Origin of the sequence: Micromonospora sp. WMMC264 (assembly GCF_027497275.1) — a bacterium.
Lineage (GTDB): Bacteria > Actinomycetota > Actinomycetes > Mycobacteriales > Micromonosporaceae > Micromonospora > Micromonospora chalcea.
The window spans coordinates 4,384,770-4,441,503 of the sequence record NZ_CP114907.1 but is presented as its reverse complement, the minus strand read 5'-3'; the positions used below and the strand labels follow the sequence as shown (position 1 = coordinate 4,441,503).

Sequence of the window (56,734 nt, the reverse complement as noted above, 5' to 3'; positions counted from 1 at the left end):
ATCGCCATGTACACCTCGTCCGGCTACGAGCGGATCCCGAACTTCGGCTACTACAAGGACGCCCCGGGCTGCCTGTCCTACGGCCGCACGCTCTAGCCGACGGTGATGCGGATCTCGTTCGCGGCGCGGCGTGCGGCACTGGCCGCCTCGTCCGGGGTCGCGCCCCAGGCCATCAGGTGCCCGCTGCGGTGCGCCGAGGAGAGCAGTTCCGGCACGGTCTGACCGACCTTCGTCTCGACCTGCACGTCGAGCACGCCCGGCACGCGCAGCGCGTCGCGCTTGCCGTCGACGGCGGTGACCTGTCCGGGCGGCGCGATCAGGAACTCGATGGCCGCCGCGCCGGTCGGCCGCGCCGGCAACGCCGGCCGTTCGCCGCGCAGCACCCGCAGGTACGCCTCGATGACGTCGCGCTCGTAGGCGATCGAGATCAGCGCGGTGATCATGTCGCCGGGCATCCGGGCCGCGCACTCCACCAGCGTCGGCACGCCGTCGACGAGGATCCACTCGCTGTGCAGCATGCCGCTGCGGAAGCCGGCCGCCTCGGCGAGGAGTACCGCGGCGGCGCGCAGCGCGTCGTGCTCGGTGGCGGGCAGCGCGGACGGCACGGTGTGGCCGGTCTCGACCGGGTACCGGCCACCGGCGATCCGCTTGTCGGTGACGTTAGCGAAGATCACCTCGCTGTCGGCGACCAGCAGCTCGACGCTGTGCTCGGAGCCGACCAGCAGTTCCTCCACCAGCACGCCGGTGGGCAGGCCGCGCTCGGTGGCCTCGGCCGGGTCCGGCGGCGCGGCGCTCGCCGCCCAGCGGGCGGGCACCTCGGCCGGGTCGGTGATCAGCTGCACGCCCAGGCTGCCGGAACGGCGGGTGGGCTTGAGCACGCACCGGCCGCCGTGCGCCCGCGCGAACTCCACCGCCCGCGCCGGGTCGTCGACCAGCTCGTAGACGGGGTTGGCCAGTCCGATCCGGTCGGCGAGCAGCCGCATCCGGTGCTTGTCGGAGAAGATGTCAGCGGCCTCCGCCCCGGCGCCGGGCAACCCGAGCCGTTCGGCGAGCCGGGCGGCGGCGCCGACCGCGTACTCCAGGCCGGGCAGGACCAGCCGGGCGTCGGCCAGGGCGGGCTCGCGGGCGAGCAGGGCGTCGGCGTCGAAGCCGGTCTGGTACTCGGCCTCGACCAGTCGCCCGATCATCGGCAGCCGCTCGGCGAACCGGGCCAGGTCGCGGCGGGCGATCACGTCCGGCTCCTCGACCAGTACCACGGTGCCGGCCGGCAGTTGCTGGTCGAACCAGCTCAGTGAGCCGAACGACGCGCCCACCACCACCAGTTGCTCGCGACCCAGATCGAGGTCCACCGGTCACCCTCCCCACGGCTCGCGCCGGAACCGGACGGCCGGCGCAGCAGCACCCTAACCGGCCCGTACCAGCCGGTCGCCGTACGGTCGGTCAGGTGTGCGGCGCGGGTCGGTGGATACGACAGAAGCCGGCGGATCCCGAGGGATCCGCCGGCGACCGACGATGTTCGGTGGCGCTACCGCGTCAGGCGCGGGTGACCTTGCCGGCCTTGATGCACGAGGTGCAGACCTTCAACTTCTTGGTGTTGCCGCCACCGGCCGGGGTGCGCACCGACTGGATGTTCGGGTTCCAGCGGCGGTTGGTCCGCCGGTGCGAGTGGGACACGTTGTGGCCGAAGCCCGGCCCCTTGCCACAGACGTCGCACACGCTAGCCACGGGATACTCCTGGGATTGAAACGTTCATGAGGTCGCCGCCAGGCGCTGCCCGGGCAACCTGGTCAGGTTACCCGATGACAGTCGGTACGCCCAACCGGCCCTTTCGCGAGCCCACCCAGCGTACCGGCGACCCGGCCGGGCCGGCGGGCGGGGCGGACACGCGGCGGACGACCCCGGCGCGTGTCGGTGCGCGCCAGTAGGCTTCCCGACGTGCTGGAGACCCTCGACGCCGCAGCGGTGCGCCGCTGGTGCGCGAGCGGGCTGGCCGCCCTCCGGCGGCACCAGGGCGAGATCGACGAGCTGAACGTCTACCCGGTGCCCGACGGCGACACCGGCACCAACCTGGTCCTCACGCTGACCTCGGCCCAGCAGGCCCTGGCCATGGATCTCGGCACCCTCCCCGACGACGGGCACACCGCGCACGGGCACGCGCTGCGGCTGATGGCCCGGGGCGCGCTGCTCGGGGCGCGCGGCAACTCCGGGGTGATCGTCTCGCAGATCCTGCGCGGCCTCGCCGACACGCTCGCCGCCGCTCCCGCGGTGGGCGGGCGGCAACTCGCCGACGCGCTGGCCGACGCCACCACCGCCGCCTACGCCGCGGTCGCCCGGCCGGTCGAGGGCACCCTGCTCAGCGTGGTCGCCGCGGCGGCCCACGCGGCCCGTCTCGCGGACAGCGACGACCTGCGCACAGTGGCCCGGGCCGCGGCCGAGGCGGCGGCGCACGCGCTGGCGCGTACCCCCGAGCAGTTGCCGGAGCTGGCCCGCGCGGGCGTGGTCGACGCCGGTGGGCGCGGCCTGTGTCTGCTGCTTGACGCGCTGGTCGAGGTGGTCACGGGGGAGAGCCCGGCGCAGGCGGCGCCCGCGCCGCCCACCCGCCGTCCGCCGGCCACGGCCGTGCGGGAGAGCGGCTCCGACGTGTACGCCTACGAGGTGCAGTACCTGCTCGACGCGGACGACGAGGCGGTGGCCCGGCTGCGCGCCGAGCTGGCAGTGCTCGGCGACTCGCTGGCGATCGTCGGCGACGGCGCCGGCACCTGGAACGTGCACGTGCACGTCAACGACGTCGGGGCGGCGATCGAGGCGGGCGTGGTCGCCGGCCGGCCGCACCGCATCGGCGTGACCCGCTTCGCCGACCAGACCGCCCCGGCGCCCGCGCTGCAGGTGGCGCGCCCGGACGGCCGGGCCGCCGTGGTGGTGGCCACCGGCGCGGGCATCGCCGAGCTGTTCGCCGCCGAGGGCGCCGTGGTGGTGCCGGCCAACCCGTCCACCGGTGAGCTGCTGAACGCGATCCGGGCCACCGGCGCCGCCCGGGTGGTGGTGCTGCCGAACGACCCGAACACGCAGTCGGTGGCGAGCGCGGCCGCGAAGGAGGCGTACGGCCTCGGCGTCAAGGTGAGCGTGGTGCCCACCCGTTCCCCGGTGCAGGCGCTCGCGGCGCTCGCAGTACGCGATCCGAAGCGGCGCTTCGAGGACGACGTGATCGCGATGGCCGAGGCGGCCGGCGCCTGCCGGTACGCCGAGGTGTGCCACGCCGCCCGGGAGGCGCTCACCGTCGCCGGCCCGGCCCGCGCGGGTGACGTGCTGGCGCTGGTCGAGGGCGAGGTGCACCTGATCGGGCAGGATCTGACCGACACCTGCATCGCGGTGGTGGACCGGATGCTCGGCGGTGGCGGTGAGCTGGTCACGCTGCTGTGCGGCGCGGATGCGCCGGCCGGGCTGGCCGACCGGGTCCGTGAGCATGTCGAGCGGGCCTGGCCGTTCGTCGAGGTGCAGGCGTACGAGGGCGGGCAGCCGCACTATCCGCTCCTGGTGGGGGTCGAATGACGAGCGAGGCGGCCACTGTGGACACGCCGCTGAAGAAGCTGGTCGGCGAGCGCACCGCGAAGGCGTTGGCCGGGCATCTCGACCTGCACACCGCGGGCGACCTGATCTACCACTTCCCGCGCCGGTACGACGAGCGCGGCGAGCACACCGACATCCGCTCGCTCGACGTGGGGGAGCAGGTCACAGTGCTCGCCCAGGTGCAGCGCACCGCCGTGCGCCCGATGCGCCAGCGGCGCGGCAACCTGCTGGAGGTCACCGTCGGCGACGGCTCCGGCGGCGTGCTCACCTGCACGTTCTTCGGCAACCAGGCGTGGCGGGAGCGGGAGCTGCGGCCGGGCCGGTGGGGGTTGTTCGCCGGCAAGGTGACCGAGTTCCGGGGCAAGCGGCAGCTCAACGGCCCGGAGTACGTCCTGCTCGGCGAGGGTGGCGAGGGCGAGGCGGCGGCGAACGAGGAGGTCGAGGAGTTCGCCGGCGCCCTGATCCCGGTCTACCCGGCCGCGGCGGCGGTGCCGACCTGGGTGATCGCCCGCTGCGTGCGCGTCGTGCTGGACACGTTCACCCCGCCGGACGACCCGCTGCCGGCCACCGTGCGGGCCACCCGCAACCTGGCCGACATCGGCACCGCGCTGCGCGAGATCCACCGTCCGACCAGCAAGGAGGCGCTCTACCGGGCGCGTCGGCGGCTCAAGTGGGACGAGGCGTTCGCCGTGCAGCTCACCCTGGTGCAGCGCAAGCACCGGGCCGCGGCGTGGCCGGCGCGGGCCCGGCCGGCGAAGGCGGGCGGCCTGCTCGACGCGTTCGACGCCCGGCTGCCGTACGAGCTGACCTCCGGCCAGCAGGTCGTCGGGCGGGAGATCGCCGCCGACCTGGCCGCCGCGCACCCGATGCACCGGCTGCTGCAGGGCGAGGTGGGCTCCGGCAAGACCGTGGTGGCGCTGCGCGCCATGCTCCAGGTCGTCGACGCCGGTGGGCAGGCCGCGCTGCTCGCGCCGACCGAGGTGCTCGCCGCCCAGCACCACCGGGGCATCCTCGACCTGCTCGGCCCGCTCGGCCGGGCCGGTGAGCTGGGCGCCGCCGAGGACGCCACCCGGGTGGAGCTGGTCACCGGCTCGCTTGGCGCGGCGGCCCGGCGCCGGGCGCTGGCCGAGGTGGCCGAGGGGCGGGCCGGCATCGTGCTCGGCACGCACGCGCTGCTCTACGAGGGCGTCGACTTCCACGACCTGGGCCTGGTGGTGGTGGACGAGCAGCACCGCTTCGGCGTGGAGCAGCGCGACGCGCTGCGCGCCAAGGCCGACCAGCCGCCGCACGTGCTGGTGATGACGGCCACCCCGATTCCGCGCACGGTGGCCATGACCGTCTACGGCGATCTGGAGACCTCCACGCTGTCCCAGCTTCCGCAGGGCCGCTCGCCGATCGCCTCGCACGTCGTACCGGCCGCCGAGAAGCCCGCGTTCCTCGACCGGGCCTGGCGCCGGCTGCGCGAGGAGGTCGCGAAGGGCCACCAGGCGTACGTGGTGTGCCCGCGCATCGGTGAGGGACCGGTGTCGGACGAGGAGGCGCCGCGGGAGGACGACAACGGCCGGCGCCCGCCGCTGGCGGTGACCGAGGTGGCCCCGCTGCTGGCCGAGGGGCCCCTGCACGGGCTGCGGATCGGGGTGCTGCACGGGCGGCTGCCCGCCGACGAGAAGGACGCGGTGATGCGCGCGTTCGCCGACGGCGAGCTGGATGTGCTGGTCGCGACCACAGTGGTCGAGGTCGGCGTGAACGTGCCGAATGCGACGGTGATGATCGTGCTGGACGCCGACCGCTTCGGCGTCTCCCAGCTGCACCAGTTGCGGGGCCGGGTCGGCCGGGGCTCGGCCGCCGGTCTGTGCCTGCTGGTCACCGAGGCGGTCGAGGGCTCGTCGGCGCGGGAACGGCTGGACGCGGTCGCCTCCACCACCGACGGGTTCAAGCTGGCCGAACTCGACCTGGAACAGCGCCGCGAGGGCGACGTGCTCGGCGCGACCCAGTCCGGCCGGCGCTCGCACCTGCGGCTGCTGTCGCTCAGACGCGACGCCGAGCTGATCCGCGACGCGCGGGCCGAGGCGATCGAACTGGTCGAGGAGGACCCGGACCTGACCCGGCACCCGGCGCTCGCGGCCTCGGTGGCCGCGCTCGTCGACGAGGAACGCGCCGAATACCTGGAGAAGGGCTGACGGCGGGCCGGTGCGGTCGCGGGGCAGCGGCACGCCCGTGGCGTGCCTAGGCTCGCGCAGATGTCGACACCATCACCCGAACGCGGCGTGCTGCTTCTGGCCCGAGGTGACGAGCTCCTGGTGGACCGGGTCGCCGGGGTCGCCGACGAGACGTCCAGCCGGCGCTGCACTCCGGCGACGCGATTCCAGATCGCCTCGATCAGCAAGCAGATGGCAGCAGTGGCGGTGCTGCTGCTCGCCGAGCGGGGCGCGTTGAGCCTGTCCGACCCGGTCGTGCGCCGGCTGCCCGGCACGCCGCCGCCGCAGTGGTCCGGCATCACGCTGCACCACCTGCTCACCCATACCTCGGGGCTCGGGCACTGGGAGGACTACCCGGCGATCGACCTGCACGGGCCGGCCGAGCCGGACGAGCTGCTCGACCGGTTCGCCGCGCTGCCGCCACTGTTCCCGCCCGGCGCCGGGTGGCACTACAGCAGTCCCGGCTACGTGCTGCTGGCCCGGACCGTCGAGCAGGTGGCCGACCGGCCGTACGCCGAGTTCCTCGCCGGGGAGGTCTTCGCGCCGCTGGGCATGGCCGGCAGCTTCGCCGGTTCCGGCGAGGGGCGGCCGGACGTGGCGACCGGCCACGAGGGCGGCCGGGCGGTGCCGTCCTGGGACCTCGCGACGGTGAGCATGGGCGCGGGTGACGTCTGGTGCACCGGGGCGGACCTGCTCACCTGGCTCGACGTACCGCGCCGGGGGCGGCTGCTCGCCAGGGCCTCGGTGGCGGCGATGACCGCGCCGCACGCGCCCACCGGACGGCCCGACGAGGCGTACGGCTACGGGTTCTTCGTCGGCCCGCTGGCCGGCCGGCGGGCGCTGCACCACTCCGGGGACAACGGTGGCTACAAGGCGTTCGCCGCCTGGCTGCCCGACTCCGACGAGCGGCTCGTCCTGCTGACCAACCAGGCCGAGGTCGACCCGGTCGCGGTCACGTCGGTGCTCGACGCGGTCTGACCGCCCGCGCGCCCTGTACCGGACCCGCGGCAGGCACGGCGAGGGCGCGCCGACCGGGTGGTCGACGCGCCCTCGGGTGCGGATCAGGCGGTGAAGCGGATCCGGCGGCGACGGGCCACCACGAACAGCACCGCGCCGGCGGTGAGCAGCAGCGCGGCGCCGCCGACGATGGCGCCGGCGGCCGGGCCGGTGACGGGCAGGCCGCCGCCCTGGCCAGAGCAGTCGTCCGGCTGGGTGTACGGGATGGTCTCGGCGTCCTCGACCACGTCGTACTTCACCGTGACCTTGAGACCCGGGTAGGCGTCGAACTCGACCGAGCTGGTCTTGCCCGGCTCGGACGCGAGCGTCCTGGTGACGCCCTTCTCGGTGGTCAGCGTGGCGGTGAACGGCGCGCCCTGGGCCGGGTTCTCCACGACGAACGTCATCGAGTCGCAGTCCTGGTCCAGCTTGAAGATCGGCTCCGCCGGCGGGGCGGACGGCGACGGCGGGGTGGACGGGCTCGGCGGGAGGGACGCCGACGGCGTCGGGGTTGGCGAGGCCGGCGTGCTCGGCGTGGGCGTGGGACTCGGCGGCGTGCTGGGCGACGGCGACGGGCTCGGCGTGACGCAGTCGCGGGCCGGGCGGGCGATCACGGTCCGCTCGCCCTCGTGCGACTTGCGGCCCCGGTCCCAGTGCGCCCCGACGGTCAGCTTCAGCTCCGGAATCGCGCCGGCGAACGTGTGGGTCTGGGTGCCGGTGAGCGTGCCCTTGCCGGCCGGCTTCAGCTCGGCGCCGACCGCCAGGTCCCCGCTGACCGGGCCGGGCACTGTGGACACGAGCTTGGTGATGCGGCCGGAGATGTCGGTCTCGCTGCTGGTCACGGACCAGGTGACGGTGACCGCGCCGTTCGGGGTGGCGCAGTAGCTGCCGGACGGCTCGGGGTGGTGGGCGGCGGCCGGGCCGGCGACGGTGGCGACGCCCGCGAGGCCGAGCAGCGTGCCGGCGGTGAGGGCGGCGGCACGCCGGAGGTGGAGACGATTCACGCCTGCTCCTGACGAGGGGGAGGATGGGAGAGACCGGGCGGAGGGGCCGGAGCCGCGCGTCCGTCCGGCAATCGGGCCAGACCCTAGCGAGATCGACAGTGCGGGCGTTACCGAGATCGACGGGTCGTAAAGGGTCCGTTATGAATCCGAGATCATTGATGTACGTCGAGTCACCCGGCGTCACCTCGGGTGCTCGATCCACCCCGGCGCGCGGGTCGCGTAGCGTCGGGGCATGCGCAGGGAGCGACGGTGACCCGGATCGTGGCCGGCACGCTCGGCGGGCGGCGGATCGCCGCGCCGCCCGGCGCCGGCACCCGGCCCACCTCCGACCGGGTCCGGGAGGCGCTGTTCAGCGCCGTGCACTCGCACGTCGACCTGGACGGGGCACGTTTCGCCGACCTGTACGCCGGTTCCGGCGCGGTCGGCCTGGAGGCGCTGTCCCGGGGCGCCGCGCACGTGCTGCTCGTCGAGTCCGACGCGCGTGCCGCCCGGGTGATCCGGGAGAACATCGCCGCGCTCCGGGCCGCTCCCGCCGCGCGTCTGGTCACCGGCAAGGTCGCCACCGTGCTGGCCGCTGGTCCGGCCGACGGCCCATACGACGTGGTCTTCGCCGATCCGCCGTACGCGGTGCCGGACGCCGAGATCACCGCGATGCTGACGGCGCTGGTCGACGGCGGCTGGCTCGCCCCGGACGCCCTGGTGATCGTCGAGCGGTCCAGTCGTTCCGGATCGGTCACGTGGGTGGAAGGTGTCACTCCGGAGCGCAGCAGACGTTACGGCGAGACCACTCTTTGGTACGGTCGCCGATCATGAGACGTGCGGTCTGCCCGGGCTCGTTCGACCCGGTCACCAACGGTCACCTCGACATCATCGGCCGGGCGAGCCGGCTGTTCGACGAGGTGATCGTCGGGGTGCTGGTCAACCAGTCGAAGCAGGGCCTGTTCACGGTCGAGGAGCGGATCGACATGCTCCACGAGGTCACCGCCTCGTACGACAACGTCCGGGTCGAGTCGTTCCGCGGTCTGCTCGTCGACTTCTGCCGGGCGCAGCAGGCGAGTGTGCTGATCAAGGGCCTGCGGGCGGTGAGCGACTTCGACTACGAGCTGCAGATGGCCCAGATGAACATCGGCCTGGCCGGCGTGGAGACGTTGTTCATGCCGACCAACCCGCTCTACTCGTTCATCTCGTCCAGCCTGATCAAGGACGTGGCGAAGTGGGGCGGCGACGTCTCCGCCCACGTCCCCGACCTGGTCCGGGAGCAGTTGGCCACCCGCCTCCGCCCCTGACCCTCCGCCGGGGGTGGGCGACGCGCCGGGTGGGGCGGGTGGGGCGTGGGTGGCTCGGGCGCGACATGATGTGTGCAGCGCCGAAGCCGGGCGCAGGCCGCATCATGGAGGGCGGCCGACGAAGACAGGAGTGAGGTACCGGTGGACCCGCTCGATCGCATCGACGAACTGATCGCCATGGTGGAGCAGGCCCGCTCCGTCCCGATGTCGCGCAACAACTGCATGGTCGACCGGGGCGAGATGATCGCCGCGCTCGACGAGTTGCGCGCGGAGCTTCCCGCCGACCTGCGCCGGGCCGCCGCGCTGCTGGAGGAGCGGGACAAGATCATGGAGGCCGGCAAGCGCGAGGCCGACCGGATCATCAGCGAGGGTGAGGCGGAACACGCCCGGCTGGTCTCGGTCAACGAGATCACCGTCTCGGCCGAGCACGAGGGCGCGCGGATCATCGCCGAGGCGCGGGCCGAGGCACAGCGCCTCCGCGAGGAGGTGGACGACTACGTCGACACCGCGCTGGCGAACTTCGAGCAGTTCCTCACCCGGGCGCTCGCCTCGATAGAGCGCGGCCGGGACAAGATGCACGCGCTGCGCGAGATCGGCACCTTCGCCGGGGACGAGCCGGACCGCCCGCTACCCTTCTGAGCGGCGCGCGGGCCGGTCGCCGACAGCCGGCTGCCGCCGAGCCGGAGGTCCGCCCCCGGTTCGACGGTCCGCCGCCAGGCAGGTAACCTTCTTTGTCGGCCTCTCATCGGCCGGAGTCTGACTATGCCCAAACACTCGCCAAGCACACTCGACCCCAGGTCGCCGCTGGTCCTCGACACGAGGGAACTGCCGCGCCGACCTGGCGCGTTGCGTACGCACAAGCGGGTCGTGCCGGCACCGGCGGACCTCGGCGTGGAGTTGATCAGTGTGCCGGAGGGCGCGGACCTCGACCTCGACCTGAGGTTGGAGTCGGTGTCCGAGGGCGTGCTCGTCTCCGGGACCGTCACCGGTCCCGTCAAGGGCGAGTGCGGCCGCTGCCTGCGCGAGATCGACGAATCGTTGGCCGTGACGATCCAGGAGCTGTACGCGTACGAGAACAGCACCACGGACGACACGACCGATGAGGACGAGGTGGGCCGGATGCAGGGCGATCTGATCGACCTGGAGCCGGCGTTGCGGGACGCGGTGGTGCTGGCGCTGCCGACGAACCCGCTCTGCCGGGAGGACTGCCCAGGCCTGTGCCCCGACTGCGGGGTGCACTGGGACGATCTGCCGGCCGATCACAGCCATCAGCAGGTCGACCCGCGTTGGGCGAGCCTGACGCAACTGACCCGTACAGAGGAGTAAGAACCGTGGCCGTCCCCAAGCGCAAGATGTCGCGCAGCAACACCCGCGCCCGCCGGGCGAACTGGAAGGCCTCGGCGGTGGCGACCGTGGCCTGCCCGCAGTGCAAGTCGGCCAAGCTGCCGCACGCCGCCTGCTCCGTCTGCGGCACCTACAACGGCCGTCAGGTCCTCGAGGTCTGACGCGGACGCCGAGTGACGTCCCCGACCACCGGTCGGGTGACGCGCGCACCAAGGCTCACGCCCGGTGCCCCGGCTCCCTCCACCGCCGACCGGCCTCCGGCCGGCGGGCCGGCGGAGCCGGGCACCGCGCGGATCGCCGTCGACCTCCTCGGCGGGGACGATGCTCCCGCCGTCGTGGTTGACGGCGCTCTGCGAGCGGTACGCACTGATCCCGCCCTGCACCTGATGCTCGTCGGCCCGATCGAGGTGGCCGGCGAGCTGATCGGTGCGCTCGACCCGGCGCAGCGAGCCCGGGTCACGGTCCGCCCGGTGCGGACCGCCGTCGGCATGGCCGACCATCCCACCGCCGCCCGCGGCGAGAGCACGGTACGCACGGCCGTGCAGGCCGTCCGCGACGGCCTCGCCGACGCCGTGGTCTCCGCCGGCTCGACCGGCGCCACAGTCACCGCCGCCGCGCTCGGCCTCGGCCGCTGGACCGGGATACGCCGCCCCGCGCTCGTCGCCACGCTGCCCGCCGTCGAGGGGCCCGTGGTGCTGCTGGACGTGGGCGGCACGCTCGAACCCGGCCCCGCCACGCTGACCCGGCACGCCGTCCTGGGCGCCGCCTACGCGGCAGTGGCGCACTCCGTCACCGCGCCCCGCGTCGGGTTGCTCTCCGTCGGGCACGAGACCGGCAAGGGCGACCGGCTGCGCCGCCACACCGATCCCGCGATCGCCGCCCTGGCGCTGCCCTGTGACGCGCGTTACGTCGGCCTGGTCGAGGGGTACGACATCTCCCTCGGCGCCCGCGCCGACGTGGTGGTGACCGACGGCTTCACCGGCAACGTCCTGCTGAAGGCCATCGAGGGCGCGTACGCGATGGCCGGTGGCCCTCCGCCCGGCGGCGGCGCGCCCCGCGCCGCCGCCCTGCTGGGGGTGGGCGGCACCGTGGTCGTGTGCCACGGCGCGGCCGGCTCCGAGGACGTCGCCTCGGGCATCGCCCTGGCCGCTCACCTGTGGCGCCGCGACGCCGCCGGAACGGTCCGCGCCCTGCTCGCCGACGTTGCGCACGAACCCGCACCTGACCGACACGACACCGAGGTAGCACCATGACCAACGACAAGCGGCGGCGTGCTCCCGTCGGCCACCTGGAGGCGGCCTTCGGAGTGTCGCTCGACCCGGAACTGCTGGAACGCGCGCTGACCCACCGCTCGTTCGCGTACGAGAACGGCGGCCTGCCCACGAACGAGCGGCTGGAGTTCCTGGGCGACTCGGTCCTCGGCGTGGTGATCACCACTGCGCTGTTCCACAACCACCCAGACCTGCCCGAGGGCCAGCTGGCGAAGCTGCGCGCCAGCGTCGTCAACATGCGGGCGCTCGCCGACGTGGCGCGTGGCCTGGGCCCGGACGGGCTGGGCGCGTACCTGCTGCTGGGCAAGGGCGAGGAGGCCACCGGCGGGCGGGACAAGGCGAGCATCCTGGCCGACACGCTGGAGGCGCTGCTGGGCGCGATCTACCTCCAGTACGGCCTGGACACCGCGGCCATCGTGATCCACCGGCTCTTCGACCCGCTGATGGCCGAGTCGGCGGGCCGGGGCGCGGCGCTGGACTGGAAGACCAGCCTCCAGGAGCTGACCGCGGCGCTGGGGCTCGGCGTGCCGGAGTACCGGATCGAGGGCACCGGACCGGACCACCTGAAGACGTTCACCGCCTGGGTGGTGGTCGCCGGCAACCGCTATGGCGGCGCGGAGGGGCGCAGCAAGAAGGAAGCCGAGCAGCGCGCCGCCGAGTCGGCCTGGCGGATGATCACCGAGCGGGCCGAGGCCGAGGCGGCGGGGGACGAGACGGCGGGGCAGGACGAGACGGCGGACGTCGAGGCGGGCGCCGGCCGTGCCTGAGCTGCCCGAGGTCGAGACCGTCCGGGTGGGGCTGGCCCAGTGGGTGATCGGCCGGCGGATCGCCGCCGTCGAGGTGCGCCACCCCCGGGCGGTACGCCGGCACGCGCCGGGCGGCGCGCACTTCGCCGACGTGCTCGCCGGGCGGACGATCACCGGCGTACGCCGCCGCGGCAAGTACCTCTGGCTGCCGCTGGACAGCGGTGACGCGGTGATCGGCCACCTCGGCATGTCCGGCCAGTTGCTGTTGCAGCCGGTCGGCGCGGCCGACGAGCTGCACCTGCGGGTCCGGTTCCGGTTCGCCGACGACGGGCCGGAGCTGCGCTTCGTCGACCAGCGCACGTTCGGCGGGCTGTCCGTCTCCGAAGGCGGGGCGGAGCTGCCGGCCGAGATCGCGCACATCGCCCGCGATCCGATGGACCCGGAGTTCTCCGACGAGGCGTTCGTGGCGGCGCTGCGCCGCAAGCGTACGGAGATCAAACGCGCGCTGCTCGACCAGACGCTGATCTCCGGGGTGGGCAACATCTACGCCGACGAGGCACTGTGGCGGGCGAAGCTGCACGGCGCCCGCCCGGCCGACGCGCTCACCCGCCCGGCCGCGCTGCGGCTGCTCGGGCACATCCGGGACGTGCTCGCCGAGGCGATCAAGCAGGGCGGCACCAGCTTCGACGAGCTGTACGTGAACGTCAACGGTGAGAGCGGCTACTTCGACAGGTCGCTGAACGCCTACGGCCGGGAGGGCGAACCCTGCCCGCGCTGCGGCGCGCCGATCCGGCGGGAGGCGTTCATGAACCGGTCCTCCTACAGCTGCCCGCGATGTCAGCCGCGGCCCCGGGGCACCCTCCGGGGTTGACCCCGAGCCGATTCGGGGTTGCGCCGGTGTGCATCGCCCGACGGTCCCCGGAGACGCGCCGGAGCGTACCCGGAGATGCCCTTTTCCGCCCGGTCCGTGCGGCCGGTTCCGGCCGCGCGGACCGCGCCCGCCGGATCGGGGACGAGCGGGGGCCGTTCCCCGATGCCGGGGCCCCGCCTGCTGCCTAGCGTCATCTGGGGTCGGCGCAGGGCCGGCATCAGGAGGGTGGAACCCGGAACATGGGCAGGCGACCGGTGACCGTGCGGCTGGCACGGTGGAGTGCGGAGCATCCGTGGCGCGCGATCGCGTTGTGGGTGGTCTTCGTGGCGGTGTGTTTCGTGGGCGGCAGCGCCGCCGGGCTGAACGAGGCGACCGACGAGGATCAGGCGATCGGCGAGTTCGGACGGGCACAGCTGATCGTCGACAGTGGCGGGTTCGACCGGCCGGCGACCGAGAACGTGCTGATCACCGCCCGCTCGGGTTCGCTCGACCAGGCCGCTGCGAAGGCCGCCGCGCAGGACGCGGCCGACCGGCTGCGGCAGGTCGACGGCGTGGCGTCGATCGGTACGCCGATGCCGTCGCGCGACGGCAGCGCGCTGCTGGTGCCGATCACCATGTCGGGCGACCCGGGCACCGCCGGGGACCGGGTGCAGCCGCTGCGGGACACCACCGCGAAGGTGCAGGACGCGCACCCGCAGCTGCGGGTGGAGCAGGTCGGCGGCCCGTCGATCGACAAGGCGCTCGACGACACGCTCGGCAAGGACTTCAAGCGCGCCGAGCTGCTCAGCCTGCCGGTGACGCTGGCCATCCTGATCATCGCGTTCGGCGCGCTGATCGCCGCCGGTGTGCCGGTGCTGCTGGCACTCTCCTCGGTGGCCGCCGCGATGGGCCTCTCCACGCTCGCCTCGCACCTGGTGCCGGCCACCGACACCACCGCCAGCGTCATCCTGCTGATCGGTATGGCGGTCGGCGTCGACTACTCGCTGTTCTACGTGCGGCGGGAGCGGGAGGAACGAGCGAAGGGCCGCTCCGGTCTGGACGCGGTGGAGATCGCGGCGGAGACCTCCGGGCACGCCGTGGTGGTCTCCGGCACCGCCGTGATCATCTCGATGGGCGGTCTGCTGCTCGCCCAGGACGCGATCTTCTCCTCGCTGGCCGTCGGCTCGATCCTGGTGGTGGCGGTCGCGGTGATCGGCTCGCTCACAGTGCTGCCGGCGCTGCTGGCGAAGCTGGGCCGCTGGGTGGACCGGCCGCGGGTGCCGCTGCTGTGGCGCCTCACCGCGCCGCGCACCGGTCAGTCGGCCCGGCCCCGGTTCTGGCCGGCGGTGCTCAAGCCGGCGCTGCGCGCGCCGGTGGCGACGCTGCTGATCTCGGTGGCGCTGCTGCTCGCGCTGGCCGCGCCCGCGCTCGGCATGAAGCTGAAGTTCCCCGGCCCGGAGGACGTGCCGCGCACCACCGCCGCCATGCAGGCGTACGACCGGCTCACCGCGGCGTTCCCGAGCAACGGCACCAGCCACACGGTCGCCGTGCGGGCGCCCGCCGAGCAGGCCGACCGGGTACGGGCCGCGCTCACCGACCTGGCCGGCCGGACCGCCACGGACCCGCTCTTCGCGCCGGCCGAGGGGGACGGCCCGGAGATCCAGGTGTCGGCGGACCGGCGGGTGTCGGTGCTGGAGTTGGCCACGCCGCACGCCAGCCGCTCCGACGAGGCGTCCCGGTCGCTGCACGAGCTGCGCGAGGACCTGGTGCCGGCCACGCTCGGCGGCATCCCGGGCGTGGAGTACGCGGTCGGCGGCGGCGTGGCCGCCAGCGAGGACTACGCCGCCCACATCTGGGCGAAGCTGCCGATCGTCGCCGCGTTCGTGCTGGCGCTGACGTTCCTGGTGATGGCGTGGACGTTCCGGTCGGTGGTGGTGGCGCTGACCTCGATCCTGCTGAACCTGCTCTCCGCCGGGGCCGCGTACGGGCTGCTGGTGCTGGTCTTCCAGAGCACCTGGGCGGAAGGGCTCCTCGGCTTCACCTCGATGGACGCGATCGTCACCTGGCTGCCGCTGTTCCTGTTCGTGGTCCTCTTCGGCTTGTCGATGGACTACCACGTCTTCGTGGTCAGCCGGATCCGTGAGGCGATCGACCGGGGCATGCCCAACCGGGAGGCGGTGGCGCACGGCATCACCTCCTCGGCCGGGGTGGTGACCAGCGCGGCGGTGGTGATGGTGGCGGTGTTCTCCATCTTCGCCACGCTCAGCATGATCGACTTCAAGCAGCTCGGCATCGGCCTGGCGGCGGCGATCCTGCTGGACGCCACGATCATCCGGGCGGTCGTGCTGCCCTCGGTGATGACGCTGCTGGGTGACGCGAACTGGTGGGCGCCACGCTTCATGCGCCGCCGTACGGTCGTCGCCCCGGCGGTGGAGCCGCCGCCCGCCCCGGCCCCGGAGCTGGTCGGCGCCCGCTGATTCCGGGTCCGGGCGCCGGTCCGCGCGGCATGTCCGTCGCGGCTTGACATCCGGTCCGGACCGTGCTGGCGGCTGAGACGGCATTCCCTAGTGAGCGATATACCTGAGAGTCATAATTATGACTCTCAGGTATATCGCTTTTGCGTACACCCCTTGAGCCATGGCGTCACGCAGAGTGTCGGCACCTCCGTGGCCGTATCGGCCCAGGTGGCCGGGGACGGGGGCGTCACGGCAGTACGCAGGGCTCCCGCCAGGCGTCGAGTTGCCGGTCCTTGCGGATCGAGGCGAAGCCGTAGCCGACCGAGGTGACGCAGAAATCCGCCGGCTCACCCGTGTACTCGACGTGGAAGACCGGCTTGCCGGCGTCGACGAACGGCAGCAGCTTCGCGCACTCGCGGCGGCGTACGCACTCCTGGTTGACCGCGAAGTCGAAGTCGGGCGCCAGCGCGGCCACCTGCGCCACGTCGTCGACCAGGCCGGGGGAGAGGTTGAGCTTGCGGGCCAGCCCGGCCAGCCGCCGGTTGAACAGCAACTGGTCGTCGAAGTCCAGCGGGAAACCGGAGCGGTACCGGTAGCCGTCCGCGTCGGCCAGCGCCACCGCGCCGAAGCCCTTGCCCCGGCACAGCCGGAACCGGTCGGCCAGCACCGGTGACAGCGCGTCCCAGCGCCGTACGTCCAGGAAGCGGCTCCCCGGCCGTCCGGGCACGGCGGCGCCGCGTACGGCGGCGGGGAAGCGGGTGGCGTCCGGATCGTCGGCGGCGTACGTGCCGACCCGGACGTGGCAGACCAGCCGGCGGCCCCGCTCGCGCAGCGCGGCGGTCTCGGTCGAGGTGGTCGCCACCGGGTCGAGGAGGAAGACGTCGGCGTCGACGGTGACGTCCACCGGGGTGGTGAGCTGCCACTGCCACCGCCACCTGTCGGCCTGCGCGCCCGGCCAGGGCGTGGGCGCGCCGGGCGGCGTGATCGGCCGCCGGCAGGCCGGCGCCGGGACGAGCAGCGCCGCGGTCAGCGCGAGCGCCACGCCCCGGCGCGGGCCACGTCGGCGGACGCGGGCCGGCCGGGCGCGCGGCACGGCCCACCCCGGCCGGATCCGCATCGACGACTCCCCGGACGCGGGCGGCCCGACGCCGCCCCCGACCGGTCAACGAGCGCCGGGCCCGTCACGACGCGCGGTCAGCGCGGCGTGCCGAAGACCTGCGTCCAGTACGGCCCGTTGCTGCGCGCCAGACCCATTCCGATCTGGGTGTACCCGCAGTTGAGGATGTTCTTCCGGTGCCCCTCGGATTTCATCCATCCGTCCATCACCTCGGCCGCGCTCTGGTAGCCCCAGGCGACGTTCTCGCCCACCATGCTCCAGCTGTAGCCGGCGCGCTCCACCCGGTCCTTGGGCTCGCTGCCGTCGCTGCCGTTGTGGTCCATCTTCTTGTGGTCCGCCTGGTCCTGGCTGTGCCGCTGGGCGGCCAGGTTCAGCTTGGCGTTCACGGTCAGCGCCTTGCAGCCGGCCTTCGCCCGCTCCTGGTTCACCAGCGTGACGACCTTCTGGAGTTCCGCGCTCAGCGCGGTCGTGGCGGTGGCCTTGGTGGCCGCGGTGCCGCCGCCGCTCGGGGCGCTGCTGCGCTCCTGCTGCCGCGACGGCGCGGTGCTGCGGCTCGGCTTCGGGGTGGCCTTCTTGGACGGGCTCGGCGCGGCGGTGGTCGGTACGGCCGACGGGCTGGCCGACTCGGCAGCGAGTGTGTCCGCCGGGGTGTCCCCGTCGTCCTCGGGCGCCTGCGGCGCGGCGGCCACCGGAGCGTCGGCGGAGGTGCGCTTGGTGCCCTGGTCGTCGCCGGGTAGCAGGACGGCGCCCACGCCGAGGCTCACCACGAGTGTCGCCGCGGCGGCGGCCCCGCCGATCACGAGGGGCCGGGAAAGGCGCCGCTTGCGGCGTCGCGGCTCGTCGGCCGGGATGTCGTCCGCCGGCTGCCACGTCGCGGCCGGCTGCTCCCAGCCGCCGGCCGGCTGCTCGTGGCCGTGCCACGCGGGCTCCTGGCCGTGCCAGGCGGCCGTGGGCTGCTCGTGGCCGGTCCTGGCCGGCCCCTGGGCGTGCCAGGCATTGGCGGGCTGCTCATGGCCGTGCCAGGCGGCGGTGGGCTGTTCCTCGCCGTTCCACCGGTCGCGGGGCGGCGGGTAGGAGCCGGCCGGCTCGGCGCCGTAACCGGCGGGGCCGTAGCCGGCGGGCGGCTGCTGCTGCCCTCCGTCGCCGAAGAGGTACGACGACCGCGGCTCGGGCCGGTCGCTGAGCCACGCCGGACCCTCGTCGGTCGGCGGCTCGGGACGCCGGCGGGCGCCCTCCGGTTCGATCGGGTCGTTCCAGCGGTACACGCCTGTCCCCTCCACGGGTTGGTTACGGGCCGGGGTGACGCTACGGGCGCGCTCGGAGCTGCAGCAACGTGGCTAAGAAAGAGTTAAGGCGAAGCAGCCGCCGAGGGTGAGGCGTTCACACATTTCCGGCGTACAGTAAAGGCGTCCGGACAGAGCGTGTCCGCGCCTTGTGGCAGCCCCCCGGCGAGTGGCCCGGCCGACGTGGAGATGATCTACGGCCTTGGTCAACTTGACGAAGGAGGGGGTTTCGGCTCAATATAGTGGTGTCGCCAGTCGCGCCCAGCCATGCCCCGATACAGCGGGAATGGTAGCCGCGAACATCATGGGCGCGCGTTGGCCGGCCTTTCCGGCAGCGCACATCAAGGAGTTCAGCATGGCGAAGGCCCTCTACGGCCACGTAAGCGCAGCGCCCGACCGGCGTCTGCTCGACGAGGTCACCCGTCTGCGTGCCAGGGTTCAGGCACTGGAGTTCGAGATCACGCGTCTGCGTGCCGACAACGATCGGCTCGCGGCGGCAGCGGCGGAGGCCGACGACCTCCTCCGTCTGGCCGAGCCCGCGCTGACCTGATCTCCAGTCGCCGGAAAACTGAATCGCACCACACCGAAAAGCGCGCCGACACTCAAGTGCCGGCGCGCAGCCATGTGCGTACCCCTTTTCGCCGTTCCCGCCGTGATTCTCGATCTTGCGAAACCGCCCGGAATTGCGTCCGGTAATTGTGATCATGCATTTCCGTTCCCACCGCGACGGCCGGGCGGAAAACGGACACCGCAGGTGCCGGGTGGGTCGCGTGGCGGCGACGTCGCGGTCCCGGGTTAGTCTGCGGGTTCACCAGGTCCGCGCAGCCGGCGACGGTACGGCGGCCACCGGACGAGGATCGAGAAGGTGCATCTCAAGAGCCTGACGGTGAAGGGGTTCAAGTCCTTCGCCTCCGCCACGACGTTGAAGCTGGAGCCCGGGATCACCTGCGTGGTGGGCCCGAACGGCTCCGGCAAGTCCAACGTCGTCGACGCCATCGCCTGGGTGCTCGGCGAGCAGGGCGCCAAGGCGCTGCGCGGCGGCAAGATGGAGGACGTCATCTTCGCCGGCACCGCCGGACGCGCGCCGCTGGGCCGGGCCGAGGTCACCCTCACCATCGACAACACCGACGGCGCGCTGCCGATCGAGTACACCGAGGTCTCCATCACCCGCCGGATGTTCCGCTCCGGCGAGAGCGAGTACGAGATCAACGGCGACTCCTGCCGCCTGCTCGACATCCAGGAGCTGCTCTCCGACTCGGGCATCGGCCGCGAGATGCACATCATCGTCGGGCAGGGCCGGCTCGACGGCATGCTGCACGCCAAGCCGGAGGACCGGCGGGCGTTCATCGAGGAGGCGGCCGGCGTCCTCAAGCACCGCAAGCGCAAGGAGAAGGCGCTGCGGAAGCTCGACGCGATGCAGACCAACCTCAACCGCCTGACCGACCTCACCGCCGAGCTGCGCCGCCAGCTCAAGCCGCTGGGCCGGCAGGCCGAGGTGGCCCGCCGCGCCGCCGCGATCCAGGCCAACCTGCGCGACGCCCGGCTGCGGCTGCTCGCCGACGACCTGCACACGCTGCGGACCACACTGGACAAGGAGATCGCCGACGAGACCGCGCTGCGCGAGCGGCGCGAGCTGATCGAGGCCGAGCACGGCGAGGTGCAGGGCCGCCTCGGCGAGCTGGAGGCGGCGCTGGCCGAGGACGCCCCGCTGCTCGCGGCGGCGCAGGACACCTGGTACCGCCTTTCCGCGCTCCAGGAACGGTTCCGCTCGATCGAGCAACTGGCCCGGGAACGGCTGCGTCACCTCAGCGCCGCCGGTGACGACGAGCGCCCCGGCCGCGACCCGGAACAGCTGGAGGCGGAGTCGCGGCGGGTGCGCGAGCAGGAGGAGGAGCTGCGCGCCGCGCTCACCGAGGACCAGATCCGGCTGGCCGAGGCGGTCGAGCACCGCCAGGAGCTGGAACGCCAGCTCGCCGCCGCCGAGCGGGAACTGGTCGCCGCCGCCAAGGCGATCGCCGACCGGCGCGAGGGACTGGCCCGCCTCACCGGCCAGGTGAACTCCGCCCGGGCCCGGACCACGAGCGCCGGCGAGGAGATCGAACGGCTCGCCGCCGCGCACACCGACGCGATGGGCCGGGCCGAGAAGGCGCAGGCCGACCTGGACGCGGTCGCCGAGCAGTCGACCGAGGCCGACCGGGACAACGCCGACCTGGACGCCCGGCACGACGAGGCGGTGGCCGTACACGAGCGGGCCCAGGCGGCGGTGCGCAGCCTGACCGACGGGGAGCGCGCCGCGGAGAAGGACGCCGCCACCTGGAAGGCCCGCGAGGAAGCGCTCGCGATGGGCCTGCGCCGCAAGGACGGCGCCGGTGAGCTGCTGGCCCGCGCCGACCAGGTGCCCGGCCTGCTCGGCAGCCTCGCCGGGCTGCTCACCGTCGCGCCCGGTGACGAGGCGGCGCTCGCCGCCGCGCTGGGCGGGCTCGCCGACGCGGTGGCGGTCAGCGGCGTGGACGAAGCGGTCGAGGCGATGCGGCTGCTCAAGATCTCCGACGCCGGCCGGGCCGGGCTGCTGGTCGGCAGCCCCGCCGGGCCGGGCATGGACGGCTCCGCGGACGCGCTGCGCCCGAAGCTGCCCGAGGGCGCCCGCTGGGCGCCCGACCTGGTGGAGTGCTCGGCCGAGATCCGGCCGGCCGTGCACCGGGCGCTGCGCGACGTCGCGCTCGTCGACGACCTGGCCGCCGCGTCCGCGCTCGTCGCTGCGAACCCGGAGCTGCGCGCGGTCACCCCCGACGGCGACGTGGTCGGGGCGTACGCGGCGGCGGGCGGGTCGGCAAAGGCGCCCAGTTTCATCGAGGTGCAGGCCGCCGTCGAGGAGGCGCGGGCCAACCGCGCCACCGCCGAACGGACCGCCGCCGAGCTGCGCGAACAGCTCGCCGAGGCGCGCGCCGAGGTGGCCGCCGCCAAGGAGGCCGTGCAGCACGCCGCCGCCGCCAAGCGGGAGGCGGAGAGCCACCGCAACGCCGCCGCGCGCCGCCTCGCCGAACTGGGCGCGGCCGCCCGATCGGCGAAGGCGGAGACCGACCGGCTCGGCGAGTCCCGGGCACGCGCCGAGGCGGCCCGGGAACGGGACCTCGCGGCGCTGGCCGAGCTGGAGGAACGGCTGCGGCTGGCCGAGGCCACCCCGATCGACGCCGAACCGTCCACCGAGGAACGCGACCAGCTCGCCGCCATGGTGCCGCAGGCACGGCAGAACGAGATGGAGGTCCGGCTCGCGGTGCGTACCGCCGAGGAGCGGGTGGCCTCGATCGCCGGGCGGGCCGACTCGCTGGCCCGGCAGGCCACCGCCGAACGCGCGGCGCGGGAGCGCGCCGCCGCCCGGCGCGCGGCCCGCGCCCGCGGCGCCCAGATCGCCCGGGCCGTGGTCGGCGGCGCCCGCGAGGCGCTCACCCGGCTCACCGTCTCGGTCGCCCGGGCCGAGGAGCACCGCGACGCCGTCGCCCGCGAACGCGCCGCCCGCGAGGCCGAGCTGTCCGAGGTACGCGGCGCGGCCAAGCGGCTCGCCGCCGAGCTGGAACGGCTCACCAGCCAGGTTCACCGCGACGAGGTGGCCCGCGCCGAGCAGCGGATGCGCATCGAGCAGCTGGAGGCCAAGGCGGCCGAGGACTTCGGCCTGGACGTGGCCACGCTCGTCGCCGAGTACGGTCCGGACCGGCTGGTGCCGCCCACCGACGCGGACGTGGCGCTGGCCGAGAAGGACGGGCGGCCAGTGCCGGAGCCGGTCCGCTACGAGCGGCCGGTGCAGGAGAAGCGGGCCGCCAAGGCGGAACGGGAACTGGCCCTGCTGGGCAAGGTGAACCCGCTCGCGCTGGAGGAGTTCGCCGCGCTGGAGGAGCGCTTCAAGTTCCTCTCCGAGCAGCTGGAGGACCTCAAGGCCACCCGGCGTGACCTGCTCACCGTGGTCAAGGACGTGGACGACCGGATCCTGGAGGTCTTCGCCAGCGCGTTCGAAGACACCGCGCGGGAGTTCGAGCAGGTCTTCACGGTGCTGTTCCCCGGCGGCGAGGGCCGGCTGATTCTCACCGACCCGGAGGACCTGCTCACCACAGGTGTCGAGGTCGAGGCCCGGCCGCCGGGCAAGAAGATCAAGCGACTCTCGCTGCTCTCCGGCGGGGAGCGGTCGCTGACCGCCGTGGCGATGCTCGTGGCGATCTTCCGCGCCCGGCCCAGCCCGTTCTACATCATGGACGAGGTGGAGGCGGCGCTCGACGACGTGAACCTGGGCCGCCTGATCACGCTGCTGGCACAGTTGCGGGAGAAGAGCCAGCTGATCGTGATCACGCACCAGAAGCGGACCATGGAGATCGCCGACGCGCTGTACGGCGTGACCATGCGCGCCGGTGTGACCCAGGTGATCAGCCAGCGGCTCAACCGGGCCGACGACGAGGAACAGGTGACGAGCGAGTGAGTCGGGAACGCGCCACGGCGCTCCTGGTGGACTTCGACGGCGTACTGCGCCGCTGGGATCCGGCGGTGGCCGCCGGCGTCGAGCGGGAGTACGGGCTGACCGAGGGCGTCCTCGGTGAGATCGCGATGTCCTGGGGTCTACTCCAGCCGGTGCTGACCGGCCAGGTCAGCCACGCCCAGTGGATGGTGAGCGTGGCCGACGCGCTGACCCCCGCGGTCGGCGCGGACCGGGCCCGCGCGGCGGTCCAGGAGTGGCAGAGCTACCGCGGCGAGGTGGACCCGGAGGTGCTGGCGTTCGTCCGCGAGGTGCGGGCCGCGGGCATCCGGGTGGGTCTGGGCACGAACGCCACCGACCTGCTCGACGCCGACCTGGCCACGCTCGACCTGACCGACGAGCTGGACGTGATCGTCAACTCCTCTGTCGTCGGCGTGCACAAGCCGGCGAAGGAGTACTTCCAGGCCGCCTGCGAGGCGCTGGAGACGCCACCGGGGCGGGTGCTGTTCGTCGACGACGAGGACCGCTCGGTGGCCGGCGCCCGGGTGGCCGGGCTGTCCGCCCACCGCTGGAGCGGCCCGGCCGACCTTCGCTACCTGCGGGCGGCGCTGGCGTACTGATCCGGCTCAGGCGCCGGTGACGCCGTCGATGCGTTCCCGGATCAGGTCGGCGTGGCCGTTGTGCCGGGCGTACTCCTCGATCATGTGGACGTAGACCCAGCGGAGGCTGACGTCGTTGACGGAGTCGCCCCGGCGATGGCGGAAGGTGTGCTCCAGCGGCAGGCCGGCGACCGCCTCCCGGGCCGCCTCGATCTCCGCGCGCAGCGTGGCGAACGCTTCGGCCGGGTCGGCGTCGGCGACGTCGTTGTGGTCGGCGTCCGGGTCGGCGCTGTAGTCGTAGAGCGTCGGCACGTCCTGCCCGGCGGCGCGGATGCGGAACCACCACCGCTCCACGTCGGCCATGTGCCGGACCAGGCCGAGCAGCGTCAGCCCGGAGGGCTCGACACTGCGGGTACGCAGTTGCTCGGCGGTGAGTCCGGCGCACTTGTGCACCAGGGTGTCGCGATGGTGGTCGAGCCAGCCTTCGAGCATGGTGCGCTCGTCGGCGACGTAGGGCTCGTGGCGGCGGTCGATCTCAGGCACGGTCCAGGTCATGGGCGCAGATGTTAAGAGGGGCCCCCTGCACAACGCGAGGCGTTAACAGGGGGCCCTTCCTTTCAGGGCACCACGACGACGGGCCACCGGCCGGTACGGACCAGCCGGGTGGCGACCGAGCCGACCAGCTTGTGCCCGGCCTGCTCGGACGAGCCGACCACCACCATGTCGGCGCGGTGCTCGTCGGCGGCCCGGCACAGCTCGGTGTAGGCGTCGCCGCGCCGGCACAGGAACGTCACCGGCAGGTCCAGTTCCTCGGCCCCGCGCCGGCACTCCGCGCGCAGTTCGGCGGCCAGCTCGTCGTGGGTCTGCTGGACCGCGCCGGCCACCACGCCGGAGAGCATCGCGCTGTACGAGGCCGGCGAGCTGACGAACACCGCCACCAGCGTGGCGCCCTGTCGCCGGGCCAGTCCGGCGGCGTACGCGGCGGCACGCATCGAGGTGCGGCTGCCGTCCACGCCGACGAGCACCACCCGCGGCCCGTCCGTACCCCGCTCGTAGGGCGACGGCCGGGTCCGCGGGCCGTACCGTTCACGTTCCGCGGCGTCCATGGTCAGTCCCGCGTTCCGGCCGGGATCGCCTCGGCCTTCTCGGGCCCGGCGGGGACCGGCTCGGCGTTGGAGCGGCGCAGCGGGACCTCCCGGATGAGGACCACCGCGATCAGGGCGAGCAGCCCGAACGGGGCGGCGGCCAGGAAGATGTCACCGGCGGCGTGCCCGTACGCGGCCTCGACCACGTCCCGGATCGGCCCGGGCAGCGTGTGCACGTCGGGCAGGCCGCCGCCACCCGAGCCGGAGGCCGGGACGCCGAGGCGGCTCAGACCGTCGGCCAGGTAGCCGGTGACCCGGTGCCCGAGGATCGCGCCGAGCGCGCTCACGCCGATCGCGCCGCCGAGGCTGCGGAAGAAGGACACCACCGAGCTGGCCGCGCCGAGTTCGTCCGGGCGGACCGTGTTCTGCACGGCGAGCACCAGGTTCTGCATGCTCATGCCGACGCCGAGACCGATCAGCGCCATGAACACGGCCAGGCGCCAGTACGGCGTGTCGGCCCGCATGGTGCCCATCAGCGCGAATCCGGCGGTGAGCAGCACCGAGCCGATGACCAGCCAGCTCTTCCAGCGGCCGGTGCTGGTGATGATCCGGCCGACCACCGTCGAGGAGACCAGCAGGCCGCCGATCATGGGCAGCGTCATCAGGCCGGACATGGTGGGGCTGGCGCCGCGGCTGATCTGGAAGTACTGCCCGAGGAACACCGAGGCGCCGAACATGCCGACGCCGACGGCGATGCTGGCGATCACGGCGAGCGTGATGGTGCGGTTGCGGAACAGCCGCGGCGGGATCATCGGGTCAGCGGCCCGCTTCTCGACCCGGGCGGCGAGCACGCCGAGCAGCGCCGCGCCGGCCACCATGGCGCCGCTGGTCCAGGAGATCCAGTCGTACTTGTCGCCGGCCAGGGTGATCCAGACCAGCAGCAGCGAGACGGCGGCGGTGATGAGGGTGGCGCCCCACCAGTCGATCTTCACGTCGCGCTTGACCACCGGCAGACGCAGCGTCCGCTGGAGCACGATCAGGGCGAGTACGGCGAACGGCACGCCGACGTAGAAGCACCAGCGCCAGCCGAGCCAGGAGGTGTCCACGATCACGCCGCCGATCAGCGGGCCGCCGATGGTGCCGACTGCCATCACTGCTCCGAGGTAGCCGCTGTACCGGCCGCGCTCGCGCGGGGCGATCATCGTCGCCATGATCACCTGGGCGAGGGCGGTGAGGCCGCCCGCGCCGACGCCCTGCACCACCCGGCAGGCGATCAGCTCGCCGGTGGTCTGGGCCTGCCCGGCGAGCACCGAGCCCAGCACGAAGACCACCAGGGAGATCTGGACCAGCAGCTTCTTGCTGAACAGGTCGGACAGCTTGCCCCAGATGGGCGTGGTCGCGGTGGTCGCCAGCAGCGTCGAGGTGACCACCCAGGTGTACGCGGACTGGCCGCCGCGCAGGTCCGTGATGATCCGCGGCAGCGCGTTGGAGACGACCGTGGAGGAGAGGATCGCGACGAACATGCCCAGCAGCAGGCCGGAGAGCGCCTCCAGGATCTGGCGGTGGGACATGTCGACGGCGGTCGCCCGCGCGGGCGCAGTCGCCTGGGTCATCGTGGATTGCCTCCGGAGCGGGGGAGAAAGGTTGCCTTGGGCAACCGTAGAAGCCGTTGCCTTGAGCAACAACTCTTGCCCGGGTCGGGTTTGTTCCCCCTCGCCGGAAGATCAGAACGACTCGTTGAAGCGGTGCATCAGCCGGGCGAGGTCCGCCACGTCCTCTTTCGGCCAGCTCTCCAGCGAACGCCTGATCTGTCCGAGTCGGGCCGCGCGGGCCGCGTCGAACCGCCGGGTGCCCTCCTCGGTCAGGCTCAGCTGGGCGGCCCGGCGGTCGGTGGGGTCCGGGTCGCGGCGTACCAGGCCCAGCGCCTCCAGCCCGCCGATCTGCCGGCTCAGCGTGCCCTTGCCGATGCCCAGCTTGACGGCCAGGTCGGTGAGCCGGATCGACCCCGACCGCCGCAGCCAGAGCAGCAGGCCGTACGCGTTGGGCTCCAGGTTCGGGTGGACCTCGCGGGCGATCTCCCAGGACAGCGCCCGGCCTCTGCGCAGCAACGCGGTCAACTCGTGCTCCACGGCGCGCAGCGTCTCGTCCACGCTCAGAGGGTACTCAGTCCCCGTCGCTGAGTTGCTGTTGCGCCACCGGGCGCAGCTCGCCGTCGCTGGTCGTGCCCTCGATCACCACGGCGGCCTCACGGCCCCGGTGGGTGAGCGTGGCCACGGCGTTGCCGAAATAGGGCCCGGCCAGCTTCCGCCAGCGCACCGGCGGGCGGCGTACCCCGGCCGAACGGGCCAGCGCCCGGGTCGCCCCGGCCGGGCCGGGATTCCAGCCCAGCGTCATCAGCGGGCGCATGCCGGCGGGCACCTGGTTGTGGATCGGTGAACAGGTGAGCTGGTGCACCGGCGTGCGGACGTCACGGTCGGCGAACCGGGCCCGCGCCACGTACGAGTGGTGCACGTCCCCGGAGAGCACGCTGATCGACGCCGGTCGCGCGTACGCCGGCCCGGCGCCCACCCGCGCACCGGTGCGCGGCGCGGTGCCGCTGCCCAGCCGCGCGAACAGCTCGCCCAGCGCCTCGAACGAGCGCCGGAACGCCGCCCAGTGCTCCAGGTCCAGGGCCCGGCGGATCTGCTCGGAGATCCGGGCCACCCAGGGCCGGCCGGAGTCGGCCAGGCGCTCGTTCCACGCCTCGACGTGGTGGATGCCCGGTGGCAGCAGCCACGGCAGCGAGCTGCCCACCACCAGGTGGTCGTACTCGCCGTGCGCCTGGTCGAGGAACCACGACCACTCGCCCGGCGGCAGCATCGCCCGGCTGCCCGGCAGGAGCACCCGGCTGGACCGGTTGTCCAGCATCACCAGGCGGGTGCGGCCCAGGTCCAGCGCGTAGCTCCACTGGTACTGCACGGCCCGCCAGCGCTCGGTGTCGTGCGCCAGGTCGGCCTCCTTGTCGACCCGCTCGCCGAACTCGTGCAGCACGCCGGTGGCGTCCTCGGCGGCGATGACCTTCGCGTACACCGGGTCGGCGGCGATCTCGTCCGGGCTCAGGTTGCCCAGGTGCTGGTAGACCCAGTAGGAGGCGAGGCCGCTGCGGATCCGCTCGGCCCACCACGGCTGCTCGCGCATGTCCGCGCGCCACGACTGCGAGGTGTTCCAGTCGTCGATCACCTCGTGGTCGTCGAAGATCATCACACTCGGCACGGTGGAGAGCAGCCAGCGGATCTCCGGGTCACGCCACGACTCCAGGTAGAGCTTCGTGTACTCGTCGAAGCTCACCACCTGCGTCGCCGGGGCGTCCTTCGGCCGCTTGCGGCGGCGCTTGAGCAGCCGCCGCACGGTCGGCGAGGTCTCGTCCGCGTACACCTGGTCGCCGAGCAGCACCAGCAGGTCGGGCAGCACGGCCTGCTCGGGCGCGGCCATCACCCGCCGGGCGTACGCGTCGAGCGCGTCCGGCGGCAGCTTGCGCGCGGTGGAGTGCTGGGTGGTCTCCCGGCAGGAGCCGAACAGCAGCCGCACCGGCTGGTCGGCGTCGTCGAGCGCGCGGGTCCGGATCACGCTGGGCGGGAACGACGAGTCCGGCAGCGGCCACGCCACCTCGTCGTCGATGAGCACCTCGTAGGTGGTGGCGCTGTCCGGGGTGAGCCCGGTCACCACGACGATCGCGTAGTGGTGGTCGTACGCGGAGAAGGTGGGCGCGCTGCCGGTGGCGCCGTCGGCCGTGCGGACGGTGACCACGGCGGGCGAGCTGGTCTCCACCCAGACGGTCGCCCGCGTGTCGACGACCCGGCGCAGCAACGGGCCGATGAGCAGGCGGGAACCGGGCACGACATCCACCTCCGACAAGATCGTTTCGGCTGTTCCCTACCCGGCCGGCGGTTGCGGTACGCCTTCCGGTGTGAGCGTACCCGCAGGTTGTTCGCGTGCCGAGGCGGTGAGTGGGACGCCGTCGCCGGCATCTGACAGGATTTCGGGCATGACGGAATACCTCCTCGTCGCTCTCGCCCTGCTCGGCGTGCTGATCATCGGCGGCCTGAGCCTCGTGGTGCCCCGGCTGCGCCGGCGGCCGGAGCCTCCGCTGCCGCGCACGGAGGTCGACACCCGGGCCGAGGAGGATCTGGCCGGCCCGCCGGTCGAGGCCCCGGAGGCGGACCTCACCACCGGCGTGGTGGTCGAGGCGCCCCCGGTGGAGGCGCCCCCGGTCGAGGTGCCGGAGCCGACCGCCGGCCGGCTGGTCCGGCTGCGCTCCCGGCTGTCCCGCTCGCAGAACGTCTTCGGCAAGGGCCTGCTCGGCCTGCTCAGCCGCGACCGGCTGGACGAGGACACCTGGGAGGAGATCGAGGACAGCCTGATCACCGCGGACGTCGGCATCGACTCCACCCGGGAGATCGTCGACCGGCTGCGCGAGCGGACCCGGGTGCTCGGCACCCGCACCGGGGAGGAGCTGCGCGCGCTGCTCGCCGCCGAGCTGGTGAACGCGCTCGACCCGAGCCTGGACCGCTCGCTGCGGACCGCCCCGAAGGAGGGCGTCCCGGCGGTCGTGCTGGTGGTCGGCGTGAACGGCGCCGGCAAGACCACCACCTGCGGCAAGATCGCCCGGGTGCTGGTCGCGGACGGCCGCAGCGTGCTGCTCGGCGCGGCCGACACGTTCCGGGCCGCCGCCGCCGACCAGCTGGAGACCTGGGGCGGCCGGGTGGGCGCCGAGACGGTCCGCGGGCCCGAGGCCGCCGACCCGGCCAGCGTCGCGTTCGACGCCGTCAAGCGCGGCATCGACACCGGCGTGGACACCGTGCTCATCGACACCGCCGGCCGGCTGCAGAACAAGATCGGCCTGATGGACGAGCTGGGCAAGGTCAAGCGCGTCGTGGAGAAGCACGGCCCGATCGACGAGACGCTGCTGATCCTCGACGCCACCACCGGCCAGAACGGGCTGGAGCAGGCGCGGGTCTTCACCGAGGTGGTCAACGTGACGGGCGTGGTGCTGACCAAGCTCGACGGGACGGCCAAGGGGGGCATCGTGATCTCCGTGCAGCGCAAGCTCGGCATCCCGGTCAAGCTGGTCGGCCTCGGCGAGGGCAAGGACGACCTGGCCCCGTTCGACCCGGCCCAGTTCGTCGACGCGCTGCTCGGCACCGAGCCGCTCGCCCGGGACGCGTAACCTCTCCCGTGACGACTGACGATCGCGCCTACGCGGGGTGGCGCGACCCCAGCCACCCGTCGCCACGCCTCGGGAGACCGTACGTGACTTCGCAGGAGATCCCGCTGCACGGCGGGAACGTGAGCACAGTGGTCCGTGTCGGAGACACGGTCCGGCGCAACGCCGGCCCGTGGACGCCCTCCGTGCACGCGCTGTTGCGCCACCTGGAATACGTCGGCTTCACCGGCGCGCCCCGCGCGCTCGGCATGGACGAGCGCAACCGCGAGGTCCTGTCGTACCTGGAGGGGGAGTGCGGGGAGTACCCGCTGGCCCCGCACTGGGTCACCGACGAGGCCCTGGTCACGGTGGCCACCATGCTGCGGATGTTCCACGACGCGCAGTACGGCTTCACCCCGCCGCCCGGCGCGGTCTGGCGCTCGTTCGGGCCGCCCCCGCCGGACACCGAGGTGATCTGTCACCACGACGCCGCGCCGCACAACGTGATCTGGCGCCCGGACGGCACGCTCGGGCTGATCGACTTCGACCTCGCCTCGCCCGGCGCCCGCATCTACGACGTGGCGTACGCGGCCTGGACCTGGGTGCCGATCTTCTCCGACCGCGACTCGGTGACGCTGGGCTGGAAGCGCCCCGACCGGCCGCGCCGGCTGCGCCTGTTCGCCGACGCGTACGGGCTGATCCCGCGCGACCGGCACCGGCTCATCCGCACCATCCGCAAGCGCATCGTCGACCACGTCGAGGGCATCCGGCGGATGGCCGCCGCCGGTGAGCCGGCCTTCGTCCGGATCGTCCACAAGGGCCACCTGCGTCGCCCCATGCGCGACCTGCGGCTGCTCGACTACGAGCGGCACCAGTTGGAGTACGCGCTCCGCTGAGCAAGATCGGCGTTCTTCACACGCCGGAAACAACCCGTCACGTGTCGGAAATCGCGGGGTGTCGCTGAAGGAAACAGCCGGCGACAAAGCTTCCGCGCAACCGGCTGACGGGCGATGCTGCCAGGTCTTCAGTCGGAGGGAGGAATACGACAACGAGAGGAGGCAGCGTGGAGATCGACACCGGGAACACTGCCTGGTTGCTTGTCTCGACTGCCCTCGTGCTGCTCATGACCCCCGGTCTCGCGCTGTTCTACGGCGGCCTGAACCGGTCCAAGGGCGTTCTGAACATGATGATGATGAGCTTCTCGTCCATCGGGCTCGTCAGCATCCTGTGGCTTTTCTACGGCTTCACCGTCGCCTTCGGCGAGGGCGGCAAGTTCTGGGGTGACCTCGGTCAGTACCTGGGCACCAAGACGTTCGTCGGCGAGAACGACCTGTGGGGCGAGACCGGAATCCCGATCTACGTCTTCATCGCCTTCCAGATGATGTTCGCGGTCATCACCGTGGCGCTGATCAGCGGCGCGCTCTCCGACCGGGTGAAGTTCGCCGGCTGGCTGCTGTTCGCGTTCGGCTGGGCGACCCTGGTCTACTTCCCGGTCGCCCACATGGTCTGGGGCGGCGGGCTGATCGGCGGCGACATCGGCGCGCTGGACTTCGCCGGTGGTACCGCCGTGCACATCAACGCCGGCGCCGCGGCGCTCGCGCTGGTGCTCGTGCTCGGCAAGCGGGTCGGCTGGCCGCGCGAGAGCATGAAGCCGCACAACGTCCCGATGGTCGCCCTCGGCGCCGCGCTGCTGTGGTTCGGCTGGTTCGGCTTCAACGCCGGCTCCGAGCTGACCGCCGACGGGGTCACCGCGCTGGCGTTCATCAACACCCAGGTCGCCACCGCCGCGGCGCTGCTCGGCTGGATCGTGGTGGAGTGGGTGCGTGACGGCAAGCCGACCCTGGTCGGCGCCTCGTCCGGCGCCATCGCCGGTCTGGTCGCCATCACCCCGGCCTGTGCCTTCATCACCCCGGCCGCAGCGGTGCTGCTGGGCGTGGTGGCCGGCGCGGTCTGCGCCCTCGCGGTCGGTCTGAAGTACCGGCTCGGCTACGACGACTCCCTCGACGTGGTCGGCGTGCACTTCGTCGGCGGCTGGATCGGCTGCCTCTGGATCGGCCTGTTCGGCACCGCCTCGGTGAGCTCGCTGGTGGAGACCGACGGCCTGTTCGTCGGCGGCGACGCCAGCCTGCTCGGCAAGCAGGCGATCAGCGCGCTGATCGTCAGCGTCTACTCCTTCGTCGTCGCCTACGCTCTCGGCTTCGTGATCGACAAGACGATCGGCCTCCGGGTCTCCGCCGAGGCCGAGGTCGACGGCATCGACATCGCCGAGCACGCGGAGAGCGGCTACGACCTGTCGCCCACCACGGGCAGCGGCGGTGGCGCGTTCGCGATGGCCGGGATCGGAGCCGGCAAGCCCGGCGCGGAGCCCGCCGCCGAGTCGGACGAGTCCGCGCCGGTCAGCGAGAAGGTCGCCGGTTAACGTTCCTGGGATGGAGGGGTTGGACATGAAGCTGGTGACCGCGGTCATCAAGCCGTACCAGCTGGACGCGGTGAAGGAGGCTCTGCACGCCCTCGGCGTGGCGGGGCTGACGGTCAGCGAGGTCCAGGGCTACGGCCGGCAGAAGGGGCACACCGAGGTCTACCGGGGTGCCGAGTACACGGTCGAGTTCCTGCCCAAGATCCGGGTCGAGGTACTCACCGACGAGATCGACGTCGACAAGATCGTGGACGCGATCGTCGGCGCCGCCCGGACCGGCAAGATCGGCGACGGCAAGGTCTGGGTGACCGGCGTCGAAGAGGTCGTCCGGGTGCGTACCGGCGAGCGCGGGCTCGACGCCCTCTGACGGCCGGACCTGCCGACGTGACCTCGTTGACCACGGCTGCCACCCCCACCGGGGACGGCGTGCCCGTGGTCAACGAGGTCGTCGGCGTACCCGGGGGCATCGGTGAGCCGGCCCGGAACGCGCGGGCCGAGGCGCTCGACGCCTGGCTGCGCCGGGCCTTCCCGGACCGGGACGGGGTGGCGCTCGTCGCGGTGGGCGGGCTGGGCCGCCGCCAGTGCGCCCCCTACGGCGACCTCGACCTGGTGCTGCTGCACGCCGGGGTGCCCGGCATCGACGAGCTGGCCGCGTCGCTCTGGTACCCGATCTGGGACGCCGGACTGCGGCTCGACCACTCGGTACGCACCGTCGCCGAGGCGCTGTCGGTGGCCCAGGACGACGTCAAGGTCGCCCTCGGCCTGCTCGACGCCCGGCACGTGGCCGGCGACCCGGCGCTCACCGACCAGCTCGCGCGTACCGCCACCGACCACTGGCGGCGGACCGCGATCCGCCAGCTACCCGGCCTGCGCGAGATCACCGCCGCGCGCTGGGAGGCGCACGGCGAACTGGCGTTCCTGCTCGAAGGCGACCTCAAAGAGGCGGCCGGCGGGCTGCGCGACGTGGGGATCCTGCGCGCCATCGCCACCGCCGGGGTCACCGACGCGCTCCGCCCGGCCGTGTACGCGGCGCACCGGCGGCTGCTGGACACCCGCGACGCGCTGCACCAGCAGGTGGGCCGCCGGGTCGACCGCCTGGTCGCCCAGGAACGCGACGGCGTGGCGCGGCTGCTCGGCGCCGAGGACGGCGACGCGCTGCTGCGGCTCGTGGCCGGCGACGCCCGCACCGTCAGCCATGCCCTGGACGACGCCTGGCGGGCCGCCGACCGGCTCCGCTCCGGCCGCCACCGGGCCGCCCCCGGCCGGCCGCTGCGCCGCCCGGTTGCGCGGGACGTGGTCGAGCAGGACGGGGAACTGGTGCTCGCCCGTACCGCCATCGGGGCCCGCCCCGACCCGAGCCTGTCGCTGCGGGTGGCCGCCGCGGCCGCCACCACCCGGCTGCCCATCGCGCGGGCCACCTGCGAGTGGCTGGCCGCGTACTGCCCGCCGCTGCCCGCGCCCTGGCCGCCGGCGGCACGGGCCGCGCTGATCACGCTGCTCGGCGCCGGTCCCGGCCTGGTGCCCGCCTGGGAGACCTGCGACCGGTACGGGCTGATCGACCGCTGGCTGCCCGAGTGGACCCGGATGCGCAGCCTGCCCCAGCACAACCCGGTGCACCGGTTCACGCTCGACCGGCACCTGGTGCAGACCGCGTACGAGGCGAGCCGGCACACCCGCGACGTGGAACGCCCCGACCTGCTGCTGCTCGGAGCGTTCCTGCACGACATCGGCAAAGGGCTGGAAGGAGACCACTCGACGGTCGGCGCGCCGCTGGCCGAGGCGGTGGCCACCCGGGTCGGGCTGCCACCAGCCGAGGCGGAGCTGATCGGCACGCTGGTCCGGCTGCATCTGCTGCTGCCCGACGTGGCCACCCGCCGGGACCTGTCCGACCCGAAGACAGTCGCCGGTGTGGCCGAGCGGGTCGGCGACACCGCCACGCTGGAACTGCTGCACGCCCTGGTGCGCGCCGACGCCGCCGCCACCGGCCCGGCCGCCTGGTCCGCCTGGAAGGGCCGGCTGATCGCCGAGCTGGTGGCCCGGGTGGGCACCACCCTGGACACCGGCGTGGTGCCCGCCCCGCCGGCCCCCGACCCGGCGCTCGTGGCCGGGCCGCTGCCTGTCGTACACCTGGGGGAGGACCGGGTGTCGGTGGCCGCGGCGGACCGGCGCGGACTGCTCGCCACGGTCGCCGGTTGCCTGGCCCTGCACCGCCTGGAGGTGATCTCCGCGGACGCCGCCACCGTGGACGGCCGCGCCCTGGTGCAGTGCCGCGTGCAGCCGCGCTACGGGCTGGCGCCGAACCCCATCGCGCTCAGCGCCGACCTGCGCCGCGCGGTCGGCGGCGACGTCTCGGTGATCCAGCGGCTGCGTGGCCGGGCGCTCGCCGCCCGCAGCCAGGGCGCCGCGCCCCGGGTGGTCTGGCACCGGGAGGCGGCCACCGACGCGGTGCTGCTGGAACTGCGCGCCGCGGACGCGGCCGGGCTGCTGTACCGGGTCACCTGCGCGCTGGACGAGGCCGGCGCCCAGGTGCGGGCGGCCCGGATCTCCACGCTCGGCGGCGACGTGGTGGACGCCTTCTACCTGGTCGGCGGCTGGCCCTCGGACGAGGAACGAGCGCGCATCGAGGCCGCCGTGCTCGCCGCCGTGTAAGGAAGGGCCCCTTGTTAACGCCTCCGGTAGAGGAAGGGACCCCTGTTAACACCCGGCCGACGAGCGGCGTGGGCCCGTGGACGGCCGGGCCGGAGCGAGGGTGCGGGCGGCGGGCTACCCTAACGGTGGGCTGGACCATCGGCCCGCCAGCATGTGCCCGCCGAAAACGACAAACGGGATGTTCGCGTGTTTGACACCTTGAGTGACCGCCTGTCCGGGATCTTCACCAAGCTCCGCGGCAAGGGCCGGCTCACCGACGCCGACATCGACGCCACCGCGCGCGAGATCCGGATGGCGTTGCTGGAGGCCGACGTCGCCCTGCCGGTGGTCAAGGGCTTCATCGCGAACGTCAAGGAGCGGGCGCGCAGCGCCGAGGTCTCCCAGGCGCTGAACCCGGCCCAGCAGATCATCAAGATCGTCAACGAGGAGCTGATCAACGTCCTCGGCGGCGAGGGGCGGCGGCTCCAGTTCGCCAAGCACCCGCCGACCGTGATCATGCTGGCCGGCCTCCAGGGCTCCGGTAAGACGACCCTCGCCGGCAAGCTGGCCCGCTGGCTCAAGAGCCAGGGCCACCAGCCGCTGCTCGTCGCCGCCGACCTCCAGCGTCCCAACGCCGTCGGGCAGCTCCAGGTGCTCGGTGGCCGGGCCGGCGTCGAGGTGTACGCCCCGGCGCCCGGCAACGGCGTCGGCGACCCGGTGCAGGTGGCCCGCGACTCGATCGAGCACGCCCGCCGCGCCGCCCGCGACATCGTCATCGTCGACACCGCCGGCCGGCTCGGTATCGACGCCGAGATGATGCAGCAGGCCGCGAACATCCGCGACGCGGTCCAGCCCGACGAGGTCATCTTCGTCATCGACGCGATGGTCGGCCAGGACGCGGTCCGTACCGCAGAGGCGTTCCGCGACGGCGTGGGCATCACCGGCGTGGTGCTGTCCAAGCTCGACGGCGACGCCCGCGGCGGCGCCGCGCTCTCCGTCCGCGAGGTCACCGGCCAGCCGATCCTGTTCGCCTCCACCGGCGAGAAGCTGGAGGACTTCGACGTCTTCCACCCCGACCGGATGGCCAGCCGGATCCTCGGCATGGGCGACGTCCTCACTCTGATCGAGCAGGCCGAGGCGGCCTTCGACTCCGATCAGAAGGACAAGATGACCGCCAAGCTGATGGGCGGGGAGACCTTCACGCTGGAGGACTTCCTCGATCAGCTCATCGCGGTCCGGCGGATGGGCCCGATCGCCAACGTGCTGGCCATGATGCCGGGCATGGGGCAGATGAAGGACCAGCTCGCCGAGCTGGACGACAAGCACTTCGACCGGGTGACCGCGATCATCAGGTCGATGACCCCGGCCGAGCGCACCAACCCGAAGATCATCAACGGCTCCCGCCGGGCCCGGATCGCCAACGGCTCCGGCGTCACCGTCATGGACGTCAACCAGCTGCTCAACCGCTTCACCGACGCGCAGAAGATGATGAAGCAGATGGGCGGCATGATGGGCCTGCCCGGCGGTGGCCGGCGCAAGGCGACCAAGTCGCCGAAGAACAAGCGCAAGGGCACGAAGGGCGGCGGGCGGCCGCGTACCGGCGCCGGCATGCCGGGTGGCTTCCCGGGCGGGATGCCGCAGCTCCCGCCGGGCCTGGACCCGGGTGATCTGGCGGGTGGGCAGGGCCTGCCGCCGGGCTTCAAGCTTCCGAAGATCGACTTCAACAAGCTGGGCAAGGGCGGCGACAAGGGCCCCCGCTAGCGTGTCGGTGACAGTGGGCGATGTGATCATCACCTAGGGTCGGTTCGCCCCCTGGAAGGAGATGTCATGACCGCGGCGCCGATCCTGCCCGAGCGGCACGAGTGGACGGTCGACGACCTGGGCGACCTGCCCAAGGACCTTCCGTACGAACTGATCAACGGAAGGTTGATCGTGCCGTCGCCCACCGCCCTGCACCAGGATCTGTGTGTCCGTCTCCTACTCGCGCTTGAGGTCAACTGCCCGCCTGAGTTCCTGGTGAGCATCGACCTGTCCATGCGGGTGGACCGCCGCAACGAGCCGCGCCCGGATGTGGTGGTGATCCGGCGCAAGCACGCCGGCCGGTCGCCGGTCCCGGTCGAGGACGCGCTGCTCGCCGTCGAGGTCGTCTCGCCGACGTCGCACTTCCACGACCTGTACGACAAGGCGAAGGTCTACGCCCGCTCCGGGGTCCGCTCCTACTGGGTGGTGGATCCGCAGCACGAGCGGATCGCGCTGACCGAGTACACGCTCGACGGCGCCGCCCGCGAGTACGAGCAACTGGCACACACCGAGGACCTGTTCGTCACCGAGCGGCCCTGGAAGGTCTCGGTCGATCTGCCGGCGCTGACCGCGCGGCGCAACGACCTGCTCGCCGGCGAGGAGGACTGATCGGGTAGGACTGTGCACATGGCTCTGCACGTGCGCGGTGTGTTCCTTCCCGACGACGAGGTCCGGGACGTCTGGCTGGTCGGCGACCGGGTCACCTTCGAACCGGTGCCCGGCGCCGAGACGGTGGCCGACGGCGGCTTCGTGCTGCCCGGTCTGACCGATGCGCACTGCCACATCGGCATCGCCCGCGGCGGCAGCCCGATCACCTCGCTCGACCAGGCGCGGGAACTGGCCCGGATCGACCGGGACGCGGGCGTGCTGGCGATCCGCGACGCCGGGTCGCCGTACCCGTACCCCGAACTGGAGGACGAGCCGGACCTGCCGCGACTGGCCCGCGCGGGCCGGCACATCGCCCCGCCCAAGCGCTACCTGCGCGACATCGGCGTGGAGGTCGGCGCGGCGGAGGTCGCCGAGACGGTGGCCGCGCAGGCCGCGGCCGGCAACGGCTGGGTCAAGCTGGTCGGCGACTGGATCGAGCGGGGAGTGGGCGACCTGGCGCCGGCCTGGGACGCCGACACCATGACCGCGGCGGTCGCCGCCGCGCACGCCGCCGGGGTACGCGCGGCGGTGCACACGTTCTCCGAGTCGGCGGTGGAGATCATGGTGCGGGCCGGGGTGGACTCGGTGGAGCATGGCACCGGGCTGAGCCTCGACCTGATCGACCTGATGGCCCGGCAGGGCACCGCGCTGGTTCCCACGATGATCAACATCCGGACCTTCGGCCACATCGCGGAGCAGGCCCGGCCCAAGTTCCCCGGGTACGCCGACCACATGCTCGCCCTGCGCGACCGCTTCCCCGAGGTGGTGCGCGCCGCGCACGAGGCCGGTGTGCCGATCTACGTCGGCACCGACGCGGGCGGCGGCATCGACCACGGGCTCGCGGCCGAGGAGATGCTCCTGCTGCACGAGCAGGCCGGCATGTCCGCGCCGGACGTGCTGGCCGCCGCCTCCTGGCGGGCCCGGGAGTGGCTCGGCTTCCCCGGGCTGGTCGAGGGCGGCCTCGCCGACCTGGTGGTCTACCCCGAAGATCCGCGCCGTGACCTGCGCGTGGTCCGGACGCCCAGCCGGATCGTCCTGCGCGGCCGGGTCGTCCGCTGACGGGCCGTGACCGGCCGCCGTCGTCGCTAGCGCGCCGTCGCCGCCATCAGGAACAGGCGCACCGCCAGGTCGGCCAGCCGGTCGGCGGTCTCGTCGACCGGGCCGCCGGGCAGCACGATGTGGCTCACCACCAGGCGTACGACGCTGTCCGCCGCGAACGCCAGGGCCGCCGGATCGGCGTCGGGCAGGCGGTCACCCGTCCAGTCCAGCAGCGCCGCCGCGGCCTCGGCGAGCACCAGCTCGGACCGGGTGGTCAGGTACGGCAGCAACTCCTCCGAGCCGCCCCGCGTGCTGGTCAGCACGGCCCGGACCAGCGGGTTCTCGGCGGCTGAGGCGAGCGTGCGGTGGATCGCCGCGTACGCCGCCGCCCGCACGTCGGAGTCGTGCTCGCCGAGCGCGGACCGGACCTGGCCGACGAACCGGTCCACCTCGTGCCGGGCCAGCGCCTCGCCCAGGCCCGCCTTGGTGCCGAACTCGTTGTAGACCGTCTGCCGGCTCACCCCGGCGGCGGCGGCCACCGCGCCCATCCGGACACGGTCCCACCCGAGGGCCACGGTCTGCGCCCGGGCGGCCTCCACGATCGCGTCCCGTGTCTCACCCATCGCCGTCGAAGTCTACGGCCGCGCCGGGCGACACGGCGCGGCCCGGCTCCCCGGCGAACCCCCGCCCCGCACGGCGCATAGGATGTGCGGTCATGGCACGCGTGCTCACTCCCCGTGCGGAGGACTTTCCCCGCTGGTACCAGGACCTGATCGCCAAGGCGAAGCTGGCCGACAACGGCCCGGTCCGGGGGACCATGGTGATCCGACCGGCCGGCTACGCCATCTGGGAGCGGATGCAGGCCGAGATGGACGCCCGGATCAAGGCGGCCGGCGCGGAGAATGCATACTTCCCGCTGTTCATCCCGGAGAGCTACCTCAAGCGCGAGGCCGAGCACGTCGAGGGCTTCTCGCCGGAGCTGGCGGTGGTCACGCACGGCGGCGGCAAGCAGCTCGCCGAGCCGGTGGTGGTGCGCCCCACCAGCGAGACGGTCATCGGCGAGTTCATGGCCAAGTGGATCGACTCGTACCGCGACCTGCCGCTGCTGCTCAACCAGTGGGCGAACGTGGTCCGGTGGGAGCTGCGCCCGCGGATCTTCCTCCGTACCAGCGAGTTCCTCTGGCAGGAGGGGCACACCGCGCACGCGACCCGTGAGGACGCCCGCGCCTACGCGCGGCGGATCCTGCACGAGGCGTACGAGGACCTGATGGTCAACGTGCTCGGCATCCCGGTCGTGGTCGGCCTGAAGACCGCCCGGGAGCGCTTCGCCGGCGCCACCGCCACGTACACGTGCGAGGGCATGATGGGCGACGGCAAGGCGCTGCAGCTGGGCACCAGCCACGAGCTGGGCCAGAACTTCGCCAAGGCGTTCGACATCAGCTACTCCTCGGCCGAGGGTGGCCGGGAGCACGCGTGGACCACCTCCTGGGGCACGTCCACCCGGATGCTCGGCGGCCTGATCATGTGCCACGGCGACGACAACGGGCTACGGGTGCCGCCGAAGCTGGCGCCGGTCCAGGCGTACGTGATGATCGTCAAGGACGGCGACGGCGTGAGCGAGGCGGCGGCCAAGCTGCGCGACGCGCTGCGCGACGCCGGGGTGCGGGTGGCGCTGGACGACCGGACCGACACCGCGTTCGGCCGCCGGGCCGTCGACGCCGAGCTGCGCGGCTACCCGGTACGCGTCGAGGTCGGCCCGCGTGACCTGGCCGCCGGCAACGCGGTGGTGGTCCGGCGTACGGACGGTTCGAAGGCCCCGACCCCGGTGGCCGACGTGGTCGGCGCGGTCCTCGCCGCGCTGGAGGCCGACCAGCGGGCGCTGCACGACCAGGCGCTGGAGTTCCGCCGGTCCCGCACCGTCGAGGTGTCGACGCTGGCCGAGGCGATCGAGGCGTCCGCCACCGGCTGGGCGCGGGTGCCGTGGTCGGCGGTCGGCGTCGAGGGCGAGGCCGAGGCGAACGGTCAGGGCGTGACGGTTCGCTGCCTGGTGCGCGCCGACGGCTCGGTGCCGGACTCGGAGGACGAGCCCGACCTGGTGGCGATCCTCGCCCGCGCCTACTGAGGGTGTAAGGAAGGGCCCCTTCTTAACGCATTCTGCATAGGCGGGGGCCCTTGTTAACACGACGGCGGGGGTGAGCGTGCGGTTCGAGCCGGGGCGGCTGATCATGCACCGGAACGTGCGGCATGGCCGGATCGGGTGGGTCCGGTCGGCCCGCGTGGTCTCCGACGACGAGCGCGGCCTGCTGCTCTGGGTGGCGCGGACGGCGCCCGTCGCGCACGAGGTGAACGCCGCCGGCCTGGGCATGCGGGCCGTGCCGTTCGCCGAGTGGGTGACGTCGTCCTACCGGCTCGCGCAGGGCCGGTGGAACGGTCCGCCGGTGCTGAAGTTCCTGCCCACGGGCGCGGCCCACTCGGTCTGGTGGTTCCGCGACGCCGCCGGGCGCTTCCAGAACTGGTACGTCAACCTGGAGGAGCCCGGCGTCCGCTGGGACGACGGCGCGGTGGCCGGTGTCGACATGGTCGACCAGGACCTCGACGTGGTGGTGTACCCGGACCTGAGCTGGGAGTGGAAGGACGAGGACGAGTTCGCCGAGCGGCTGGCGTTCCCGGAGCACTACTGGGTGACAGACGAGAAGGCGGTACGCGCCGAGGGTGAGCGGGTGATCCGGATCGCCGAGGCGGGCGCGTTCCCGTTCGACGGCACCTGGTGCGACTTCACCCCGCCCGCGGAATGGGATGTACCGGACGAACTTCCGCCGGGGTGGGACCGCCCGCCGGTGCGCTGAGCGGGTGTCGTCCGTCACGGCCCGGCCCGCCGCGGGCGTGGTGTCCGGGTCCGGTGTGAGAGTTCCGGGGCGGATCTGGCAGAATGGTTCGCTGGTATCCGGCGCGCGTCCGGCGCCCTCTAACCCGGGCGCGTCGCCAGTTCACCGAGCAGTCTCCGGCCCAAACCCCACTGTGCCGGTCGGCGCTCACCCGCCACACCGCCCGTACGGGCCGGTGAGATCGCAACAGGAGCGAAACAACTGTGGCCGTAAAGATCCGGCTCCTGCGGATGGGCAAGATCCGCAACCCGCAGTACCGCATCGTCATCGCCGACTCGCGTACCAAGCGTGACGGTCGCGCGATCGAGTTCGTCGGTGTGTACCAGCCGAAGGAAGACCCTTCGGTGATCGAGGTCAAGTCGGAGCGGGTCCAGTACTGGCTCTCGGTCGGCGCCCAGCCGAGCGAGGCCGTGCAGCGCCTGCTGGAGCTGACCGGCGACTGGCAGAAGTTCAAGGGCCTGCCGGCCCCGCCGCCGCTGAAGGTCGCCCCCGAGCGGGCCGACCGCAAGGCGGCGTACGAGGCCGAGGCGAAGGCCGCCGCCGGCGTGGCGGACACCCCGGCCAAGCCGGCCAAGAAGGCCGCCGCCAAGGCGGAGGAGCCGAAGGCCGAGGCCAAGGCCGAGGAGCAGACCGGTGCCGAGTCCGGCGAGCAGGCCTGACATGCCGCTGCGTCCCGCTCTGGAGCACCTGGTCAAGGGCATCGTCGACCACCCGGACGACGTCCGGGTGCGGATGGTCGACTCCCGTCGGGGCAAGCGCCTCGAAGTCCGCGTGCACCCCGAGGACCTCGGCACGGTGATCGGGCGGTCCGGCCGGACCGCCAAGGCGCTGCGCCAGGTGATCGGGTCCATCGGCGGGCGTGGGGTACGCGTCGACATCGTCGACTCGTACTGATGCTTCTCGTCGTCGGCCGGATCGGTAAGCCGCACGGCATCCGCGGTGAGGTCACCGTGGAGGTGCGTACCGACGAGCCCGAAGCACGGTTCGCCCCCGGTTCGGTGTTGACCACCGAGCCGGGGGTCACCCCGTCGGAGCCCGGCGCCTGGCGGGTGCCGCCGACGCTCACCGTCGAGTCGGCCCGCTGGCACCAGGGGCGGCTGCTCGTCGCGTTCGAGGGCGTGCTGGAGCGCAACGTCGCCGAGGCGCTGCGCAACACACTGCTCGGCGTGGACAGCGCCGACGTCGCCCCGCCGGAGGACCCGGAGGAGTTCCACGACCACCAGCTGGTCGGGCTCGCCGTGGTCACCCGCGACGGCGAGCACGTGGGCGAGGTGGCCCGCATCGACCACGCGCCCGCGTCCGACATGCTGGTGCTGCGGCGGCCCGAGGGGCGTACCGCGCTGGTCCCGTTCGTCAAGGCGATAGTGCCCGAGGTGGATCTGGCCGGCGGTCGCGTCGTCGTCGACCTGCCCGACGGCCTGCTCGATCTCTAGCTCTCGACCTCCGGCTGGAGCCACCGCATGCGCGTCGACATCGTGTCGATCTTCCCTGAGTACTTCGCCCCGCTGGACCTGTCGCTGATCGGCAAGGCCCGCGCGAACGGCACGCTGCGGCTGGCCGTACACGATCTGCGGACCTGGACCCACGACGTGCACCGCACCGTCGACGACACGCCCTACGGCGGCGGTCCCGGCATGGTCATGCGGCCTGAGCCGTGGGGCGAGGCGCTGGACGCGCTGGCCCCGGGCGAGCTGAGCCCGGACGGGCACACGCTGCCCCGGCTGATCGTGCCGTCCCCGGCCGGCGTCCCGTTCACCCAGGCCCTGGCGCACGAGCTGGCCGCCGAGTCGCACCTGCTGTTCGCCTGCGGCCGGTACGAGGGCATCGACCAGCGGGTGCTGGACCACGCGGCGACCCGGATGCCGGTGACCGAGGTCTCCCTGGGTGACTACGTGCTCTTCGGCGGCGAGGTGGCAGTGCTGGTGATCCTGGAGGCGGTCACCCGGCTGCTGCCTGGGGTGCTGGGCAACGCCGGCTCGCTGGACGAGGAGTCACACGCGCACGGGCTGCTGGAGGCCCCGCTCTACACGAAGCCGGCGACCTGGCGCGGGCTGGACGTGCCGGAGGTGCTGCGCTCCGGCGACCACGGCCGGATCGCCCGCTGGCGACGGGACGAGGCGCTGCTGCGCACGGCCGGGCGCCGCCCCGACATGATCGGCGCGCTGGCCCCGGAGACGCTCGACAAGCGGGACCGGGCGACGCTGGACCGGGGCGGATTTTCCCCGCCACCGGGGCATGTGGCAAAGTAGAGGGGTTGCCGCATCCGTCCACGCCGTGGGCGGCTGCGAGGACCCTCGACCGGGGCCGGTCTCGCCGGTCACCACCCGGGGGTCAGAATCACCCATCCGCGCATCGACTGACGATGCGCCGTGAGCCTCACGAGGACGCAGCGATGAACATCCTGGACGCCCTTGACGCCCAGTCGAAGCGTACCGACCTGCCCGACTTCCGTGCCGGTGACACCGTCAAGGTGCACGCGCGGGTCGTCGAGGGCAACCGCTCCCGGGTCCAGATCTTCCAGGGCGTCGTCATCCGCCGCCAGGGTGACGGCCTGCGTGAGACCTTCTCGGTCCGCAAGGTCAGCTTCGGTGTCGGCGTGGAGCGGACCTACCCGCTCAACGGCCCGGGCATCGACCGGATCGAGGTCGTGACCCGCGGTGACGTGCGTCGCGCCAAGCTCTACTACCTGCGCGAGCTGCGGGGCAAGAAGGCCAAGATCAAGGAGCTGCGGGAGAAGCAGCCGGCGAACTGATTCGCGTTCGCCACGCCGCCCGGCCTGCGCGGATGTCGTATCGACCAGACCGCATTACCCTGGTCGGTACGGGCGCAGCCGGACGGTGCGAAACGGTCCACTACCGCCCGTGGGGTCTCGAAGGAGACTCCCGGGCGGTAGTGTCGTTTCCGCGGACCGGAGAGTGGCATGGTGCAGATGGTTGACGAGGACGGCGCCGTCGATCCCTGGCGCCGGCGGGCCCGGCGCGGGCGTCGCCAGATGCCGCTCTGGCAGGAGCTTCCGCTGCTGCTCATCGTGGCGTTCTGCCTGGCGGTGCTGATCCGCACGTTCCTGCTCCAGGCGTTCTTCATCCCCTCCGGGTCGATGGAGAACACGCTGCTCGTCGGCGACCGGGTGCTCGTCAACAAGGTCGTCTACGACGTCCGCGACCCCGTCCGCGGCGAGGTGGTGGTGTTCCGCGGCACCGACCGCTGGGTCGCCCAGGAGGCGCCCGCGCCGCCCACCAACTTCGCCGGCCAGGTGAGCCGCACGCTCGGTGACCTGGTGGGCGTCAGCCGCCCCGGCGAGAAGGACTTCATCAAGCGGGTCATCGGCGTGCCGGGCGACAAGATCTGGTGCTGCGACGACGGCCGCGTGGTGGTCAACGGGGTGCCGCTGGACGAGCAGGCGTACGTCTCCGAGGACTCCCCGCTCGAGCTTCCGCCCAATCCGAAGGAATGCCGGTCCCGGCAGTTCACCGAGGTGGTGGTGCCGCCGGGGCAGATCTTCGTGATGGGTGACCACCGGCTGGTCTCGCAGGACGCCCGATGTCAGGGGCCGGTGCCGATCGAGAACGTGATCGGTCGCGCCTTCATGATCGTCTGGCCGTCGCAGCGGTGGACCACCCTGCCCGTACCGGAGACGTTCGCGGACGTGCCGCGCGCGGACGCCGCGGCCGCCTCCGGCCCGGTCCCGGTGGATCCCGACCCGGTGGGCGGAGTCGTCCTGATCGTGCCGGTCGTGGCGACGCTCACGGTTCTCGCGGGTTCGGGGCGACTGCGCCGCACCCGGGGACGTAGGCTCCTCCCGTGATCGACGAGCAGACCGAGAAGCCGCGCAACTCCTTCTGGAAGGAGCTGCCCATCCTCCTGGGTGTGGCGATCCTGGTCGCAGTGCTGGTTCGCGCCTTCGTGCTGCAGACCTTCTTCATCCCGTCGCCGTCCATGGAGAACACCCTCAAGATCGACGATCGGGTGCTGGTCAACAAGCTGGTCTACGACTTCCGCTCGCCGCACCGGGGCGAGGTGATCGTCTTCAAGGCGCCCACCGAGTGGAGCGGCAACCCCGACGGTGAGGACTTCATCAAGCGGGTGATCGGCGTCGGCGGCGATCACGTGGTCTGCTGCGACCGTACGGGCGGGCAGGACCGGCTGGTCATCAACGGCAAGCCGGTCGACGAGCCGTTCATCTTCCCCGGCAACAAGCCCGCCGACCAGGACTTCGACATCACCGTGCCGAAGGGCCGGCTGTGGGTCATGGGTGACCACCGGGAGGCCTCCGGCGACTCGCTGGAGCACTGGCAGCAGTCCGGCGAGGACATCACCGTCGCCACCATCCCGGAGGGCGAGGTCGTCGGGCGGGCTTTCACCATCTTCTGGCCGGTCAGCCGCGCCACCTGGCTCAGCGTGCCGAAGCAGTTCGAAGGGATCCCCAATCCCTGACCCGACGGCTTCCGCGCGCCCCCACGCCCACCCCCGGCCGCCGGCGGGAGGGCGTGGTCGTTCGTCGCAGCCGTCTGGCAGGCTGGTGCGGTGACCGTCTACACCCCTCGTCGCGCGGCCCGGGTGCTGCTGGTCGACGCGTCCGACCGGGTGCTGCTCTTCGAGGGCAGTGATCCGGCCCGGCCGGGTCACCGCTACTGGTTCACCCCCGGCGGCGGGCTGGACCCGGGGGAGGCCCCGGCCGACGGTGCGGCCCGTGAGCTGGCCGAGGAGACCGGCCTGCGGCTGGCCCCGGCCGAGCTGGGCGCGCCGGTCTGGTCGGAGACCGTCGAGTTCCCGTTCGACGGCGTCTGGTACCGCCAGGAGCAGCAGTTCTACCTGGTCCGGGTGGCGGGCTGGGAGGTCGACACCACCGGATTCAACGACGTCGAGCGCGCGAGCGTGCACGGGCACCGCTGGTGGACGGTGACCGACCTGGCCGCCACCGCCGAGCGCTACTACCCGCCGGACCTGCCGGGCCGGCTCGGCGCCGTGCTGGTGGGAGGCGGCGCATGCTGACCCCGCCGCGCACGGTGGTGCGCCGCGACGGCGGCCTCTACGCGCTGGAGCGGGCCCTGCAACGGCGGGGCTTCCGCTACGTCGCGGGCGCCGACGAGGCGGGCCGGGGCGCCTGCGCCGGGCCGCTGGTCGCCGCCGCCGCGATCCTGCCCGAGGGGCGCCGGGGCGAGATCGACGAGCTGGCCGACTCCAAGCTGCTCACCCCGGCCGCCCGGGAGCGCGTCCACGACGAGGTGGTGGCGCGGGCCCTGGCGTACGCCGTGGTGGTCATCCCGGCCGAGGAGGTGGACGCCCGCGGGTTGCACGTGTGCAACCTCGCCGCGATGCGCCGGGCGCTCGCCTCGCTGACCACCCGCCCGGAGTACGTGCTGACCGACGGCTTCGGCGTCGACGGGCTCGACGTGCCGGGGCTGGCGGTCTGGAAGGGCGATCGGGTGGCCGCCTGCGTGGCGGCGGCCAGTGTGCTCGCCAAGGTCACCCGGGACCGGATCATGGTGGAACTGGACGGGCGGTTCCCCGGCTACGGCTTCGCCGAACACAAGGGCTACATCACCGCCGAGCACAGCGCCGCGCTGCGCGCGCTCGGGCCCTGCCGGGAGCACCGCTTCTCGTACGTGAACGTGGCCGCCGTCTCCGGACGGGACGGCCGGCCTCCCCGCGCCCGCCGCCCGGCGGGCGCCGACGTGGTGTCGCCCGAGCCCGTGGCCGGGCTGCCGGGACTCGGGGCCGGCGCGTTCGCCGGGCGCCCGGACGAGCCGATGGGGCGCTCCGGCGCGCCAGGGGGTACCGTCGGCGTGGCGTTGGGCGAGCAGCCGCGACCTCCGGCGTCGGTGGGGGAAGATGTGGTCATGGAAGGCGGAGTGCGATGAGCGCGGAAGATCTCGAGAAGTACGAGACCGAGATGGAGCTGCAGCTCTACCGGGAGTACCGCGACATTGTCCGCCAGTTCTCCTACGTGGTGGAGACCGAGCGCCGTTTCTATCTGGCGAACCAGGTCGACCTGCACGTCCGCAACTCGGACGGTGAGGTCTACTTCGAGGTCGAGATGCACGACGCCTGGGTGTGGGACATGTACCGGCCTGCCCGTTTCGTCAAGAACGTCCGAGTAATGACGTTCAAGGACGTCAATGTGGAAGAGCTCGAAAAGCCCGACATCTCGCTTCCCGCAGATTCCGGATTCGGGAGCTGATCCCCGGGCGGCCCGCCGCCCGGATCACCGCTCCGGCACGACCACTTCGACCCGCTGCACCAGGTTGTTCGCGAACCCGCCCCGGTTCCACGGCTGCTCGACCGGCTGGGTACGCCCCGAGGCGTCGGTCGCCCGGGCGCCCAGCACGTACCGCCCCGGGGTCGCCGTCCAGCTCACCGACCATCGACGCCACGCCCACTCGCCGCCGGCCGGCTCGTCCAGGACCGCCGGCGTCCACGTGCCGCCACCGTCCATCGTCACCTCGACCGACGTCACCGGCGCGTGCCCGGACCAGGCCCGGCCGTCCACCGTGCACGGCCCCGGCCGCACCACCCGGGTCCGGGACATGAAGTCCGGGAACCCGGGCGGGCGCACCAGGGCACGCGGTTCGATCCGGGTCACCGGCACGCCCGGGTCGTCGGCGTCGCGCCGCAACCGGTAGGCCACCGCGTTCTGGTAGCCGTCGAACGGCTCGGTCGTCACCGTGATGTCGCGCAGCCACTTCACGTGCGCCATGCCGTACCAGCCGGGCACGATCAGCCGCAGCGGCGCGCCGTGCTGCGGCAGCAGGGGAGCGCCGTTCATCTCGTACGCCAGCAGCACCTCCTCGCGCAGCGCGTCGGCCACCGGCAGCGCCCGCTGGTAGTCCTGCTCGACGCCGCGCTCGATCCCGTGGTCCGCCCCGGTGAACACCACGTCCACCGCGTCGCCGGACAGCCCGGCCTCGCGCAGCAGCGGCGCCAGCGGGGTACCGGTCCACTCGGCGTTGCCCACCGCCTCCACCAGCCAGGGCTGGCTCACCGGGCGGGGCCGCAGCAGCGCCCGGCCGTTGCCCGCGCACTCCAGCGTGACCCGGTGGGTCACCCGGGGCCGGTCGCGCAGCGCCGCCAGGTCCAGCCGCAGTGGACGCTGCACCGCGCCGGACACGCGCAGCGCGTACGCGGCCGGGTCGACGTCCGGGATGTCGTAGTGGATGAGCAGGTAGTGCAGGCCCGCCGGGGTCACGTCGTAGCGCAGCGCCTCCAACGGGATGCCGTGGTTGCGCGCGGCGAGCTGGAGCTCCTCGGCGCTGATCGCCTCGTCCGGTCCGGCGACCCGGGCAGGCCGGCTCGCGTCGTCCACTGTGGTCATGCCTGCTCCGTCCGCTCCAGCACGTCGTAGCCCACGAACGTGAACATCCGTGCACCCGGCACCAGCGGGCGCGGGGTGCCGGTGAAGCGGTGCGCGCCGACACCCACACCGTCGGCCGGGCTGCCCACCGCGACCGGCTCGAAGCCCTCCTCGGCGAACCACTCGCAGATCACCGGCACCAGATCCGGCTCGCGCCGGTGCCGCGTCCACAGCACCATGCCGCCGGTGGCGCAGAGCGAGGCGCAGTGCCGCACCGTCGCCCGGATGTCGTCGTCGGTGATGTTGCCGAAGATGCCGCAGACCAGCACCAGATCGGCCGGGGCCAGATCGGCGTAGCCGTCGGTCAGCGCGGCGTCCCCGGTCACCACCTGCACGCCGGTGAGCCCCGCGTCGGCGGCGGCGCGGCGGGCCAGATCGGCGTTGCGCGGGTCCAGCTCGACCAGGCGGGCGGTCACGTCGGCGCCCCGGGGGTGAGCGGCCAGCGCCGGGATCAGGTCACGGCCCTGACCGGCGCAGAGACTCAGCGCGCGCAGCGGACCGGGCGGCGCGGCGTCGAGGGCGTCGGCGACACGCCGCCGCACCTCGGCGAGCCGCCGGGCCAGTGCGGACTCGGGCTGGTCGTAGTCGCGGTGCCAGGCGTACCAGTCCTTCGTCACCCGGCCAGCATAGGCGTCCCGGCCGTAGCAGATCCGCCCCGATTTCGGCGCTCGTCCACAGTGGGGGCGCCGTCCACAGGGCGACCGCGCGGTGCGCGCGGGGGAGCACGGGACAGGTCAGGGTACGCGGTGTGCGTATCCCCATCGGTCGGGCCGGCAGGGGCCTGCTGCTTGTGCTCGTGCTCGCCTTCTGGTTGCCGGGCGTCCCCGCGGCGAGCCTTGACAGGCCGGTGGCGGCGGGCGGCTCGGCGGCGGTCCTTGACGGGCCGGACGTCACGACGGGATACCGGGGCGCGCCCGGCGGGCCGGCGATCGCCGGACGGTTCCGGTGGCCGCTGCCCGGTCCACCCCGCGTGGCACGTGGGTTCGACCCGCCGCCGCAGCCGTGGATGTCCGGGCACCGGGGCGTGGACCTGGCAGACGCGCCCGGCGCGCAGGTCCGCTCGGTTGGCGCCGGGACCGTCCTGTTCGCCGGCTCGGTCGCCGGCCGGCCGGTCCTCACCGTCGGCCACCACGACGGGCTGCGCACCACCTACGAGCCGGTCCGGTCCCGGGTCACCGCCGGCACCCGGGTCGACGCCGGCACCCCGATCGGTGACCTGCTCGCCGGGCATCCCGGCTGCGCCGAGGCGGCCTGCCTGCACTGGGGGCTGCGACGCGGCGCCGAGTACCTGGATCCGCTGGCGCTGCTCGGGCTCGGCCGGGTCCGGCTGCTGCCGCTCGACCCGGGAGCCGACGCCGGTCCCCTGAGTCGTGGCGCCGCCGCCGGCTTCGGCCGGATGCGCCGCTCAGCGCTGGGCGAGCAGCGTGGGCAGCCGGACGGCCAGCCGGTCGTACTCGTCGGGGGTGTTGTAGACCTGGCCGCACAGCCGTAGGTAGCCGCGCCCGTTCCAGCCGGCCACCGACACCTCGGCGGAGAGCCGGTCGGCGATCCGGGCCCGCAGCTCCCGGGCCGCGTCAAGTGTCGTCGCGACGCCCGGCGGCAGCGGCACCAGACGCATGGCGACCGCCGGTCCGCCGGGCTCCGGCAGCCGCTCGGGCGCCACACCCAGCGCGTCCCCGACGACCCGTTGCCCGTACGCGGCCAGCGCCGCGTTGTGCGCCCGTACCCGGTCGACGCCGAGGCTGCGCAGTGTGAACAGGCCCACCGGGGCGGCCAGCCAGCCGGTGTAGTCGAGCGTCGCCTGCCATTCCACCCGGGTCGGGAAGCCGCTGTCCTGCTCCCACGAGACGACGAGCGGCTGGATCTTCTCCCGCCACGACGGCGCCACCACGAGCGCGGCGGTGCCGCGCGGCGCGTACGCCCACTTGTGCAGGTTGCCCACCCAGAAGTCGGCGCCGATCGACGCGACGGTGGCCGGCAGCATGCCCGGCGCGTGCGCGGCGTCCACCAGCACCGGCACGCCCTGCTCCCGGGCCACCGCGACGAGCGCGGCGGCCGGAAACAGCCGGGCGGTCGGCGAGGTCAGCTGGTCGACGATGAGCAGCCGGGTACGCCCGGGGCGCAACCCGGCGCGGACGATCTCGACCACCTCCTCGTCGGTGGCGGTCAACGGCACCGGCAGGGTGCGGGACACCGCCCCGGTGCGGGCGCACTCCCGCCCGATCGAGAGGGCCACTGCCCCGTACCCGTGGTCGGTGGTCAGGATCTCGTCGCCGGGGCGCAGCGCCAGCGACTGCAACACGACCGCCGCGCCGGCGGTGACGTTGCCGACCAGCGCGGTGCCGTCCGGGTCCGCGCCGAGGAACGCGGCCAGGTGTCGGCGGGCGTGGGCGATCCGGTCGACCAGGCCCTGGGTGAAGAACCGCAGCGGGTTGGCCTCCATCTCGTCGCGCAGGCGCTGCTGGGCGCGCTGCACGGCGATCGGCACGGCGCCGAACGAGCCGTGGTTGAGGTGGCTGACGGAGGGATCGAGGGAGAAGAGCAGCCGAGCACCGGGAATCGGCTCGGGCGGCTGCGGCACCGTCATCCATCGATCCTAGCCCGAGATGGATCATCACCCGGCGGGATTCCGCCGGTCAGGCGCGGGGGTGCGCCTGCCGGTACGCCGCACGTAGCCGCTCGACCGACACGTGCGTGTAGATCTGCGTGCTCGCCAGCGACGAGTGCCCGAGCAGCTCCTGCACCGCCCGCAGGTCCGCGCCGCCTTCGAGCAGGTGGGTGGCGGCCGAGTGACGCAGCCCGTGCGGCGTCACCCGGGGCACCCCGGCGGCCTCGGTCCAGTCGGCCACGATCCGCCGCGCGGTGGTCGGGTTGAGCCGCCCGCCCCGCGCCCCGAGCAGCAGCGCCCGGCCCGAGCCGGGCGTCGCCAGAGCCGGCCGCCCGACGCTCAGCCACGCATCGAGCGCCCGCTGCGCCGGCACCCCGTAGGGCACCGACCGCTCCCGGCCGCCCTTGCCGAGTACGCGCACCACCCGGCGGCCCTGGTCGACGTCGGTCACGTCCAGGCCGCACGCCTCGCTGATCCGTACCCCGGTGCCGTAGAGCAGTTCGAGCAGCAGCCGGTCACGCAGCAGCACGGCCTCGGGCGTGTCCGCGCCCGGTGCTCCCTCGGGTTGCGGGGCGTCGGCGGGCCGGGCGGCCTCCATCAGGGCGGCGGCCTGGTCGGCCCGCAGCACGGTGGGCAGTTCGCGCCGGGCCCGAGGGCTCGCCAGCGGCGCGGCGATGTCGTCGGCGAGCAGGCCGGTGCGGTGCGCCCAGGCGCTGAACGTCCGGGCCGCGGCGGCGCGGCGGGCCATCGTCGTCCGGGCCGCGCCCATGGTCCGCTGTTTCGCCAGCCAGCTGCGCAGCACGGCGAGGTCCAGCTCCGGCAGCTCGGCGCAGCCCATCCGGACCGCGTGGTCGAGCAGCGACACGAGATCCGTGACGTACGCGCGGACGGTGTGGACGGACCGGTTGCGCACCCGCGACAGGTGGTCGGCGAAGTCGTCCACCGCTTCGCGCATCGACGCGGGCAGCTCCTCGTGCGCGTCCCGGGTGCCGCGCTGCCGCTTGCTCACCGCGGCGCCCCGATCTGGCGCACGCGGTCGTAACGGAGGCGGACAGCGATCACCGGTCCAGCGTACGGCCGGAGCGCCGCCGCGCGCTGAGCCGCCGCACCGCCTTCACCGCGCCGGACCGTGGCGCCTGCGGTGTGCCCTTCGCCGCCGCGCCCGTGCCTCCGGTATGACGATCGCGCCGCGCCGAGCAGGGTGGCTAAACCGGGCCTGGACAGAGGAAACTCATGCTGCGGCCAGGCACAGGGCGGCAACCGGACGGCAGCGTGGCTGAGCCGGCGCCCCACGGGTGGCCGATCCGGCCGCGATCGGACAGCCGCGTCCCGCGACGGTGACGCCCGGTACGAAAAGGGGCCGACAGTGGGAGTGGACGCGGTCCTCTACCGACAGATATCGGCGGGCAGCAGTCGTCGCCGGCCCGCGTACGTCTCGATCGAGGTCGTCGCGGATCCGCAGGACGTGCTGCTCGGTCTGCTGGCGCGGGTCCGCGGCGGCGGCCGGACGCCGCTGCTGGATCGCGTCGATCCGCTCGGCGAGCTGACAGTCGACACCGATCGGATGTCGCAGCTGCTCGCCGACCTGCGGTGCCTGGCCGAGGTGGCCGGGGCGCCGGCGGAGGCCGACCACATCCGCCGGCTGGCCCGGCTGGCCCGCCGCTGCGCGGAGCGCCGAGACACCGAGATCCGGTTCGAGGGCGACTGACGATCGCGCGTCCCGTCGCCGTGCCGTGCCGGCTCAGGCTTCGGCCGGCTGCCGCGTGGCCCGGATCCGGCGCGTGCCCCACACGATCAGCAGGACTCCGGCCACGAACAGCGCCGGACCGGCGACGAAGCCGATGTCCCGGATCATCAGGTCGATGTCGTGCTGCTTCTCCGCCTCGGCCTTCTGCGCCTCGTAGGAGCCGTCGCCCGCGCCGAACATGCACCGGTCCCGGGGCGTCATCACATCCTCGCCGCACATCGTCGGGCCGTTCGGGTCGTAGTCGCCGATGTCGCGGTGGGACAGGATCGCGAAGAACACCACGAAGAGGCTGACCACGACCAGCATGCCGCCGAACGCACGACGCCCCGACCCGGGTGGGCCGGCCGCCGGGTTGCGGCGCGAGGTTTCCTGCGTGCTCATCGGCCGCCTCCGCGCGTCGGCGGGATGGCCGACGCCGGCCCGGCGAGCCGCACCTCGGCGCCGGACTCCGACCATTGTGGACATGTGCGACGGTTCGCTGCCCCAGTCATCCTTCTCCCCGTGACGGCGCCCGGCGTCCGGCCGGGGCGCGATCGTTCCCGCAACGGCTTCCGCCGCGCGCGAAATGGTGATCCTAGAAGACCGGGGCCGGTCCCACGGCCCCGTCGCCGGGCGGTTGCGAGGGGGTACGCGCCGCCTGTCACGTCGGGCCGGCCGCTGGCGGGGCGAGCGCGTAGCCGCCGTCGCGACGAACCACCATCGTCAGTTCCTCCAGCAGGGACAGCTTGCGCATCGCGGTACGCAGGTCCACGCCGGCCCGGGCGGCGACGCTCTCCAGGTCGAGCGCCCGGCGACGGGGCAACGCCTCCAGCACCTGGGTGGCCTCCTCGTCGAGCCGGTCCCGTGGGCGCTCGGGCGCTCGGGCCGGCGGGGCCAGGTCGTAGCCGATCCGTCCCACCTCCTCCAGCACGTGCGCGAGGCCGGTGACCAGCCGGGCGTCCGGCCGCTCGCGCAGCACCTCGTGCCCGCCGACCGACATCGCGGAGGTGACCGGCCCGGGAACCACCATCGCGTGGCGGCGGAGGCCGAGCGCCCGGTTGAGCGTCTGGGTGGCGCCGCTGCGCGCCGCCGCCTCCACCAGCACCGTGCCGCGTGTCGCCGCCGCTATCACCCGGTTGCGGATGAGGAACCGGGGCCGCAGCGGCTCCGCGCCCGGCATCCACTCGCTCACCAGCAGGCCGGTCTCGGCGATCCGGTCGAACAACGCGGCGTTGCCCATCGGGTACGGGCGGTCCACCCCGCACGCCAGCACGGCGACGGTGCGCCCGCCCGCTGTCAACGCGCCGCGATGGGCGGCGGAGTCGATGCCGAACGCCCCGCCCGACACCACAGTCCACTCCCGGTCGGCCAGGCCGTAGCCCAGCTCGGTGGCGATGTGTGAGCCGTAGGGGGTGGCCGCCCGGGCGCCGACCACCGCCACCGAGTGCGCCAGCGTCTCGCCGAGCGGCCACGCCCCGCGTACCCAGAAGCAGAGCGGCGGGTCGGTCTCCACATCGACCCGGCGGGTGGCGCCGGGCAGCGCCAGCCGCCGCAGGTCACGGACCTGGGCCGGCCACTCGTCGTCGTCCGGGGTGACCAGCCGGGCGCCCAGCCGCTCGCCACGGGCCAGCGCCTCGGCCGCGACCGCCCGGGCGTCACCGGCAGCGGCCCGCGCCGCCACGGCCGAGCGCAGGGTCCGCTCCGGCGCGCCACCGGACAGCAGCAGGTCCAGCGCGGCGACCGGGCCGATCCGCTGCACCAGGGCGTACACGGATCGGGTGCCGGGCTCGGCGAGCCAGGTGAGCGCGACCCGCGCCAGCTTGGTTTCTTCGGTGCTCACGCGGCCTCTCCCGTCCGCAGTTGGATGGCCTCCGCGACGTCGTCGTGGCCGGGGCGGTCCCGCCCGTCCAGGTCCGCGATGGTCCAGGCGAGCCGCAGTACGCGGTCGTAGCCGCGCGCGGACAGCGAACCGGTGTCGAGCCGGTGCCGCAGGTCCGCGGTGACCCGGGCCGGCAGGTGCCACGGCGGGCGGCGCAGGTACGGGCCGGGGACGTCGGCGTTGACCCGGTGCCCGGTGGCCGCCCAGCGGTCGGCGGCGGCTCGTCGTGCGGCGGCGACCCGGGCGGCGACGGTGGCCGAGGACTCGTGCGCGGCATCGGTACGCAACAGTTCCGCCGCGCGTACCGCCTGCAGCCGGACCTGCACGTCCACCCGGTCGAGCAGCGGCCCCGACAACCGGCCCAGGTAGCGCCGCCGGGCCAGCGGTGTGCACTCGCAGTCGACGTCGCCGGACGGCTTCGCGCACGGGCAGGGGTTGGCGGCCAGCACCAGTTGCGTGCGGGCCGGGTACTCGGTCGCGCCGCGCGTGCGCGCCACACGTACCCGGCCGCTCTCCAGCGGCTGCCGCAACGCCTCCAGCGCGCCCTTGCCGAACTCGGGCGCCTCGTCGAGGAACAGCACCCCGCGGTGGGCCAGCGACACCGCGCCGGGACGGGCCAGCCCGGAGCCGCCACCGACGAGGGCGGGCACCGTGGCGGTGTGGTGCGGCGCCTGGAACGGGGGACGGCGCAGCAGCCCGCCGCCGGGCGGCAGCAGGCCGGCGATCGAGTGCAGCGCGGTCACCTCCAGGGCGGCCTCGTCGTCCAGCTCGGGCAGCACCGAAGGCAGCCGCTCGGCGAGCATGGTCTTCCCGGCGCCGGGCGGGCCGAGCAGCGCGAGGTGGTGACCGCCGGCGGCGGCGATCTCCAGCGCGCGCCGCCCGAGCGGCTGGCCGGCCACGTCGGCGAGATCCGGTCCGGGTGGGGTCCCGGCCGGGGCCGGAGCGGGCGGGGCGAGCAGTGGCGCGCCGGTGCGGACGTGTGCGACGAGCCGGTGCAGCGTGTCGACGGCGTGCACCCGTACGCCGGGGATGACCGCCGCCTCGGCGGCGTTGCCGGCGGGTACGACGACCCGGGTGTGCCCGGCGCGGGCTGCGGCGGCGACCATGGGCAGCGTGCCGCGTACCGGGCGCACCGCGCCGTCGAGGCCGAGTTCGCCGAGCACGACAGTGGCGTCCAGGGCGACGGGCGGCAGCTCACCCGAGCCGGCGAGCACGGCGACCGCGATGGCCAGGTCGAACGCCGAGCCGTACTTGGGCAGGGTGGCGGGCAGCAGGTTGAGGGTGATCCGCCGGTTCGGCCACTTCTGGCCGGAGTTGACGATCGCGGCACGGACCCGGTCGCGCGCCTCGTGCAGCGCGGTGTCGGGCAGACCGGAGATGATCACGGCGGGCAGGCCGGGGGCGAGGTCGGCCTCGACCTCGACGAGGTGCCCGGCGACTCCGGCCAGGCCCACGCTCAGCACTTTCGCGTACCCCATGTCAGAACGCGCCGCGCAGGTGCTCGACCCGGGCGGGGCCGGTGAGCGGGAGCCGGACGGACAGCACGTCGAAGCGGACCTCGTCGGCGGTGGTGCCGGTCTCGGCGAGCCACCGGGCGGCCAGGCCGCGCAGCCGGCGGGCCTTGGCCGGGACGACGGCCTCGGCGGGGGAGCCGAACTGCTCGGTGCGGCGGGTCTTGACCTCGCAGATGGCCAGGACCGGGCCCTCCCAGGCGATGATGTCGATCTCGCCCTCGGGGCAGCGCCAGTTGCGGGCGACCGGGCGCAGGCCCGTCTCGATCAGGTGCCGCAGCGCGCACCGCTCGCCGTACGCGCCGACGGCTCGGTTCCGGTTCGTCATGCCGGCCAGGATGCGCCGGGGCGGCCCGGGGCGGCGGGACGGATGCGGCTGCCCTGTGGACAAGCTGACGGTTGTGGACGGAGCCACGATCACCGGATCGATGTGGTAAGGCTGCCGGCCGTACATGCGAGACGCCAGTGGCGGACGGTGACGGCGGTGACGACCTCGGGAGCATGTGGGCGGTTTGCGCTAACCAGTTGTGACGTCTCTTTACAGGGCGTGTAGCTGATCTTTACTGTCGCATCGCTGAGGAGCAATGAACGGGGGCTGTAATGAACTTGAGCTTGATCTATAGAACGACCGTCGCGCTGAGCCACTCTCGCCGACCAGTCGTCGATCAACTCGCCCGCTGACGAGCCGCTCGCGCTGACACATCCCGACGTCGGGCGCCGGAGCGACCGCCGTCCGCTACAGGTTCTTGATTTCCACGCCTTGAGTCCCGTGCCCCGCACGGCCCTCTGACGTGCCAAAAC

Annotated in this window: 57 protein-coding genes (1 of these 57 running past the window's edge); 38 read left to right on the top strand and 19 right to left on the bottom strand. The window is 73.5% G+C overall.

Features of this window, described 5'->3' with window-relative positions:
• Positions 1–96, top strand: the end of a protein-coding gene (locus O7542_RS19220) for a GNAT family N-acetyltransferase (RefSeq protein WP_281604978.1). The gene continues 372 nt to the left of window position 1, outside the view; 96 of the gene's 468 nt are visible here — the last part of the coding sequence; the start codon falls outside the window, past its left edge; it ends in the stop codon at positions 94–96.
• On the opposite strand, the gene O7542_RS19215 is transcribed toward O7542_RS19220, so the two are convergent.
• Both O7542_RS19215 and rpmB read right to left on the bottom strand, forming a co-directional pair.
• Positions 93–1,349, bottom strand: a complete 1,257-nt coding sequence (locus O7542_RS19215) for an ATP-grasp domain-containing protein (RefSeq protein WP_281604977.1) — start codon at positions 1,347–1,349, stop codon at positions 93–95. The genes O7542_RS19220 and O7542_RS19215 overlap by 4 nt on opposite strands.
• A gap of 184 nt (positions 1,350–1,533) precedes the next feature.
• Complete coding sequence (rpmB, locus tag O7542_RS19210; RefSeq protein WP_011905179.1) at positions 1,534–1,725, bottom strand: 50S ribosomal protein L28; 192 nt, start codon at positions 1,723–1,725, stop codon at positions 1,534–1,536.
• A 210-nt stretch (positions 1,726–1,935) separates the two neighbouring features.
• Between rpmB and O7542_RS19205 the strand changes: the two genes are divergently transcribed.
• The 3 genes from O7542_RS19205 to O7542_RS19195 are packed head-to-tail and all read left to right on the top strand — an operon-like array spanning position 1,936 to position 6,743.
• A complete protein-coding gene (locus tag O7542_RS19205) occupies positions 1,936–3,549 on the top strand; it encodes a DAK2 domain-containing protein (protein WP_281604976.1) in 1,614 nt (537 codons plus the stop codon).
• Entirely contained in the window at positions 3,546–5,747 is a 2,202-nt protein-coding gene (gene recG, locus O7542_RS19200) for an ATP-dependent DNA helicase RecG (RefSeq protein ID WP_166455545.1), read from the top strand. The genes O7542_RS19205 and recG overlap by 4 nt, the downstream gene beginning before the upstream one ends.
• Before the next feature lie 60 nt (positions 5,748–5,807).
• Complete coding sequence (locus tag O7542_RS19195) at positions 5,808–6,743, top strand: serine hydrolase domain-containing protein (protein WP_166455544.1); 936 nt, start codon at positions 5,808–5,810, stop codon at positions 6,741–6,743.
• Positions 6,744–6,826: 83 nt separating this feature from the next.
• Here the strand turns inward: O7542_RS19195 and O7542_RS19190 are convergent, their stop codons facing one another.
• Positions 6,827–7,765 carry a cell wall anchor protein gene (locus O7542_RS19190; RefSeq protein ID WP_166455543.1) on the bottom strand — a complete coding sequence of 313 codons (939 nt, stop codon included), beginning with the start codon at positions 7,763–7,765 and terminating at the stop codon, positions 6,827–6,829.
• A 249-nt stretch (positions 7,766–8,014) separates the two neighbouring features.
• Between O7542_RS19190 and rsmD the strand changes: the two genes are divergently transcribed.
• From rsmD to O7542_RS19145, 9 genes are all read left to right on the top strand, one after another.
• Complete coding sequence (rsmD, locus tag O7542_RS19185; protein WP_069087646.1) at positions 8,015–8,578, top strand: 16S rRNA (guanine(966)-N(2))-methyltransferase RsmD; 564 nt, start codon at positions 8,015–8,017, stop codon at positions 8,576–8,578.
• Complete coding sequence (coaD, locus tag O7542_RS19180; RefSeq protein ID WP_043325944.1) at positions 8,575–9,051, top strand: pantetheine-phosphate adenylyltransferase; 477 nt, start codon at positions 8,575–8,577, stop codon at positions 9,049–9,051. The genes rsmD and coaD overlap by 4 nt, the downstream gene beginning before the upstream one ends.
• A 141-nt stretch (positions 9,052–9,192) precedes the next feature.
• Positions 9,193–9,690, top strand: a complete 498-nt coding sequence (locus tag O7542_RS19175; protein ID WP_043325943.1) for a hypothetical protein — start codon at positions 9,193–9,195, stop codon at positions 9,688–9,690.
• A 123-nt stretch (positions 9,691–9,813) separates the two neighbouring features.
• On the top strand, positions 9,814–10,377 hold the full coding sequence (locus O7542_RS19170; RefSeq protein WP_043325942.1) for a YceD family protein: 564 nt from the start codon (positions 9,814–9,816) through the stop codon (positions 10,375–10,377).
• A 5-nt stretch (positions 10,378–10,382) separates the two neighbouring features.
• On the top strand, positions 10,383–10,556 hold the full coding sequence (rpmF, locus tag O7542_RS19165) for a 50S ribosomal protein L32 (protein WP_030500827.1): 174 nt from the start codon (positions 10,383–10,385) through the stop codon (positions 10,554–10,556).
• A gap of 132 nt (positions 10,557–10,688) precedes the next feature.
• Entirely contained in the window at positions 10,689–11,648 is a 960-nt protein-coding gene (locus O7542_RS19160) for a phosphate acyltransferase PlsX (protein ID WP_176722757.1), read from the top strand.
• Entirely contained in the window at positions 11,645–12,433 is a 789-nt protein-coding gene (rnc, locus tag O7542_RS19155) for a ribonuclease III (protein ID WP_166455542.1), read from the top strand. The genes O7542_RS19160 and rnc overlap by 4 nt, the downstream gene beginning before the upstream one ends.
• A complete protein-coding gene (mutM, locus tag O7542_RS19150) occupies positions 12,426–13,283 on the top strand; it encodes a bifunctional DNA-formamidopyrimidine glycosylase/DNA-(apurinic or apyrimidinic site) lyase (protein WP_113971825.1) in 858 nt (285 codons plus the stop codon). Before rnc ends, mutM begins: the two co-directional genes overlap by 8 nt.
• 239 nt (positions 13,284–13,522) lie before the next feature.
• Positions 13,523–15,739, top strand: a complete 2,217-nt coding sequence (locus tag O7542_RS19145) for an MMPL family transporter (RefSeq protein WP_166455541.1) — start codon at positions 13,523–13,525, stop codon at positions 15,737–15,739.
• A 226-nt stretch (positions 15,740–15,965) separates the two neighbouring features.
• Here O7542_RS19145 and O7542_RS19140 read toward each other — a convergent pair whose 3' ends face one another.
• Positions 15,966–16,835, bottom strand: a complete 870-nt coding sequence (locus tag O7542_RS19140; protein ID WP_166455540.1) for an endo alpha-1,4 polygalactosaminidase — start codon at positions 16,833–16,835, stop codon at positions 15,966–15,968.
• A gap of 77 nt (positions 16,836–16,912) precedes the next feature.
• A complete protein-coding gene (locus O7542_RS19135) occupies positions 16,913–18,100 on the bottom strand; it encodes a CAP domain-containing protein (protein ID WP_166455539.1) in 1,188 nt (395 codons plus the stop codon).
• Between the two features lie 373 nt (positions 18,101–18,473).
• On the opposite strand from O7542_RS19135, the gene O7542_RS19130 reads away from it, so the two are divergent.
• From O7542_RS19130 to O7542_RS19120, 3 genes are all read left to right on the top strand, one after another.
• Positions 18,474–18,668: a hypothetical protein gene (locus O7542_RS19130; RefSeq protein WP_013284566.1), complete on the top strand. Its 195-nt coding sequence runs from the start codon at positions 18,474–18,476 to the stop codon at positions 18,666–18,668.
• A gap of 315 nt (positions 18,669–18,983) precedes the next feature.
• On the top strand, positions 18,984–22,583 hold the full coding sequence (gene smc / locus O7542_RS19125) for a chromosome segregation protein SMC (protein ID WP_166455538.1): 3,600 nt from the start codon (positions 18,984–18,986) through the stop codon (positions 22,581–22,583).
• Entirely contained in the window at positions 22,580–23,197 is a 618-nt protein-coding gene (locus O7542_RS19120; protein WP_281604975.1) for an HAD-IA family hydrolase, read from the top strand. The genes smc and O7542_RS19120 overlap by 4 nt, the downstream gene beginning before the upstream one ends.
• A gap of 6 nt (positions 23,198–23,203) precedes the next feature.
• On the opposite strand, the gene O7542_RS19115 is transcribed toward O7542_RS19120, so the two are convergent.
• The 5 genes from O7542_RS19115 to O7542_RS19095 form a co-directional block, all read right to left on the bottom strand.
• Positions 23,204–23,731: a DinB family protein gene (locus O7542_RS19115; RefSeq protein ID WP_281604974.1), complete on the bottom strand. Its 528-nt coding sequence runs from the start codon at positions 23,729–23,731 to the stop codon at positions 23,204–23,206.
• A 62-nt stretch (positions 23,732–23,793) separates the two neighbouring features.
• Positions 23,794–24,282, bottom strand: coding sequence for a universal stress protein (locus O7542_RS19110; protein ID WP_043325931.1), 489 nt, complete (start codon positions 24,280–24,282; stop codon positions 23,794–23,796).
• Between the two features lie 2 nt (positions 24,283–24,284).
• Positions 24,285–25,874 (bottom strand): MDR family MFS transporter, encoded by a 1,590-nt coding sequence (locus tag O7542_RS19105; protein ID WP_209960352.1) that lies wholly within the window; start codon positions 25,872–25,874, stop codon positions 24,285–24,287.
• A gap of 111 nt (positions 25,875–25,985) precedes the next feature.
• Positions 25,986–26,411, bottom strand: coding sequence for a MarR family transcriptional regulator (locus O7542_RS19100; protein WP_043325928.1), 426 nt, complete (start codon positions 26,409–26,411; stop codon positions 25,986–25,988).
• A 13-nt stretch (positions 26,412–26,424) separates the two neighbouring features.
• Entirely contained in the window at positions 26,425–28,137 is a 1,713-nt protein-coding gene (locus O7542_RS19095; protein ID WP_043330561.1) for an alkaline phosphatase D family protein, read from the bottom strand.
• Between the two features lie 148 nt (positions 28,138–28,285).
• Between O7542_RS19095 and ftsY the strand changes: the two genes are divergently transcribed.
• From ftsY to O7542_RS19055, 8 genes are all read left to right on the top strand, one after another.
• The gene (gene ftsY, locus O7542_RS19090; protein WP_043325927.1) at positions 28,286–29,467 is read left to right on the top strand and encodes a signal recognition particle-docking protein FtsY; all 1,182 of its coding nucleotides are present in this window, start codon (positions 28,286–28,288) and stop codon (positions 29,465–29,467) included.
• Positions 29,468–29,475: 8 nt separating this feature from the next.
• A complete protein-coding gene (locus tag O7542_RS19085; protein WP_174537508.1) occupies positions 29,476–30,339 on the top strand; it encodes an aminoglycoside phosphotransferase family protein in 864 nt (287 codons plus the stop codon).
• A 167-nt stretch (positions 30,340–30,506) separates the two neighbouring features.
• The gene (locus tag O7542_RS19080) at positions 30,507–31,862 is read left to right on the top strand and encodes an ammonium transporter (protein ID WP_043325925.1); all 1,356 of its coding nucleotides are present in this window, start codon (positions 30,507–30,509) and stop codon (positions 31,860–31,862) included.
• A 25-nt stretch (positions 31,863–31,887) separates the two neighbouring features.
• Positions 31,888–32,226 (top strand): P-II family nitrogen regulator, encoded by a 339-nt coding sequence (locus O7542_RS19075; protein ID WP_174537509.1) that lies wholly within the window; start codon positions 31,888–31,890, stop codon positions 32,224–32,226.
• Positions 32,227–32,243: 17 nt separating this feature from the next.
• The gene (locus tag O7542_RS19070) at positions 32,244–34,508 is read left to right on the top strand and encodes a [protein-PII] uridylyltransferase (protein WP_281604973.1); all 2,265 of its coding nucleotides are present in this window, start codon (positions 32,244–32,246) and stop codon (positions 34,506–34,508) included.
• Positions 34,509–34,694: 186 nt separating this feature from the next.
• Positions 34,695–36,248: a signal recognition particle protein gene (gene ffh / locus O7542_RS19065; protein ID WP_043325921.1), complete on the top strand. Its 1,554-nt coding sequence runs from the start codon at positions 34,695–34,697 to the stop codon at positions 36,246–36,248.
• 66 nt (positions 36,249–36,314) lie between these two features.
• Positions 36,315–36,896, top strand: a complete 582-nt coding sequence (locus tag O7542_RS19060) for a Uma2 family endonuclease (protein ID WP_043325919.1) — start codon at positions 36,315–36,317, stop codon at positions 36,894–36,896.
• Positions 36,897–36,914: 18 nt separating this feature from the next.
• Positions 36,915–37,994, top strand: coding sequence for an amidohydrolase family protein (locus O7542_RS19055; protein WP_113971818.1), 1,080 nt, complete (start codon positions 36,915–36,917; stop codon positions 37,992–37,994).
• Positions 37,995–38,020: 26 nt separating this feature from the next.
• Here O7542_RS19055 and O7542_RS19050 read toward each other — a convergent pair whose 3' ends face one another.
• Positions 38,021–38,596: a TetR family transcriptional regulator gene (locus O7542_RS19050; protein ID WP_043325918.1), complete on the bottom strand. Its 576-nt coding sequence runs from the start codon at positions 38,594–38,596 to the stop codon at positions 38,021–38,023.
• Positions 38,597–38,688: 92 nt separating this feature from the next.
• On the opposite strand from O7542_RS19050, the gene proS reads away from it, so the two are divergent.
• The 12 genes from proS to O7542_RS18990 all read left to right on the top strand — a co-directional run bounded on the left by proS (position 38,689) and on the right by O7542_RS18990 (position 47,039).
• On the top strand, positions 38,689–40,095 hold the full coding sequence (gene proS, locus O7542_RS19045) for a proline--tRNA ligase (protein WP_043325917.1): 1,407 nt from the start codon (positions 38,689–38,691) through the stop codon (positions 40,093–40,095).
• A 76-nt stretch (positions 40,096–40,171) separates the two neighbouring features.
• Entirely contained in the window at positions 40,172–40,819 is a 648-nt protein-coding gene (locus tag O7542_RS19040; RefSeq protein WP_043330560.1) for a DUF402 domain-containing protein, read from the top strand.
• A gap of 242 nt (positions 40,820–41,061) precedes the next feature.
• Positions 41,062–41,517 (top strand): 30S ribosomal protein S16, encoded by a 456-nt coding sequence (rpsP, locus tag O7542_RS19035; protein ID WP_013284587.1) that lies wholly within the window; start codon positions 41,062–41,064, stop codon positions 41,515–41,517.
• Positions 41,492–41,752, top strand: coding sequence for an RNA-binding protein (locus O7542_RS19030; protein WP_026268109.1), 261 nt, complete (start codon positions 41,492–41,494; stop codon positions 41,750–41,752). Before rpsP ends, O7542_RS19030 begins: the two co-directional genes overlap by 26 nt.
• Entirely contained in the window at positions 41,752–42,291 is a 540-nt protein-coding gene (gene rimM / locus O7542_RS19025) for a ribosome maturation factor RimM (protein ID WP_043325915.1), read from the top strand. The genes O7542_RS19030 and rimM overlap by 1 nt, the downstream gene beginning before the upstream one ends.
• 27 nt (positions 42,292–42,318) lie before the next feature.
• Positions 42,319–43,107: a tRNA (guanosine(37)-N1)-methyltransferase TrmD gene (gene trmD, locus O7542_RS19020; RefSeq protein WP_043325913.1), complete on the top strand. Its 789-nt coding sequence runs from the start codon at positions 42,319–42,321 to the stop codon at positions 43,105–43,107.
• A 143-nt stretch (positions 43,108–43,250) separates the two neighbouring features.
• Positions 43,251–43,610, top strand: a complete 360-nt coding sequence (rplS, locus tag O7542_RS19015) for a 50S ribosomal protein L19 (protein ID WP_013284591.1) — start codon at positions 43,251–43,253, stop codon at positions 43,608–43,610.
• A gap of 168 nt (positions 43,611–43,778) precedes the next feature.
• The gene (gene lepB, locus O7542_RS19010) at positions 43,779–44,663 is read left to right on the top strand and encodes a signal peptidase I (protein ID WP_043325911.1); all 885 of its coding nucleotides are present in this window, start codon (positions 43,779–43,781) and stop codon (positions 44,661–44,663) included.
• Positions 44,660–45,292: a signal peptidase I gene (gene lepB, locus O7542_RS19005; protein ID WP_043325910.1), complete on the top strand. Its 633-nt coding sequence runs from the start codon at positions 44,660–44,662 to the stop codon at positions 45,290–45,292. The genes lepB (O7542_RS19010) and lepB (O7542_RS19005) overlap by 4 nt, the downstream gene beginning before the upstream one ends.
• A gap of 90 nt (positions 45,293–45,382) precedes the next feature.
• Complete coding sequence (locus tag O7542_RS19000; protein ID WP_043325908.1) at positions 45,383–45,850, top strand: NUDIX hydrolase; 468 nt, start codon at positions 45,383–45,385, stop codon at positions 45,848–45,850.
• Positions 45,844–46,719 (top strand): ribonuclease HII, encoded by an 876-nt coding sequence (locus O7542_RS18995; RefSeq protein WP_064447045.1) that lies wholly within the window; start codon positions 45,844–45,846, stop codon positions 46,717–46,719. The genes O7542_RS19000 and O7542_RS18995 overlap by 7 nt, the downstream gene beginning before the upstream one ends.
• Positions 46,716–47,039 carry a DUF2469 domain-containing protein gene (locus O7542_RS18990; RefSeq protein ID WP_011905215.1) on the top strand — a complete coding sequence of 108 codons (324 nt, stop codon included), beginning with the start codon at positions 46,716–46,718 and terminating at the stop codon, positions 47,037–47,039. Before O7542_RS18995 ends, O7542_RS18990 begins: the two co-directional genes overlap by 4 nt.
• A gap of 24 nt (positions 47,040–47,063) precedes the next feature.
• Here O7542_RS18990 and O7542_RS18985 read toward each other — a convergent pair whose 3' ends face one another.
• Entirely contained in the window at positions 47,064–48,170 is a 1,107-nt protein-coding gene (locus O7542_RS18985; RefSeq protein ID WP_113971814.1) for a sulfite oxidase, read from the bottom strand.
• Entirely contained in the window at positions 48,167–48,826 is a 660-nt protein-coding gene (locus O7542_RS18980) for a methyltransferase domain-containing protein (protein ID WP_209960366.1), read from the bottom strand. Before O7542_RS18980 ends, O7542_RS18985 begins: the two co-directional genes overlap by 4 nt.
• 131 nt (positions 48,827–48,957) lie before the next feature.
• Here O7542_RS18980 and O7542_RS18975 point away from each other — a divergent pair, with 131 nt between their 5' ends.
• Positions 48,958–49,701, top strand: coding sequence for a M23 family metallopeptidase (locus O7542_RS18975; protein WP_280841727.1), 744 nt, complete (start codon positions 48,958–48,960; stop codon positions 49,699–49,701).
• Here O7542_RS18975 and O7542_RS18970 read toward each other — a convergent pair.
• Entirely contained in the window at positions 49,615–50,796 is a 1,182-nt protein-coding gene (locus tag O7542_RS18970) for an aminotransferase class V-fold PLP-dependent enzyme (RefSeq protein ID WP_166455532.1), read from the bottom strand. The two genes, O7542_RS18975 and O7542_RS18970, sit on opposite strands and share 87 nt — an antisense overlap.
• Before the next feature lie 49 nt (positions 50,797–50,845).
• Positions 50,846–51,772: a tyrosine recombinase XerC gene (locus O7542_RS18965; protein ID WP_187692525.1), complete on the bottom strand. Its 927-nt coding sequence runs from the start codon at positions 51,770–51,772 to the stop codon at positions 50,846–50,848.
• A 411-nt stretch (positions 51,773–52,183) separates the two neighbouring features.
• On the opposite strand from O7542_RS18965, the gene O7542_RS18960 reads away from it, so the two are divergent.
• Positions 52,184–52,525 (top strand): hypothetical protein, encoded by a 342-nt coding sequence (locus O7542_RS18960; RefSeq protein WP_043325899.1) that lies wholly within the window; start codon positions 52,184–52,186, stop codon positions 52,523–52,525.
• Positions 52,526–52,558: 33 nt separating this feature from the next.
• Here the strand turns inward: O7542_RS18960 and O7542_RS18955 are convergent, their stop codons facing one another.
• The 4 genes from O7542_RS18955 to O7542_RS18940 form a co-directional block, all read right to left on the bottom strand.
• Positions 52,559–52,945: a hypothetical protein gene (locus tag O7542_RS18955; RefSeq protein ID WP_064447049.1), complete on the bottom strand. Its 387-nt coding sequence runs from the start codon at positions 52,943–52,945 to the stop codon at positions 52,559–52,561.
• 259 nt (positions 52,946–53,204) lie between these two features.
• The gene (locus O7542_RS18950; protein ID WP_104113927.1) at positions 53,205–54,383 is read right to left on the bottom strand and encodes a DNA-processing protein DprA; all 1,179 of its coding nucleotides are present in this window, start codon (positions 54,381–54,383) and stop codon (positions 53,205–53,207) included.
• Positions 54,380–55,900 carry a YifB family Mg chelatase-like AAA ATPase gene (locus tag O7542_RS18945; protein ID WP_166455530.1) on the bottom strand — a complete coding sequence of 507 codons (1,521 nt, stop codon included), beginning with the start codon at positions 55,898–55,900 and terminating at the stop codon, positions 54,380–54,382. The genes O7542_RS18950 and O7542_RS18945 overlap by 4 nt, the downstream gene beginning before the upstream one ends.
• 1 nt (position 55,901) lies before the next feature.
• On the bottom strand, positions 55,902–56,261 hold the full coding sequence (locus tag O7542_RS18940) for a YraN family protein (RefSeq protein WP_064447257.1): 360 nt from the start codon (positions 56,259–56,261) through the stop codon (positions 55,902–55,904).
• Positions 56,262–56,734: the final 473 nt, after the last annotated feature.

Excerpts from the sequence above, each read along its gene's own strand:
- recG (WP_166455545.1), top strand. The coding sequence starts at position 3,546 with ATGACGAGCGAGGCGGCCACTGTGGACACGCCGCTGAAGAAGCTGGTC.
- O7542_RS19195 (WP_166455544.1), top strand. The coding sequence starts at position 5,808 with ATGTCGACACCATCACCCGAACGCGGCGTGCTGCTTCTGGCCCGAGGT.
- coaD (WP_043325944.1), top strand. The coding sequence starts at position 8,575 with ATGAGACGTGCGGTCTGCCCGGGCTCGTTCGACCCGGTCACCAACGGT.
- O7542_RS19170 (WP_043325942.1), top strand. The coding sequence starts at position 9,814 with ATGCCCAAACACTCGCCAAGCACACTCGACCCCAGGTCGCCGCTGGTC.
- rnc (WP_166455542.1), top strand. The coding sequence starts at position 11,645 with ATGACCAACGACAAGCGGCGGCGTGCTCCCGTCGGCCACCTGGAGGCG.
- O7542_RS19145 (WP_166455541.1), top strand. The coding sequence starts at position 13,523 with ATGGGCAGGCGACCGGTGACCGTGCGGCTGGCACGGTGGAGTGCGGAG.
- O7542_RS19140 (WP_166455540.1), bottom strand. The coding sequence starts at position 16,835 with ATGCGGATCCGGCCGGGGTGGGCCGTGCCGCGCGCCCGGCCGGCCCGC.
- O7542_RS19130 (WP_013284566.1), top strand. The coding sequence starts at position 18,474 with ATGGCGAAGGCCCTCTACGGCCACGTAAGCGCAGCGCCCGACCGGCGT.
- O7542_RS19115 (WP_281604974.1), bottom strand. The coding sequence starts at position 23,731 with ATGACCTGGACCGTGCCTGAGATCGACCGCCGCCACGAGCCCTACGTC.
- O7542_RS19110 (WP_043325931.1), bottom strand. The coding sequence starts at position 24,282 with ATGGACGCCGCGGAACGTGAACGGTACGGCCCGCGGACCCGGCCGTCG.
- O7542_RS19105 (WP_209960352.1), bottom strand. The coding sequence starts at position 25,874 with ATGACCCAGGCGACTGCGCCCGCGCGGGCGACCGCCGTCGACATGTCC.
- ftsY (WP_043325927.1), top strand. The coding sequence starts at position 28,286 with ATGACGGAATACCTCCTCGTCGCTCTCGCCCTGCTCGGCGTGCTGATC.
- O7542_RS19075 (WP_174537509.1), top strand. The coding sequence starts at position 31,888 with ATGAAGCTGGTGACCGCGGTCATCAAGCCGTACCAGCTGGACGCGGTG.
- O7542_RS19060 (WP_043325919.1), top strand. The coding sequence starts at position 36,315 with ATGACCGCGGCGCCGATCCTGCCCGAGCGGCACGAGTGGACGGTCGAC.
- O7542_RS19055 (WP_113971818.1), top strand. The coding sequence starts at position 36,915 with ATGGCTCTGCACGTGCGCGGTGTGTTCCTTCCCGACGACGAGGTCCGG.
- O7542_RS19050 (WP_043325918.1), bottom strand. The coding sequence starts at position 38,596 with ATGGGTGAGACACGGGACGCGATCGTGGAGGCCGCCCGGGCGCAGACC.
- proS (WP_043325917.1), top strand. The coding sequence starts at position 38,689 with ATGGCACGCGTGCTCACTCCCCGTGCGGAGGACTTTCCCCGCTGGTAC.
- rimM (WP_043325915.1), top strand. The coding sequence starts at position 41,752 with ATGCTTCTCGTCGTCGGCCGGATCGGTAAGCCGCACGGCATCCGCGGT.
- trmD (WP_043325913.1), top strand. The coding sequence starts at position 42,319 with ATGCGCGTCGACATCGTGTCGATCTTCCCTGAGTACTTCGCCCCGCTG.
- rplS (WP_013284591.1), top strand. The coding sequence starts at position 43,251 with ATGAACATCCTGGACGCCCTTGACGCCCAGTCGAAGCGTACCGACCTG.
- lepB (WP_043325911.1), top strand. The coding sequence starts at position 43,779 with ATGGTGCAGATGGTTGACGAGGACGGCGCCGTCGATCCCTGGCGCCGG.
- O7542_RS18995 (WP_064447045.1), top strand. The coding sequence starts at position 45,844 with ATGCTGACCCCGCCGCGCACGGTGGTGCGCCGCGACGGCGGCCTCTAC.
- O7542_RS18990 (WP_011905215.1), top strand. The coding sequence starts at position 46,716 with ATGAGCGCGGAAGATCTCGAGAAGTACGAGACCGAGATGGAGCTGCAG.
- O7542_RS18985 (WP_113971814.1), bottom strand. The coding sequence starts at position 48,170 with ATGACCACAGTGGACGACGCGAGCCGGCCTGCCCGGGTCGCCGGACCG.
- O7542_RS18970 (WP_166455532.1), bottom strand. The coding sequence starts at position 50,796 with ATGACGGTGCCGCAGCCGCCCGAGCCGATTCCCGGTGCTCGGCTGCTC.
- O7542_RS18965 (WP_187692525.1), bottom strand. The coding sequence starts at position 51,772 with ATGCGCGAAGCGGTGGACGACTTCGCCGACCACCTGTCGCGGGTGCGC.
- O7542_RS18955 (WP_064447049.1), bottom strand. The coding sequence starts at position 52,945 with ATGAGCACGCAGGAAACCTCGCGCCGCAACCCGGCGGCCGGCCCACCC.
- O7542_RS18945 (WP_166455530.1), bottom strand. The coding sequence starts at position 55,900 with ATGGGGTACGCGAAAGTGCTGAGCGTGGGCCTGGCCGGAGTCGCCGGG.
- O7542_RS18940 (WP_064447257.1), bottom strand. The coding sequence starts at position 56,261 with ATGACGAACCGGAACCGAGCCGTCGGCGCGTACGGCGAGCGGTGCGCG.